The sequence below is a fragment of the Fusobacterium sp. genome (assembly GCF_032477075.1).
GTDB lineage: Bacteria > Fusobacteriota > Fusobacteriia > Fusobacteriales > Fusobacteriaceae > Fusobacterium_A.
In genome coordinates this window covers 1-45,665 of sequence record NZ_JAWDXO010000024.1, presented here as the reverse complement: position 1 = coordinate 45,665, position 45,665 = coordinate 1, and the positions used below count along the sequence as shown (strand labels likewise).

46 protein-coding genes, 2 rRNA genes and 1 riboswitch are annotated in these 45,665 nt (G+C 29.3%); of the genes, 7 read left to right on the top strand and 41 right to left on the bottom strand.

Annotation, left to right across the window (positions count from 1 at the left end; all coding sequences use genetic code 11):
• The first annotated feature begins 116 nt into the window (after positions 1-116).
• Positions 117-677 carry a 3'-5' exonuclease gene (locus tag E6771_RS10715; RefSeq protein WP_316091323.1) on the top strand — a complete coding sequence of 187 codons (561 nt, stop codon included), beginning with the start codon at positions 117-119 and terminating at the stop codon, positions 675-677.
• Between the two features lie 56 nt (positions 678-733).
• Here the strand turns inward: E6771_RS10715 and E6771_RS10710 are convergent, their stop codons facing one another.
• The 29 genes from E6771_RS10710 to ptsP all read right to left on the bottom strand — a co-directional run bounded on the left by E6771_RS10710 (position 734) and on the right by ptsP (position 27,238).
• Complete coding sequence (locus E6771_RS10710; protein ID WP_316091321.1) at positions 734-1,120, bottom strand: DUF2752 domain-containing protein; 387 nt, start codon at positions 1,118-1,120, stop codon at positions 734-736.
• Complete coding sequence (locus E6771_RS10705; protein ID WP_316091320.1) at positions 1,093-1,428, bottom strand: DUF4234 domain-containing protein; 336 nt, start codon at positions 1,426-1,428, stop codon at positions 1,093-1,095. The genes E6771_RS10710 and E6771_RS10705 overlap by 28 nt, the downstream gene beginning before the upstream one ends.
• A 337-nt stretch (positions 1,429-1,765) precedes the next feature.
• Positions 1,766-2,575 (bottom strand): pyrroline-5-carboxylate reductase, encoded by an 810-nt coding sequence (gene proC / locus E6771_RS10700; protein ID WP_316091318.1) that lies wholly within the window; start codon positions 2,573-2,575, stop codon positions 1,766-1,768.
• Positions 2,576-2,603: 28 nt separating this feature from the next.
• Positions 2,604-2,939, bottom strand: a complete 336-nt coding sequence (locus E6771_RS10695; RefSeq protein ID WP_316091317.1) for a tRNA-binding protein — start codon at positions 2,937-2,939, stop codon at positions 2,604-2,606.
• Positions 2,940-2,960: 21 nt separating this feature from the next.
• Positions 2,961-3,812, bottom strand: a complete 852-nt coding sequence (locus tag E6771_RS10690) for a MurR/RpiR family transcriptional regulator (protein WP_316091316.1) — start codon at positions 3,810-3,812, stop codon at positions 2,961-2,963.
• A 335-nt stretch (positions 3,813-4,147) separates the two neighbouring features.
• Positions 4,148-4,573, bottom strand: a complete 426-nt coding sequence (locus tag E6771_RS10685; protein WP_316091315.1) for an NfeD family protein — start codon at positions 4,571-4,573, stop codon at positions 4,148-4,150.
• A gap of 11 nt (positions 4,574-4,584) precedes the next feature.
• On the bottom strand, positions 4,585-5,025 hold the full coding sequence (locus E6771_RS10680) for a hypothetical protein (RefSeq protein ID WP_410054672.1): 441 nt from the start codon (positions 5,023-5,025) through the stop codon (positions 4,585-4,587).
• 24 nt (positions 5,026-5,049) lie between these two features.
• Positions 5,050-5,871, bottom strand: coding sequence for an NAD+ synthase (locus E6771_RS10675; RefSeq protein WP_316091313.1), 822 nt, complete (start codon positions 5,869-5,871; stop codon positions 5,050-5,052).
• Between the two features lie 10 nt (positions 5,872-5,881).
• The gene (ylqF, locus tag E6771_RS10670) at positions 5,882-6,745 is read right to left on the bottom strand and encodes a ribosome biogenesis GTPase YlqF (protein WP_316091312.1); all 864 of its coding nucleotides are present in this window, start codon (positions 6,743-6,745) and stop codon (positions 5,882-5,884) included.
• A gap of 21 nt (positions 6,746-6,766) precedes the next feature.
• Entirely contained in the window at positions 6,767-7,432 is a 666-nt protein-coding gene (gene rsmI, locus E6771_RS10665) for a 16S rRNA (cytidine(1402)-2'-O)-methyltransferase (RefSeq protein ID WP_316091311.1), read from the bottom strand.
• A 14-nt stretch (positions 7,433-7,446) separates the two neighbouring features.
• Entirely contained in the window at positions 7,447-8,733 is a 1,287-nt protein-coding gene (locus E6771_RS10660; RefSeq protein ID WP_316091310.1) for a S41 family peptidase, read from the bottom strand.
• Positions 8,730-9,539: a TlyA family RNA methyltransferase gene (locus tag E6771_RS10655; protein WP_316091309.1), complete on the bottom strand. Its 810-nt coding sequence runs from the start codon at positions 9,537-9,539 to the stop codon at positions 8,730-8,732. Before E6771_RS10655 ends, E6771_RS10660 begins: the two co-directional genes overlap by 4 nt.
• Before the next feature lie 22 nt (positions 9,540-9,561).
• The gene (locus E6771_RS10650) at positions 9,562-10,398 is read right to left on the bottom strand and encodes an HD domain-containing protein (protein ID WP_316091308.1); all 837 of its coding nucleotides are present in this window, start codon (positions 10,396-10,398) and stop codon (positions 9,562-9,564) included.
• Entirely contained in the window at positions 10,382-12,205 is a 1,824-nt protein-coding gene (dxs, locus tag E6771_RS10645) for a 1-deoxy-D-xylulose-5-phosphate synthase (RefSeq protein ID WP_316091307.1), read from the bottom strand. The genes E6771_RS10650 and dxs overlap by 17 nt, the downstream gene beginning before the upstream one ends.
• A 9-nt stretch (positions 12,206-12,214) precedes the next feature.
• Positions 12,215-12,700, bottom strand: a complete 486-nt coding sequence (locus tag E6771_RS10640; RefSeq protein ID WP_316091306.1) for a divergent PAP2 family protein — start codon at positions 12,698-12,700, stop codon at positions 12,215-12,217.
• 23 nt (positions 12,701-12,723) lie between these two features.
• Positions 12,724-13,032, bottom strand: coding sequence for a ribosome assembly RNA-binding protein YhbY (gene yhbY / locus E6771_RS10635; protein ID WP_316091305.1), 309 nt, complete (start codon positions 13,030-13,032; stop codon positions 12,724-12,726).
• A 13-nt stretch (positions 13,033-13,045) separates the two neighbouring features.
• Positions 13,046-14,920, bottom strand: a complete 1,875-nt coding sequence (locus E6771_RS10630) for a ribonuclease J (RefSeq protein ID WP_316091304.1) — start codon at positions 14,918-14,920, stop codon at positions 13,046-13,048.
• Between the two features lie 114 nt (positions 14,921-15,034).
• Complete coding sequence (gene mrdA, locus E6771_RS10625) at positions 15,035-16,834, bottom strand: penicillin-binding protein 2 (protein WP_316091303.1); 1,800 nt, start codon at positions 16,832-16,834, stop codon at positions 15,035-15,037.
• Between the two features lie 5 nt (positions 16,835-16,839).
• Entirely contained in the window at positions 16,840-17,253 is a 414-nt protein-coding gene (locus E6771_RS10620; protein ID WP_316091302.1) for a hypothetical protein, read from the bottom strand.
• Positions 17,254-17,264: 11 nt separating this feature from the next.
• A complete protein-coding gene (locus E6771_RS10615) occupies positions 17,265-18,239 on the bottom strand; it encodes a LytR C-terminal domain-containing protein (protein WP_316091301.1) in 975 nt (324 codons plus the stop codon).
• Positions 18,232-19,530, bottom strand: a complete 1,299-nt coding sequence (mtaB, locus tag E6771_RS10610) for a tRNA (N(6)-L-threonylcarbamoyladenosine(37)-C(2))-methylthiotransferase MtaB (protein WP_316091300.1) — start codon at positions 19,528-19,530, stop codon at positions 18,232-18,234. Before mtaB ends, E6771_RS10615 begins: the two co-directional genes overlap by 8 nt.
• Entirely contained in the window at positions 19,517-20,230 is a 714-nt protein-coding gene (locus E6771_RS10605) for a 16S rRNA (uracil(1498)-N(3))-methyltransferase (RefSeq protein WP_316091299.1), read from the bottom strand. The genes mtaB and E6771_RS10605 overlap by 14 nt, the downstream gene beginning before the upstream one ends.
• Before the next feature lie 9 nt (positions 20,231-20,239).
• Entirely contained in the window at positions 20,240-20,662 is a 423-nt protein-coding gene (locus E6771_RS10600) for an Rrf2 family transcriptional regulator (protein ID WP_316091298.1), read from the bottom strand.
• Positions 20,640-21,662 carry a Holliday junction branch migration DNA helicase RuvB gene (ruvB, locus tag E6771_RS10595; protein ID WP_316091296.1) on the bottom strand — a complete coding sequence of 341 codons (1,023 nt, stop codon included), beginning with the start codon at positions 21,660-21,662 and terminating at the stop codon, positions 20,640-20,642. Before ruvB ends, E6771_RS10600 begins: the two co-directional genes overlap by 23 nt.
• A gap of 10 nt (positions 21,663-21,672) precedes the next feature.
• Positions 21,673-22,293, bottom strand: a complete 621-nt coding sequence (locus tag E6771_RS10590; protein WP_316091295.1) for a DUF445 domain-containing protein — start codon at positions 22,291-22,293, stop codon at positions 21,673-21,675.
• A gap of 432 nt (positions 22,294-22,725) precedes the next feature.
• Positions 22,726-24,348 (bottom strand): 30S ribosomal protein S1, encoded by a 1,623-nt coding sequence (locus E6771_RS10585; RefSeq protein ID WP_316091294.1) that lies wholly within the window; start codon positions 24,346-24,348, stop codon positions 22,726-22,728.
• On the bottom strand, positions 24,341-25,216 hold the full coding sequence (ispH, locus tag E6771_RS10580; protein ID WP_316091293.1) for a 4-hydroxy-3-methylbut-2-enyl diphosphate reductase: 876 nt from the start codon (positions 25,214-25,216) through the stop codon (positions 24,341-24,343). The genes E6771_RS10585 and ispH overlap by 8 nt, the downstream gene beginning before the upstream one ends.
• A 1-nt stretch (position 25,217) precedes the next feature.
• A complete protein-coding gene (locus tag E6771_RS10575; protein WP_316091292.1) occupies positions 25,218-25,487 on the bottom strand; it encodes an HPr family phosphocarrier protein in 270 nt (89 codons plus the stop codon).
• 26 nt (positions 25,488-25,513) lie between these two features.
• Positions 25,514-27,238: a phosphoenolpyruvate--protein phosphotransferase gene (gene ptsP / locus E6771_RS10570; RefSeq protein ID WP_316091290.1), complete on the bottom strand. Its 1,725-nt coding sequence runs from the start codon at positions 27,236-27,238 to the stop codon at positions 25,514-25,516.
• Between the two features lie 275 nt (positions 27,239-27,513).
• On the opposite strand from ptsP, the gene E6771_RS10565 reads away from it, so the two are divergent.
• From E6771_RS10565 to E6771_RS10550, 4 genes are all read left to right on the top strand, one after another.
• Positions 27,514-29,625 carry a glutamine synthetase III gene (locus E6771_RS10565; protein ID WP_316091289.1) on the top strand — a complete coding sequence of 704 codons (2,112 nt, stop codon included), beginning with the start codon at positions 27,514-27,516 and terminating at the stop codon, positions 29,623-29,625.
• Positions 29,626-29,741: 116 nt separating this feature from the next.
• The gene (locus E6771_RS10560; RefSeq protein ID WP_316091288.1) at positions 29,742-30,476 is read left to right on the top strand and encodes an ElyC/SanA/YdcF family protein; all 735 of its coding nucleotides are present in this window, start codon (positions 29,742-29,744) and stop codon (positions 30,474-30,476) included.
• Position 30,477: 1 nt separating this feature from the next.
• Positions 30,478-31,389: a YafY family protein gene (locus tag E6771_RS10555; RefSeq protein ID WP_316091287.1), complete on the top strand. Its 912-nt coding sequence runs from the start codon at positions 30,478-30,480 to the stop codon at positions 31,387-31,389.
• A 67-nt stretch (positions 31,390-31,456) separates the two neighbouring features.
• Complete coding sequence (locus E6771_RS10550) at positions 31,457-31,723, top strand: zinc ribbon domain-containing protein (RefSeq protein WP_316091286.1); 267 nt, start codon at positions 31,457-31,459, stop codon at positions 31,721-31,723.
• 40 nt (positions 31,724-31,763) lie between these two features.
• Here E6771_RS10550 and E6771_RS10545 read toward each other — a convergent pair whose 3' ends face one another.
• The 5 genes from E6771_RS10545 to E6771_RS10525 all read right to left on the bottom strand — a co-directional run bounded on the left by E6771_RS10545 (position 31,764) and on the right by E6771_RS10525 (position 35,676).
• Positions 31,764-32,285: a cysteine hydrolase family protein gene (locus E6771_RS10545; protein WP_316091285.1), complete on the bottom strand. Its 522-nt coding sequence runs from the start codon at positions 32,283-32,285 to the stop codon at positions 31,764-31,766.
• A gap of 130 nt (positions 32,286-32,415) precedes the next feature.
• Entirely contained in the window at positions 32,416-33,183 is a 768-nt protein-coding gene (locus E6771_RS10540) for a MetQ/NlpA family ABC transporter substrate-binding protein (RefSeq protein WP_316091284.1), read from the bottom strand.
• A 33-nt stretch (positions 33,184-33,216) separates the two neighbouring features.
• On the bottom strand, positions 33,217-33,999 hold the full coding sequence (locus tag E6771_RS10535) for a MetQ/NlpA family ABC transporter substrate-binding protein (RefSeq protein ID WP_316091283.1): 783 nt from the start codon (positions 33,997-33,999) through the stop codon (positions 33,217-33,219).
• 32 nt (positions 34,000-34,031) lie between these two features.
• Entirely contained in the window at positions 34,032-34,679 is a 648-nt protein-coding gene (locus E6771_RS10530) for a methionine ABC transporter permease (RefSeq protein WP_316091282.1), read from the bottom strand.
• Positions 34,669-35,676 (bottom strand): methionine ABC transporter ATP-binding protein, encoded by a 1,008-nt coding sequence (locus tag E6771_RS10525; protein ID WP_316091281.1) that lies wholly within the window; start codon positions 35,674-35,676, stop codon positions 34,669-34,671. Before E6771_RS10525 ends, E6771_RS10530 begins: the two co-directional genes overlap by 11 nt.
• Positions 35,677-35,765: 89 nt before the next feature.
• Positions 35,766-35,853, bottom strand: a riboswitch (SAM riboswitch).
• Positions 35,854-35,980: 127 nt separating this feature from the next.
• Between E6771_RS10525 and yqeC the strand changes: the two genes are divergently transcribed.
• Positions 35,981-37,270, top strand: coding sequence for a selenium cofactor biosynthesis protein YqeC (yqeC, locus tag E6771_RS10520; RefSeq protein ID WP_316091280.1), 1,290 nt, complete (start codon positions 35,981-35,983; stop codon positions 37,268-37,270).
• A gap of 161 nt (positions 37,271-37,431) precedes the next feature.
• Here the strand turns inward: yqeC and E6771_RS10515 are convergent, their stop codons facing one another.
• Both E6771_RS10515 and E6771_RS10510 read right to left on the bottom strand, forming a co-directional pair.
• Complete coding sequence (locus tag E6771_RS10515) at positions 37,432-38,547, bottom strand: Coenzyme F420 hydrogenase/dehydrogenase, beta subunit C-terminal domain (protein WP_316091279.1); 1,116 nt, start codon at positions 38,545-38,547, stop codon at positions 37,432-37,434.
• Entirely contained in the window at positions 38,531-39,874 is a 1,344-nt protein-coding gene (locus tag E6771_RS10510; protein WP_316091278.1) for an MATE family efflux transporter, read from the bottom strand. The genes E6771_RS10515 and E6771_RS10510 overlap by 17 nt, the downstream gene beginning before the upstream one ends.
• 162 nt (positions 39,875-40,036) lie before the next feature.
• On the opposite strand from E6771_RS10510, the gene E6771_RS10505 reads away from it, so the two are divergent.
• A complete protein-coding gene (locus E6771_RS10505) occupies positions 40,037-40,891 on the top strand; it encodes a MurR/RpiR family transcriptional regulator (RefSeq protein WP_316091277.1) in 855 nt (284 codons plus the stop codon).
• 42 nt (positions 40,892-40,933) lie between these two features.
• On the opposite strand, the gene E6771_RS10500 is transcribed toward E6771_RS10505, so the two are convergent.
• From E6771_RS10500 to rrf (E6771_RS10480), 5 genes are all read right to left on the bottom strand, one after another.
• Positions 40,934-42,691 carry an NADH-dependent [FeFe] hydrogenase, group A6 gene (locus E6771_RS10500; RefSeq protein WP_316091276.1) on the bottom strand — a complete coding sequence of 586 codons (1,758 nt, stop codon included), beginning with the start codon at positions 42,689-42,691 and terminating at the stop codon, positions 40,934-40,936.
• Between the two features lie 26 nt (positions 42,692-42,717).
• Complete coding sequence (locus tag E6771_RS10495) at positions 42,718-44,502, bottom strand: NADH-quinone oxidoreductase subunit NuoF (protein WP_316091275.1); 1,785 nt, start codon at positions 44,500-44,502, stop codon at positions 42,718-42,720.
• 37 nt (positions 44,503-44,539) lie between these two features.
• The gene (locus tag E6771_RS10490; RefSeq protein WP_316091274.1) at positions 44,540-45,034 is read right to left on the bottom strand and encodes an NAD(P)H-dependent oxidoreductase subunit E; all 495 of its coding nucleotides are present in this window, start codon (positions 45,032-45,034) and stop codon (positions 44,540-44,542) included.
• Positions 45,035-45,359: 325 nt separating this feature from the next.
• Positions 45,360-45,476, bottom strand: a 5S ribosomal RNA gene (gene rrf / locus E6771_RS10485).
• Between the two features lie 31 nt (positions 45,477-45,507).
• A 5S ribosomal RNA gene (gene rrf, locus E6771_RS10480) occupies positions 45,508-45,624 on the bottom strand.
• Positions 45,625-45,665 lie beyond the last annotated feature (41 nt).

The following is a 45,665-nucleotide window of genomic DNA, read 5'->3' as shown; positions in this document are numbered from 1 at the left end:
TCCTTTCATTTTAGGGAGGATATATAATCTTGAGCAAATTATTATACCTTAAAAGGTTAGGAGTAGTTCACATAAATTTAAGTTAACAGAAACTAAATATTTTAAGGGAGAATTTTATGAAAATACTTTTTATAGATACTGAGACTGGAGGAGTAACTGAAAAATCTGCTCTTATTCAGCTTTCAGGAATTGTCCAAATTGGAAAAGAAGTTGCTGAGGAATTTGATTTTTATATAAAACCATTTTCAGGATCAGAAGTTACGGATGAGGCTCTCAGAATTCAAGGAAGAACCAGAAAAGAAATTGAACAATATAATCCTGAAGAAGAAATCTTTAAAAAATTTATGCAAATTTTAAATAAATATATTGATAAGTATAATAAAGAGGATAAATTTCTTGTAGCCGGCTATAATGTTAGATTTGATATAGATGTTTTAAATAGATTTTTACGAAGACATGGAGAGAAATATCTTTTCAGCTATATTCAGTCAACAACATTAGATCCCTTGCAGTGGATTGCAGCATTACAGCTTTTAAAAAAAGTTCCTGTACTCAAAGATAATAAGCTTGAAACATGGTGCAACCACTTTGAAATAGAATTAAAAGCTCATAATTCCTTAGAAGATATCAAAGCAACTAAAGCACTTACTAAAAAAATGATGTTATTGATGAGATAATTAAAAATAAAATGAAGCTGATGTATTAAGTAATTTTTTCATCAGCTTCATTATTTTTATTTTATTATATTTTTTAATCCATTAAATATTCTTACATATATAGCTTTATTATTAAATTTCATAGGTTCTATATCTGGAAAATAAAGATACATCCTTACTAACCAGACACTTATAAAAAGAATCCCTAATATATATATAATTTTTTTATTTTTATATCCCAGCAGAATAAGTGGTACACTCCAAAAAAGTGGATGGTAATAAAATGCTTTCTTTATATCTAAATGTCCAAGAGAAATATAAGCTCTTGTCATTCCACAGGATGGACATGGCAGCCCAAATATATTTATAAAAAGACATATGCTTTTATTAAAAACTATTCCTGCTATAAAACTTATAAAAGCTCCAATAAATATAACTAATATAAATTCTCTACTTTTGGACATAACTCATTTTCCTGATGCTGAATAAGAGCCATAGCTATTATTCCAAAACCAAAAAGGCTCAATAATAAATAAACTATTCCTTCATTTTTTCCTCCAGCTTTTTCTATTTCTTCTCCCATTCTATATATCCATACAAAATAGTATATTCCACATGTAATTATACTTAAAAGTATTATCATCCATCCATTTTTTTCTTTTCCATTATGTTCTGCAAAATCATTGTTTAAATTAACATTCCAAAATAAACTATAAATTCCACAAGTTACAAATGTTAAAATTATGCACAAAGCTATGTTTCTATTTTTCACTTTTCTCTCTCCTTTTTTTGTTTTATATTCTAGTATATCGTGTACTCTTAAGAATTGTCAAATTATTATTTATTTCACTGAGTTACTTTTTATAATTGTAATTACCCCTATTATGTCTATATAGGCTCCTACACACTTTGTTTTAATTTATTTTTCTCCAAAAATAAGATATATCCTACCATGTTAACAAAAAGCGCAAATCACGATGTTTTATTTTGTAGTATATAAAAATTCAATAATAAATCTATATTCTTTTATACTCTTATTTTTTCTAAAAAAAACAAAAAGATGGAAAAAGAAATATTTAGATTTTCTTTTTTCATCTTTCTATATAAATCTATTTATCTTTTTTAGTCATTTCTTTAGATTTATTTATAGTTTCAATAGCTGCTTTGATTATAGCACCTCTGAATCCATTTTCCTCTAGAGATTTTACTCCAACTATTGTTGTCCCCCCTGGAGAACAAACATTATCTTTTAATTCTCCTGGAGGCTTTCCACTTTCAAGAAAAAGTTTTCCACAACCTATGAGAGTTTGCCCTATTAACTTATAAGCTGCTGTTCTTGGAAGCCCTTCTAATACTACTGCATCAGCTAGTGCCTCTATAAACATAAACATAAAGGCTGGTGATGATCCTGAAGCCCCTATTACTGCATCAAAAAGTTCTTCTTTAATCTCTATTGCCATTCCAATTTTTTCAAAAAGTTCTTTAAAAAAAACTTTTTCTTCATCTTCAATATTTTCATTAAATGAATAAGCTATACATCCTTCCTGTACCATCAATGGAAGATTAGGCATAGTTCTAACTATTTTACTATTTCTGTTTTCTGTTTCTTCAAGAATATCATCCATAGTTATACCTGGTGCCATTGCTACTAATATTTTGCTGCTATTAATACTATCTTTAATTTCATCAATTACATCAAAATAAACATTAGGTTTTACAGCAAGAAAAATTATATCACTATTATGAATTAAGTCAAGTTCATTTTCAAGAGCTTTAACTCCATATTTATTTTCTATTTCTTCTCCTCTTACAGAATCATAAACATTTATATCGCTTATTTCTACTATAAGAGAATTGATTATTCCTTTTAGAAAAGCTTCTCCCATATTTCCACAACCAATAAATCCTACTCTTTTCATTTTTCATCTCTCCTATATCTGTATAAAATTAAACTATTTTAGTCCCAAGTTCAATTTCTTTCTCTGGTGTCAAAAGGATACTCTTTGATGCATCTTCTGTTTCTGCACATAAAAGCATACATTGAGAAAGCTCTCCCCTCATTTTTACAGGTTCAAGATTTACCAAAACAATAACTATCTTTTCTAAAAGTTCTTCCTGAGTATAGTAATCTACAAGACTTGTTACAGTTTGTACAGTATTTTCTCTTCCAATATCTATTTGTACTTTATATAGCTTATCAGCAGTAGATACTTTTTCTACTTGGATTATTTTTCCAACTCTCATTTCAAGTTTAGCAAAATCTGAATATTTAATTGTCTCCATATCTCATCTCCTGCACATATATTATTTATCTATATATATATTAAATCTATCAGTTATTTCTTTCAACTTATCAAATCTATCCATAACATTTTCTTTATCTTCCATTCCAAGTTTTACCAAAAGTGCATTAATTAAAACTATCCCAGGAACAAAAGTATATGCTTTTTCTCCATTCTTAGTTGTCAATACAAGATCAGATATATTTCCTAATGTAGAATCTTTCTTATCTGTCACTGTAATTACTTTATTACCATGTTCCTTAAAAAACTCTGTTACCTGATATGTAAAGTTTGTATATGGGTGAAAGGAAATTGTAAATAATAAATCTTCTTTTTGTGAATAAAGGAGTTTATCAGTAAAATCTGATGCTCCAGATATCATCAATTCCACTCCTTCTCTGAATTCTTTAAGCATAAAATAAAGATAATATGCAAGGGCATAAGATCCTCTAGCCCCTAATACATACAATTTTCTGCTGCTTTTTATCCATTCAACAGCTTGATCTAACGACTTTTCTAATTCTACTATATCCATTTCTTGAAGAAGTTCTATATTGGTATCTATAATATCTTTAATAATATTACTGCCAGTAGCAGCTTCTCCAATACTATTTTTAAGTCCTTTCATATATGATGTTTCTTTCTCTACTTCTTTTTGGAATATTTTTTGAAAATCTGGGTATCCTTTAAAACCAAGATTTTTTGAAAATCTTGTAATTGTAGCTGGACTTGTTTCTGTTTCTATAGCTAATTGGTTTATTGAAATAAAAGATATTATACTTTGATTATATTTAATATAATCAGCTATTTTCTTAAAACTTTTACTAAAACTTTCATAATTTCCATCCAAATAATTTAGTATTTTTTTCTTCATAGTTTTCCCCTCTTATTTAAATGATTTTATTTTAATTATAAACTATAATTTATATAAAAGCAAAATAAAATATTATAATTTTTTCGCAAATTTAGATAATTTACCTTTCATTTTTTCTAATTTTTTTACATATATCAGCCTAATGTCAAAAAAGTGTTACAAAAAATAATTATTTTATTCCAATTATCTTTCAAAAATTCCTATTTTCTTGAATTATCTATTCAATATAACTTAAATTATTATAATTTTCCTATTAAAATTTAATAAATTGTTTCCAAATAAAAACGAGAGTGCTTTCATAGGTATAAATTCCCTACTATTGCCTCTCTCATTTTTTACTCAATATCACTTTTACATTCAATTTTTTCAAGAACAAGTTTTATACCTTCAATTCTTAAAATTTTTACTTTATCTCCAATTTCTAATTTTTCATCAGATTTTCCCACCCAATGTTTTCCATCAAAATAGATTTCATAATTTCCATTTGGATCTATCCCCTTTATTTCAACAACACTACCAGTTATACGATCCACATTACCATCCTTTCTTTCAAGCATCTTTTTAGAAAATTTTCTAGTTGATGCAAGAAGTACAGCTGAAAGTATTACAAAGAAATATCCTTGATACAATCCATTATCTACTACTATAGAAAAAAATATGGTAATGGCTGCTGCTAAAGCAAACCAAATAGAAATAAGTCCAGGAACTATAAGTTCTACCACTGTGAAAAATACTGCACCTGCCAGCCAGTATACTGCCATATGTATCCCCCCTATTCAGCTGTTTGCTGTTCTTCACTTATGCTTTCATCAGTATCTTCTTCAACATCTTTTTTAACTTCTTGATCTTTAGTCAAAAGTTTTTCTATTTTTTTTACTCTTCTATCTACTTCATTGATTCTATATTCCAATGAATTCAATATCCAAAATTGAAAATGACTTGCTCTCTGTGCTTCATAAAACATCCATATAAGTTTGAATATTCCTAATAGTACAGCTACCTCTAAAGTTAAAAATAATGTTATCTTTTGAAGTACTACTCCTAAAATAAGAAGAACTATGATTAATACAACAAACAAAAAATTTATTATTTTATGCTGTGAATTATTTGCTCCTCCAATTTGACCAACTATACTTCTGATTCTTTCTTTTTCTTTCTTAAACTCATCTAATTCCTCTTTTAATTGTGCTTCTTTTTTTGGCAATAAAATCACTCCCTCTGTATACAAGATAATTTGCTATACTCCCCAATCTCTAGGATATCTGAATTCCATTCCCATAGTTCTTCTTGACACCTTAGCTATTGTTGGTAGTTTTCTTTTATATTGTGAAAGTTTTATTTTTTTGATTATTGTTTCTACAGTATCTTTAGAAAATCCTTCTCTGATTATTTCTTCTGGAGTCATTCTTTCATCTATAAGTCTATATAATATTTCATCCGCCATTTTATATGAAAATCCAAGTTCTTGTTCATCAGTTTGCCCTTCCCATAAATCAGCACTCGGTTTTTTTTCAATAAGCTCTTTTGGTATTCCCATATGTTTTGATAAATTCCACACATGTGTTTTATATAAATCACCTATTGGGTTAACTGCTGAAGCTGAATCTCCAAATTGAGTACTATACCCTAACATTATTTCAGTTTTATTAGAAGTTCCAAGCACTAAAGCTTTTTCTTTAGCTGAATGATCAAAAAGTATAGACATTCTCTCTCTAGCCATTTTATTACCCTTTCTAAGGCTGCTCATATCTGATTCTAAATTAAAATAAGCCTCTACCATTGGTGTTATCTCTATTTTTTTATTTCTTATTCCTAAAGCTTTTATTACAAGTTCTGCATGTTCAATGCTTTCTTTGCTCGAAGCTTTATATGGCATCATTATCCCTAAAACATTTTCAGGGCTAAATGCCTTAGCTGCAAGAAATGCTACAAGAGCCGAATCTATTCCTCCAGACAATCCTAATACTACTTTATTAAATCCTACTTTTCCTACTTCTTCTTTCAAAAAATTGACTAAAGTTTCTTCCAAAACATTTAAGTCTATATTTAGTTTTTCCATTATTCCTCCATTACTTGTCCAAACCAAATTTACTTAATCTACAATTTCTATAATCTCTAAGAACTGTATATGCTGCTTGTTGAATATTAAGATTTTCTCCTTTATTGAACATCTTATTTCTAAGAGCTATCTTTTCAAGAATCTCACCCATAATTTCACTTTTATCCTCATCTAATAGTTTATATCTTTCTTTAAGAATATTCCATAATCCATATTTAATCATTTTTGAAATTAAAATACAAGAAATATCTTCTATTGGAAGTATTTCATCTCTTATTGCTCCAGTTATTGCTAAATTTTGCCCAACTTCATCACTTTCAAATTTAGGCCATAAAATTCCTGGAGTGTCTAATAACTCCAATCCTTCTTTTATTCTTACCCATTGTTTTCCTCTAGTAAATCCAGGTTTATTTCCTACTCCAGCACTGCTTTTTCCTACAATTCTATTAATAAGTCTCGATTTCCCTACATTTGGTATACCTACTACCATTAATCTTGTATTTACTTTTCTTAAACCTTTAGCTTTCATTTTTTCTTTTTTTTCAGCTGATACCTTATCTATAATAGAGTAAAGTGCTTTTATATTGAAACCAGTTTCTGCACTGATTTCAAGAACTTCATCAGCCATATTATTTTCTTTAAAATATTTTTTCCAATATAATATTTCTGACTTTTCCACAAGATCAGATTTATTTAAAACTATAACTCTTTTTTTATTCTTAGCAAGACCTGAAATATCAGGATTTTTGCTGGATAAAGGTATTCTTGCATCCACTACTTCTAGAACTATATCTATCAGCTGCATATTTTCTTTTATCAGGTCTTTTGTTTTCTTCATATGACCTGGATACCAATTTATTTTTGTCATTGACATGGTTTACACTACTCCCTTAAATTAATCTTCTTGCCCCTTGATAAGAAAAACTATCTCACCTTTTATTGGATTTTTGGCAAGTTTTTCTATAAGCTCTGTAGTTGTTCCTCTCAGTATTTCTTCATATATTTTTGTAATCTCCCTTATGATTACTACTTCTTTCACTCCCATAAACTGTTCTATATCTCTTAAAGTTTTTTCTATTCTAAAAGGTGATTCATATATTATTATTGTTCTTTCTTCCTGTGACAGAGTTTTTAAAAGTGTCTGCCTCCCTTTTTTCTTAGGGAGAAAACCTTCAAAACAGAATCTTCTCATAGTTATTCCAGCTGCTGAAGCTGCTGCTGTTAAAGCACTTGCTCCAGGAATTGGAACAACTTTTATTCCTTCATTATGAGCTGCATCTACTAACTCATATCCAGGATCTGATATACATGGTGTTCCTGCATCTGTTACCAAAGCGATCTCTTTTCCTTCTTTTAAAAGATTTATTATATTTGCAATCTGATGCATCTTTGTATGCTCATCATATCTATATACTATATTTTCTATTTCATAATGATTTAAAAGCTTTCTTGTAACTCTTGTATCTTCAGCAAAAATATAATTTACTTCTTTCAAAGTACGAATTGCTCTGAAAGTCATATCCTCAAGATTTCCTATTGGAGTTGCTACTATATAAAGCATATTTCTTCACCCTTCTACTTGCTATTTTCTTTATTTAGAAGAAGTCCTTTAAGTATTCCTACAGCTGTATCTAATTGTATATCTTTATGTTGAGAATATTTTTCTGCTGCTTCTTCTCCTTTAATTTCTTTTATTATTTCTTTTTTATTTTCTTTTGTTTCAGTTTCATCTATATTAGTTACCATACTATCAAAAAGCATATATCCTTCTTTTTCCTCTACTACTACATCTGGTTCTATTCCTTTTCCATGAATAGATATTCCACTTGGAGTATAATATTTAGCAATAGTAAGTTTCATTCCATCTCCATCTGGTAATGGAATAAGAGTTTGTACACTTCCTTTTCCGAAAGATTTTTCTCCTACAAGAATACCCCTTTTATTATCTTTTATTGCTCCAGATACAATCTCAGATGCAGAAGCACTTCCTCCATTAATGAGAATAACAAGAGGAAAATCTCCATAATATTTACCTTCTCTATTAGATACCTGCTCTGTTCCCTCTTTAGATTTTACACTTACTACTCTTCCTTCTTTCAGAAACATAGAAGAAATTTTTATAGCTTGATCCAGAGCTCCGCCTGGATTACTTCTCAAATCAAATACAAGAGCTTTCATATTATTTTTTTGCAGCTCTTCCATAGCTTTTTTTACATCTGGATATACATTTTCTCCAAATTGAGTAAGTCTCAAATAACCAATTTTATCATCAAGCATTCTATGTTTTACATATTTAAGCTCTACAACAGCTCTTTCTATTTCTATATCTTTTGTTTCTTTTGTAGATTCTCTGTATACTGTCACTTTTACTTTTGTATTAGGTTCACCTTTAAGTTTTTTCACACTTTCTTCACTTGTAAGTTTATATGTAGCTTCACCATCAATAGCTATTATTTTATCTTTTGGTTTTACTCCAACTTTAAAAGCTGGTCCATCTTCTATTGGAGATACTACTGTAAGAGGTTCATTGACCCTTTTTTGCACTACCATCCCAACACCTACATAAGTTCCTTTCAAATCTTCTTTAAAACTTTCTAACTCAGCTTTAGTAAAATAATTTGAATGAGGATCATCTAAAGATTCTAACATTCCTTTAACTGCACCTTGAAGGAGGATTTTTTTATCTATTTTCTTTTCACCTACATAATTTTCATTAAGTATATCCATAATATCAGAAAGTTCTTTCAACTCTCTTATATTTGAAAGAAATCCACTTTTATCTTCATTTGCTGAAAAACAATTAGAAAAAACAATCATTGAAAATAACAGCACTATTATTTTGTTCTTAAACAACTTTTTCATACAGCTCCTCCTAAATTCCTACCATTTTTGACAATCCCATCTATATCTATATTTTTTTTATTTTCAACTTTAAGTCCAAATATTGATATATACTCTATGTTCCCTTTTGTTCCTGTTATTGGGGAAAAATCTAATCCTTCAATATAAAATTTATTCTTTTCTCCCTCTTTAATAACTTTTTTCACAGCTTCTATATGCTGCATACTATCCTTTACTATCCCACCTTTTTCTATATGTTCTCTGCCTACCTCAAATTGAGGCTTGATTAAAGCCATAAGTTTAGTCTCTGGCTGACAAAATTTTATCAAATGTTCTAATACCTTTGTTATAGATATAAAAGAAACATCCATTACTATATAATCCATTTTTCTATTATCTAATTCATTTTCTGTTAAATCTTTTATATGAGTATTTTCTATAGCTTTTACTTTATTATGATTTCGAAGTTTCCAATCAAGTTGGTTAGTTCCTACATCCATTGCATATACAAATTCAGCTCCATTTTGAAGTGAACAATCTGTAAAGCCTCCTGTTGAAGCTCCTACATCAAGGATTAACTTTCCAGTAAGTTTCATTCCAAATACTTGTAAGGCTTTTTCAAGTTTTAATCCACCTCTGCTTACATATTTAGACATTTCTCCTTTTATTCTTATAACAGGCTCTTTATCTAATTTTATAAAAGTTCCGCTCTTGTCTATTTTTTTATTATCTACTATTACCAATCCAGCCATTATAGCTCTCTGAGCCTGCTCTTTACTTTCAAAAAACCCATTTTTTACTAAGAGAATGTCTAATCTCTCTTTCATTTTTCACCTCTAAAAATATCATCTATTTATCTTTATCTTTTTTAAAAATTATATCATCATTAAAGTATGGAAGAAGTGGGCTTTCAAGCATTATGTTTTTAAATCCCTTTCTATCTACCATTCTTTTTAATTTTTCCGTTTCTCTTACTCTCTGAATAAAAAAATTATCTCCAATTGGAATTTTTTTGTTTTTCTTATAATAATTTATAAGCTGTTTTGTATTTTTTAGATTAAGTTCTTGTTTAGCTCTTTTTAATCTATCTTTTACTACTCCCTGAGTACAGTTCAATTTTTCTGCTATCTCTTCAAGCAACGCTCCCTGAGACATAAGTTCCAGTATTTTATCAGCACCTATTGGATTTATTCTATGATACTTTGCTGAATACATATCAGCCCTATGAACTATGTGAGCTTCTTTTGTATTAGGTTGTATCTTCCCCCATTTACCATGATGGGATAATACTATATGAATTATATTTTTTCTTATAGTATCATTAAGTTCTGCTCCAATAGCTTCCTCTACATCTTTTAATACTTTATCTGCTTCCCTTGTTATATATTCAGGTTTTTTTAGCATCATTTGTGAATGTGAAAATTTTTCTTCTGTTTTTCTAATGCTTCCTTTACTGAGATCATGGATTATTATTCCTACTGTCATAGCAAAAAAATCCACTCTCTGCCTGGCTTCAGAAAAATTTTTATAATCTCTTTTGAGTTCATCGATAGATATCTTCAAGACATCATAGGTATGAGTTGAAACTTTCACACCTTGGTCATCAAAAAGTTCCAAATCTTTTACCATTTCTAATTCTAAAAGATTTTCTATGAATTCCAATGCTTTCTTATTTTTTTCCTGCATCTATTTTTTCCTCAATTCTTTTAATTAAATTTTCTCCTTTTAAACCAAATTCTTCCAAAAGTTCTCCCCGCTTTCCATGTGGCACGATTCCATTTTCTATTGCTATTTTATTTATAATTTTTTCCTTCCCTATTCCATTAATAAAATCTAAGATACTGCTTCCAAAAGAATTTTTTTCATAAGCCTCTTCCATAACAAAAATATTATCATATTTATCTAAATTGTCCAATATGTATTTTTCATCAAGAGGTTTTATTGAAGCTGCACTTACTATTGTTCCATCAATTTTTTTCGATTTTAACTGTTCATCTATGCTTAAAATCTCTTTTAGCATACTCCCTGTTGCTATAAAGAGAATTTTTTTCCCTTTTTTTATTTCCTTCCATTTACCTATTTCCAATTTTTTATCATTTTCTAATGAAAAAGATATTTCTCGTGGTATTCTTATTACCATAGGTCCTTCATCAAAATCTTTTGATATCTCCAAAGCTTCTATAAGTTCATCACAAGTAGTAGGGGCAACAACTGTATAGTTTGGTATAGTTGTAAACATAGAAATGTCATAAAGTCCATTATGAGTTTTTCCATCTTCTCCTACAATACCTGCTCTATCTATTATAAAACGAACTGGTAATTTCTGGATAGAAATATCATGAATAAGCTGACTAAACCCTCTTTGCATAAAAGTTGAATAAATTGCTACATATGGTTTTTTCCCCATAGAAGCAAGCCCTCCTGCAAAAGTTACAGCATGCCCTTCAGCTATCCCTACATCTACACCTCTCTTAGGAAATTTTTCAAAAAATTCTCCTAATCCTGTTCCCTTTACCATTCCTGCAGTAATAGCATAAATATTTTCATCTCTTTCTCCAAGTTTTACCATCTCTTCTCCTAAAATACTAGAATAAGTTTTGATTTTACAAGGAGTAGAACCTGTTTTCATATCAAATGGTGATATTCCATGAAATTTTTCTTGATCTTTTTCAGCAAATAAATAACCTTTACCTTTTTGAGTTTTTATATGTATAAAGATTGGTCCTTCCATATCCTTTACTTTATTAAATGTATTGATTAATTCTTCTATATTGTGTCCATCTATAACTCCTAAAAATTTTAAACCAAGGCTTTCAAGAATACTCAATGGGAGAAAGAAGTTTTTTACAGAAAATTCCATTCTTTCAAGTGTATTAGATACTCTGTTTACTATTCTTATTTTATTTATAATAGCTTTTACATCATCTCTGAAATTCATATACTTTGCACTTACCATCAGCTTTCCAAAAAACCGAGAAAGAGACCCTACATTTTTTCCAATGGACATCTCATTATCGTTTAATATAATGATAAGGTTTTTTAGTTTTGCCCCAATGTTGTTCAAAGCCTCTAGAGAGTGTCCATTAGAGATAGAAGCATCTCCAATAACTACTATTACTTTTTTAGTAGAATCAGCTAATGCAATTCCTGCTGCTGCTGAAAGAGCTGTTCCTGCATGACCAGATATAAATGGATCATAGGAACTTTCTTTAGGGTCCATAAATGGACCAATTCCATATCTTTGCCTCAGAGTAAAAAATCTTTCTTCTCTCCCTGTCAATAATTTGTGTATATATGACTGATGTCCCACATCAAAAAGTAACTTATCTTGAGAAAAGTCAAAAACTTTATGCAGACATAAAGTAAGTTCTACTACTCCAAGGTTTGGACCAAGATGCCCGCCATTTTTACTTACAGTTTCTATCAATATTTTTCTTATTTCTTCAGCTCTTTTTTTAATTTCATCTACACTTGCATCTTTCAAATTTTCCATATTCCTTCCTTACCCTTGTAGATACACTTTAAATATCAATCCAATTACTATTCCAAGGGCACATCCTACCACTACCTCAACAGGTGTATGTCCAAGAAGTTCTTTCAATTTTGCTTCTTTTTCCTTACTAAAATGTTTATTATATTGAGCCCTCCCAATAAATAGTGGTATTTTTTCTATAAGAGAATTGATTACCCCTGCTTGTTTCCCTGCTGCTCTCCTTATACCTGCAGAATCATACATAACTATTCCAGCAAAAATAATAGTTATTGCAAAAATATCACTGCTTATTCCATAACGTATTCCTATACATGTAGTCAGACATGATACTGTAGAGCTGTGAGAACTTGGCATTCCTCCAGTATCCCACAATCTTGTTATATCAAATTTTCTTTTTTTAAATACAGGTGTCAATACTTTATAGAACTGTGCTATAAACCATGCTATAAATACTACATCTAATACTCTATTATTAAAAATTATTCCGGGACTCATAGCTTCCCTCCTAAACACATTTTCTACTTAATGCTTTTCAATTCCAACGAAATAGTTGGTTTATCTTTATTTTCTCTAAATAATATAATAGTTCTTCCAATTATTCCTACAATTTCAAATTCATTACAATTAGAAAGTTCTTCTAAAACTTCATCTTTTCCTTTTTCACAATTTTGAAGTATTTTTACTTTTAGTAATTCTCTAGAGTCTATAGCCTCCAATATACTTTGAATAAGACTGTCAGTTATTCCATCTTTTCCAATTCTTACCAGAGGATTTAATTCATGAGCTTTTTTCTTTAAAAATGCTCTTTGTTTACTTGTTAATGCCATATTTTTTCTCCTTTTATATTTCCATAATTATCGGCAATACTACCGGATTTCTTTTTGTTTTATTGTAAAAATATTTTGATGCTATATCTCTAGTAGTGTTTTTAAATGTATTCCAGTCTTTTGCAGAACTTCTTTCTATATTGCTCAATTTAGCTTTTATTGCTTCAATTGCTTCTTTTATTATATCATCAGATTCTTTAGAATATACAAACCCTCTTGTGACAATATCAGGACCTGCTATTATTTTACCAGTTTCTTTGCTAATTGTAAAAACAATTACTACTACTCCATCTTGTGATAATTGTTGCCTATCTTTTAAAACTATATTCCCTATATCTCCTACACCCAATCCGTCTACAAGTGTAGATCCTGCATTTACTTTTCCTTTGATTTTTACTGCTGATTTGGTTACCTCAACCTTACTTCCATTTTGAGCAATTATAACATTATTTTTTGATACTCCAGTTTCAATTGCTGTATCTTTATGAGCTTTAAGCATTTTATGTTCTCCATGTACTGGCATAAAATATCTGGGCTTTATAAGATTAAGCATAAGTTTTTGTTCATCCTTACTTCCATGACCTGAAACATGGATCCCTGCTATTTTTTTAAAGACAACTTCAGCATCATATTTAAGAAGATTATTTATATTATTAGAAACAGCTTTTTCATTTCCTGGTATTGGAGTTGCAGAAATTATTACTGTATCTCCTTCTTTTATCTTTATATGTTTATGCATATTTTTAGCTATTCTAGACAGAGCAGCCATCGGTTCTCCTTGAGTTCCTGTACATAAAATAACTACTTTATTGTCTTTAAGCTTATCTACTTCTGATAAAGCTACCATCATTCCTTCTGGGATTCTAAGATATCCTAAATTAGATGCTATTTCAAATACTTTTACTAGGCTTCTACCATCAATAGCTATTCTTCTTCCATATTCTTCTGCTGTATTTATTATCTGTTGTAGTCTATGTACATGTGAAGCAAAAGCTGCTACAATTATTCTTCCTTTAGCTTTTGAGAATTCCTGTTTAAATGCTTCTCCTACACTTCTTTCTGATGGTGTAAATCCTTCTACTTCTGAATTTGTTGAATCAGAAAGCATTAAATCTACTCCCTGTTCCCCTACTTGAGAAAGTCTTGCAAAATCCACTCCTTCACTATCTACTGGAGTCAGATCTATTTTAAAATCTCCTGTGTGAAATACCACTCCTGCTGGCGATGTTATTACTAATGAATATGCATCTGTTATAGAGTGAGTTACTTTTATAAACTCAACTGTAAAATATTTTCCAACTTTTACTTTACTTCTCCCTTTTATTTCTTTCATTTTAGGAAGTTCTTTTGAAAATCCAGGATTATCAAATTTCGATTTGGCTAAAGCTAATGTAAGCTTTCCTCCAAACATTGGAATATTTTTATCTATTTTTTGATAAAGATATGGAATTGAACCTATATGATCTTCATGTCCATGAGTTATAAAAAGTCCTTTCACTTTATCTTTATTATTCTCTATAAATGAAAAATCAGGTATCACTAAATCTATTCCCAATAAATTCTCATCTGGGAAAGTCACCCCTGAGTCTATTATTATTATTTCATCTCTATATTGAATGACTGTCATATTTTTTCCTACTTCTTCAAGTCCACCTAAAGGAATGACATACATTTTTTCTTCTTTTATACTTTTTGTCTCTTTTGTTTCAGCCACTCTTTCTGCTTTAACCTCTACTTTCTTTTCTTCTTTATCTTCTTTTAATTCTTTTATACCAGCTTTTATTGCTTTTAATTTCTCTTTTATATCTTTTACCTCTTTTATTCCACTAGTTTCTGTTCTTTTCTTTTTTGAATATTCTTTTTCTGTATCTTTGTTTCTTTTTATCATCTGTTCTCCTTATTTTGATAGTATTTTTTCTGTACCTCCACTACTTCAAAATTACTATAACACTAAAATATACCTAATTAACTTTCTCCTCATTATTAGTTGGATCTTCGTTGATTACTTTTCCCTATTTTTTATCTCTAAATATTTATCTATAAATTTTCTCGCCATTGCTCCACCCATAGCTCCTCCTCCTCCAGCTCCTTCCAATATAACTGAAAAAGCTATCTCAGGATTATCAGCAGGAAAATATCCTGCTACCCATGCATGTGTAGTTTTAGAATGAGGGTTCTGAGCAGAACCACTTTTTGCTGCAACTTTCATTCCAGGAGTTCTTAGTATTTTAGTTGTTCCATTATCCTGTGCAACTGTTGCTATCAAAGCTTCATTTAATTCATTATAATATTTTTCAGGAAATTTTGTTATCTGATGTTTTTCTCCTGTTATTGGAGTCACATTCTTTCCGCTAAAATCTACTAATTCTTTTACTAAATGAGGAGAATACACATATCCTTTATTTGCAATTGAAGCATAAAGAACAGCTATCTGTAGAGGAGTTACTGTAAGATACCCCTGCCCAATTGATAAAAGTATTGTGTCTCCTTTGTACCATCCACTTCCCATTGCCTTTTTTTTCCATTCAGCATCTGGAAGTAATCCTCTTTTTTCTCCAGGAATATCTATTCCTGTTCTTTCATTAAGTCCAAATAAATGAGCTGTATCTACTATTGCTTTATGGCCTATTTGGTCAGATAGTCTATAGTAATATGGATTAGCTGATTCAACAATAGATTTTTTCATATCTACATTTCCATGTCCTCCTGCTTTCCAAGCTCTCCATCTCCATTTTCCTATTTCATAATATCCATTTTTATCTAGATATTTTTCTTTAGGATCAATTCCATTATCAAGAAATGCCATTGCTGACACTACTTTAAATACTGATCCTGGAGGATATTCTCCTGCTATTGTTTTATTAGTCAGTGGTCTCCCTGGATCAGTTATTATCTTTTGCCAATCCTCATTCAAAATTTGAGAACTAAACATATTCAAAGAGTATGTAGGATAACTTACCATAGTTATTATTTCACCAGTTTTAGGATCCATGGCAATAAATGCTCCTACTCTTTCATCCTCTTTAAATTGTTCTTCCATATATTCTTGAAGTTCCATATTTAATGTCATATAAAGATCTTTTCCAGGTATTGGGTCTTTTTCTTCTGCTACTCTTCTTTGAACTTTATTAAAAGCATTTACCTCTATATATTCATACCCATCTTCACCTTGAAGGTTTTGATCATATGCTCTTTCTATCCCATCTTTACCAACTATGTCCCTCGGAGAATATCCTTCATCCTTTAGTTTTTCATACTCTTTTTCAGATATTTTTTTTACATAACCTATACTATGTGAAGCTACTGAATCATAAAGATATCGTCTTTTGGAATAAGTTTGAACTTGCAGATAAGGATAATCTACTATCTTTTCCATCAATTTATGAGCAGTTTCTTCATCCAAACTCTCTACAAGTACATTTTCTCTGGTATATGGAAATATTTCTCCATTTCTTATTCTTCTTTTTATAAACTCTTCATCATAACCAGTTACTTCACTAATTTCTCTCACAATCTCAGGGTCACTGTTTCTCTCCTTTAAATACACAAGTCTATAGCCTGCACCATTTGTTACTACCAATCTTCCTTCTCTATCATAGATTTTTCCTCTTGGTGATTCTATCTTCTTTAATTTAAATCTATTTTTTTCAGAAAGATATGCATATCTCTCTCCTCTTACAAGCTGAAGATACATCATTCTTGTTCCAAGTCCTAAAAATACAAGCAAAATAAAAACTTTAAATACTATATCTCTTTTACTGTTATCTGACCCTAATTTTATTTGAATTTTTCCATTTTTCATAGTTATTATCCTCTAGCAATTTTCTTCTTCCGCATAACTGTCACATATAAATAGTTAAATATTATAAACCCAATAAAATTAAATATCAAATAATGAAGATTATAATTTTTATACACCATTATAAAACACATTCCAAGTTGTATTATAGAAATAATTAAAATATTTTCTCTACTATATACAAAGTTTAAAAATATAAAATTAAACAAATAATAAAATACTGCCATTATTAAAAATAATCTTACAAAATCATGCGTCTGTAATGAAAGAATTATAGTCATCAAAAATATACAGCTCACTGAACGAATCCTTTTTAAAGTTACAAGATATGTAAAAAATGGAATCGCTATTATTAAGACAGGGCTATTAAATGGTAAACTTGCTTCTATTATTATTCCTAAAAAAGACAATATATAAATCATCAATCCATCCTCTATTTAGCAAATATCATTATTTTATTCTTTAGACTATCTTTTTCTATCATATCTTTTATATCAAGCTTTTGAGCTATTTTATATGCAATAAAATAATCTTCAGAGTTATATTCTATTACTGAACTTTCAACTTTTGAATCACTTTTAATATTTTTAATATTCTTATACCCCAGTTTTTTAAGTTCTTTTCCCATTTCATCTGCTGTATCAGTAGTTCCAATCACTTCTAAATTAAAATCTACATTTTGTTCTTTTCCCAAAACAACAACTATATTAGCTAGTGTTGGGATAGAAGGAACATCTTTAATTTTAAAATATTTTTCATCTAATTGCATTAAAATTTCCTGTGTTTTTTCTTTGGAAATATCATTCATTATTACATAACTTTCTTCAAGAAATGTCTCATAGTTAGCAGCATTATATTTCATAGAAAGATTTTTCTTTAAAGTCTCTCCCGTTTTTCTTGCATATCCTGCTCTTCCATTTGCGTTTAATATATCCACTATTATATTTTCATTCACTTCATTAGCTCTGTTAGAATCTGTATATAAAGAATCAAACATAGAATATAAGCTTGAAGTAAGTATATATCTTTTGTCTGCAATATTTATCTCAGGTATATTTTTAGCATTCTTTACATTTAATTTTATATCCCCAAATTTTATAACTTTATAGTTATCAACTTTTTCAGGAAGAATTTTATTTATTGTTGCCATTATTTCTTCTTTATTTTTATTTTTTACAAGTTCCTCAACTGTTTCATCTTTACTTATGCTTATTTCGTAAGGTATTTTCACTGCAAGCTTATCTTCATAAACAGCTATAAGATTGCTTTTTCCTATTATAAGGTACCTGCTGTTTTTATCCAGATCTCTATTTCCATCATTCATATTTATAAACAAAAAAACTGTTAATGCTACTATTATTCCTATTACAAATATTATCAGTTTTAATTTCCCTAATCCTTTATTCATCAGCTATCAACATCTCCTTTTCTAAAGAATTTATTTTTATATCAATAACACTGTTGAGCTCTATTTCTTTATCCTTAATTTTAACTCTAAGATAATTTTCACTATAACCATATAGATAATCATCTACTCTTTCTTCCAAAAGAACATTTAAATATTTTCCTATATATTTTTTTCTTTCTTTTTCTGCCATCTCTGTTTTAAGAGCTTCTAATCTATCTGCTCTTTCTTTTTTTATCTTTGCATCTATTTTATCTGTAAAGCTGCTTGCAAGAGTGTTTTCTCTATCAGAATACTGAAATATATGAATTCCTGAAAATTTTATTTTTTTTATAAGATCATACGAATTTTGGAACATTTTTTCAGTTTCACCTGGAAATCCCACTATTACATCAGCTGTATATTCCATATTTTTTACTTTTTCTTTTAATTTTAAAAGTTTTTCTTCAATAAGAGAACTTCCATATTTTCTTCTCATTCTTTTTAATATTTCATCATCACAGGATTGTAAAGAAATATGGAGATGAGGCATAAGTTTTTTATTTTCAAACATATCAATAAATTCATCAGAGATTTTATCTGGATAAACTGATCCTATCCTTACTCTTTGTAATTTATTTATTTTTAATATAGTTTTTAAAAGTGACTCAAAGTTTTCTCCTTCATTAAGATCTTCACCATAAGCTCCTAAATTTATTCCTATAAGAATAACTTCTTTAAATCCTTCTTCTACTAATTTTTCTATTTCTTTAATTATATTATTTTTCTTTCTTGATCTGCTTTTTCCTCTTGCAAAAGGAATTTTACAATAAGAACAAAAATTATTGCATCCATCTTGAATCTTAACATAAGCTCTAGACATTTCTCTTAGTGTTGCAAATTCATATTCTGTATATTCATTATCTAAAAATATATTATGATTTTTTATTTTTTCCATAGTTCTGTTTTCTATATCTTCTATAAAGTTAACTATAGCATTTTTATCAGTATTTCCAATCACATAGTCTATCTCTTCCATTTCTAGAAGTTCTTTGCTGTTAGTTTGAGCATAACATCCAGTAACTATTACTACACCTTTTGGATTTATTTTTTTTGCTCTTCTCAACATATTTCTTGTTTTTCTGTCTGCCACACTAGTAACAGTACACGAATTTACTATATAAACTTCAGCCTCTTCTTCAAAAGCTGTTTCAGTATATCCTTTTTTCAGTAATTGATTTTTTATACTCTCAGTTTCATATTGATTTACTTTACATCCTAAAGTATAAAAGGCTACTCTTTTATTGAAACTCATTTATTAATATTCCTCCTACTACAATAGAGGCTGTCTCTGCTCTCAATATCCTTCTTCCTAAAGTAACTATCTCTGCTTTTTTCCTTTTCAAAAATTGTATCTCTTCTGGATCAAATCCACCTTCTGAACCTATTATATACAGAATTTTTTTTGGAAGTTTTTCTTTATTTCTCAATAAATTTTTCAATGTGTATTCCTCTTCACACTCATAAGGAACAATTACAAGATCATATTTTTCAAACTCTATCTCTTCAAGCTTTTTTATTTCATCTATTTCAGTAGCTTTAACTGCTTGACATTGTTTTAAAGTTTCCCTTACTATAAGATCCCATTTATCTTTTTTTTCTGTTATCTTAACAATACCTCTTTTTACAACTAAAGGAATTATTTTATTGACTCCAATCTCTGTGAGTTTTTGAATAGTAAGATCCATTTTATCATTTTTTAATATCCCTAGTGCAGCGTCTATCTTTACTTTATGAGAATATCTGTCTTCAAATATTTTTTCTATTTCTAGAATTATCTCTTTTTTATCTATAGAAACAACTTTACAGAAGTATTCTTTTTCACCATCTACAGCTCTTATTTCTTCATTTAACTTTATCCTAAAAACATTTTTCAAATGATTTATGTCACCTTTTTCATTAACTGTAATCCTATTCCCACTAACATTCTCACTTGCTATTATAACACTTATCACTCTAAACTCCTATATCATATCTTTATTTTTTATAAATTCATTTAAAGTAGTTTCTTTTAGAATTTTGGTCATAGCACTGTCTAGTTTACTCCATATACATGTAGTTCCACAAGTTTGTTCACTACATGTTGCTTTATGCTCTTCACTTTCATTACAGTCTATAACTTTATCCTCTTCATCAAGTATTTTATACAACTGATGTAATGTTATTTTATCTGGTTCTTGTGCCAGTCTATAACCACCATTAGGTCCTCTTTTTCCTTCTATTATATTTTCATTTTTTAGTTTAAATAGAATCTGTTCCAGATATTGTACAGAAATATTCTGATCATCTGCAATTTCCTTTATTCTTACTAATTTTCCTTCACCACTTTTTTCAGCTATATATGCTAATGCTCTCAGCCCATATCTAACTTTTGTGCTTATCTTCATTTTCTCCCAGCTCCTTAACACCTTTAAAATGTTCATATGCTCTTTCAGTTACCATTCTCCCTCTGTTAGTTCTTTTTAAATAACCAATTTTTACCAGATAAGGTTCATAAACTTCTTCCAAAGTTCTTTTATCTTCTCCTAACATAAGTGAAAGAGTATCTATCCCAACAGGACCTCCACCATAGTTATCTATGATAGCATTTACTATATCTCTATCTAAATCATCTAATCCTGCTGAATCTATTCCTAATATCTCCAATGCTTTTAAAGAAATTTCTCTGTCTATTGTTCCATTACCTCTTATTTCACAGAAATCTCTTACTCTTTTTAAAAGACGATTAGCTATTCTAGGAGTTCCTCTGCTTCTGCTCGCAAGTTCTTTTGCTCCATCCATTTCTATTTTTACTCCCAGAATATTACCCCCTCTAAGAATAATATCTGTTATCTCTTCCTCACTGTAATATTCCATTCTATGAGTTACTCCAAATCTATCTCTCAATGGAGAACTTAGAAGTCCTGCTCTTGTTGTTGCTCCTATCAAAGTAAAACTTGGAAGTTCTATTCTTATAGACCGTGCAGAAGGTCCTTTTCCTATAATTATATCCAATTCTTTATCCTCCATAGCAGGATATAATATCTCTTCAACAGTATTATTCAGTCTATGAATTTCATCTATAAAAAGTATATCATTTTCTTCCAATGAAGTTAGTATAGCTGCGAGGTCTCCAGCCCTTTCTAATACAGGTCCTGAAGTTATTTTTAAATTAGCTCCCATTTCAGTAGCTATAACTCCTGCAAGAGTAGTCTTACCTAAACCTGGAGGCCCATATAAAAGAATATGATCAATAGAACCTCCTCTTTTTTTTGCAGCTTCTATAGATATTGACATTTTTTCCTTCAAAGAAACCTGCCCTATGTAATCTTTGAAACATCTCGGTCTGAGAGTTTTTTGAATTTCTATATCATTCTCCACTTCTGAAGTTGTAACTACTCTATCCACTTTCCTCTCCTTATATAAACAAACTTACTCCAAACTGAAAAAACCCTATTATTCCTCCTAATATGGCTCCTACCACTTCTATATGTTTTAATTCTTTCTTAGCAAGTGAATATGTTATATCTTCTAGCTTCTCAAGAGAAAATCCATCTACATTTGTTATAATTATTTCTCTAAAGTTTACTTTTTCTTCTAAATAATTAGAAAACATTTCTATAATAGTATCTTTATTTTCCAGAATGGAAGTTTTTATCATATTTTTAATTTTTTTAAGTATATCTTCGCTCATGAATATTGCGAGCATAGGAAATTTTTTAGTTAATTCCCCTTCTAATTTTTCATCAAGAATTTTATCAATCATATCTCCCATTCTTGTTTCTAGTTCTTTTCCATCTAAAGAGCTTGTCACATCTTTTAAAGAAATAAGTTCTTTTTGCACTGTGTCTGCTATACTTATAGCAATTTCATGTTTTCTTTTGGGAATAAGTCCTTGTATCTTAAATAAACCAAAATTTATTTCTTTATATGGTCTGAAAAGCATCTTGATAGCTACATAGTTAGTTATCCATCCAATCATTGCCCCTATACCTACTATAAGAGCTAATTTTATTAACATAGTATTTAATTCTGTCATTACATTTCACCTTCAAATTTCATTAAAATTTCATTACTTCTCTAGTAAACTATTTTATCATAAATATTATATTTTTTCAATTATTATAACCACAAACATTACAATCATCATTATTTTTTTATGTTTTATATTTAAAAATAAAAAGAAGATGCCTCAAAAAATTTAAAAACAAAATTCTTACTTTTGTGTCATCTCCTAAGCATATTTTTATTTTTTTTCGTTTTTTTATAATACTCTAATAATATTTTATGATGAATATAAAAAATTGTCAATACAAGCATTTTATTATTTTTACTTAAAATTTCAATTAATAAAAAAACTCAACATACTTAAATCTTTTTTATAAAAATTAAAATTTCATTTTATTTTTTAACATAGATTGTAATTATTAATATAAAAAACAGTTTGATTCCTCAAACTGTTTTTTATATTTTAGTTTTCTTCTCCTGAAGTTCCATATTTAGAAAGAAGTTCTTGATTCTCTCTTCTTTCTTCTTCAATTTCTATCTTTTTAATAGATAATTTAATTCTTTGTTTTTCTTTATCTATCTCAACTATTTGAGCTTTCACTGTTTGCCCTACTGTAAATTTATCTTTAAGATTTTTTACAAAATCTTTAGAAGCCATTTGAGCAGGAATAAATCCATCTATTCCTTTGCTTAGATTAATAAATAATCCAAAGTCCATAATATTTTTTATTTCTTTTTCTACAGTTTCTCCTATTTTATAAGTTTCAAGAGCTACTTCCCAAGGACTTTTTCTTAAAGCTTTAATGCTTCCTTTAATTTTATTATCTTCAGTATTAAGTTCAATAACCTTGAATTCTACTATATCTCCAATATTAAATTTTTTATTTTCTTCTCCTTGCCAATTAAAATCAGACTGATGAATAAATACATCTACTCCTGGTTCTACTTCAGCAAAAATTCCGAAAGGTTTTACTTCAAGAACTTTTCCTTTTAACTCAGTTCCAATTGCATATCTTTCAGCTGCACTGTCCCAAGGATTTGCACTTAATTGCTTTATTCCAAGTTTTAATTTTCTTTCAGATGGTTGGAATTCAATTATTTTAACTTTTACAATATCACCTAATTGAACAAATTCATTTAAACTTACTCTCTTTTTATTCCATGTAAAATCTGACATATGTACAAGTCCTTCTACTCCATCAGCTATTTCTACAAATACTCCATATGGAAGTATTTTTGTCACTTTGCCTTCTACTACATTATCCACTGCATATTGCTCTGCTGCTACTTCCCAAGGATTTCTTGTAAGGACTTTTATAGATAATTTAACATTTTTCTTTTCAGGTTCTAAAGAGATTATTTTAGCTTCTACTTTATCTCCTTTTTTATATTTCTCACTAAGTTTATCCAGTTTTTTCCAAGATACTTCAGAAATATGAACAAATCCTCTTAGATGTTTTAATCTTAAAGAAAGTCCAAAATCTAATACATCTGCTACCTCAGCTTCTACTACATCTCCTACTTTTAATTCAGCAAATTCTTTTTCTTCTTTTTGAAGAGTAATATCTTTTTTAGAGAAAGTTATTTTTTTACCTTTTTTATCTTTATCTGGTTTGATATCTTTTATCATCACTGTAATATCTTCTCCAACTACTTTATCTCCATCTTTCATAGAAATTTCAGATAAAGAATTAGGAAGGAATCCTTGGTGGAACATAGCTTCGACCATATATCCACCCTTTACTCTTTTTACTATTTTTCCAGTTACAGTTTCTTTATTTTCAAAAGCCTCTTCTAATTTTTTCCAGTTATCTTCCATATCTATTCTTTTTCTAGAACCGATTATGAATTCTCCCTCATCAGTTTCTCCAATAAGAAGTACTTCTACTTCATCTCCTATATTATAGTTTGCTAGTTCTTCACTTCTCACTCTTACACTTGTTGGTTGTCCAGGTACATCTAAGTAAGCAAAATTTCTATCTACTTGAGACAATACTCCCGTTACCCTTACTTTTGATTTTTCCTCTGTTGGTAAATACTCATTCAACAGAGCTTCAAATTCTTCGTAATATTCGTTATTAGACATTAAAGATCCCCCTTATTTTATTTTCTATATTAATTACTATTTCTTCTGGTGTTGATGCTCCAGCTGTGATACCTATCTTTTCACAGCTTCTGAACCACTCTTTTTCTATTTCGCTTTCATCTTGTACTAAATAAGTGGATTCATTTATTGATTTTGATATATCATAAAGTTTTTTAGTATTAGAGCTGTTTTTACCACCAATGACTAATAATATATCCACATCCTTCGCTAATTCTTCTACTGCTTGTTGTCTTACTTGTGTTGCTCCACACACCTTATCTGATATCTTAACATTTGAATAGTTATTTTCCAAGAAACTTTTTATTTTTTCTAAAATTTTTTTATTTAAAGTTGTTTGTGTCAAAAGGCAATATTTTTTATCTCTCTCTATTTCTGTATTTATAATTTCTTCAAGATTTTTAAAAACCTTAATATTTTTTCCAAAAGAAATTATTCCTTTTACTTCTGGATGTTCTTTATCCCCTACAAATAAAATCTCATATCCTTTAGTTTCCATTTCTATGAGAGTTTCTCTTATCTGAGTTACAAAAATACAAGTTGCATCATATATTTTTATATTTTTTTCTTTTAATATATTATACACTTTTTCAGATGTTCCATGAGCTCTGATTATAACTATATCACCACTTTTTAGTATGTCCTTTTTCTCTAAAATATCTTTTTCCTCTATTGTTTCAAAACCCTCTTTTTCAAGTTTTTTTACTACATATTCATTGTGAACAAGCATTCCAAGTATATATATTTTTTTCCCTAGGTTCTCAGGTTCTTTTAATACATTATAACATGTTTCAATAGCTCCTGATACTCCAAAGCAGAATCCCATATGTTTAGCTCTTATTATTTCCATTTTATTCCTCATTAAATTTTTTAACTTCTATTAGATTTACCAATGCATCCAGCATTTCATCTTCATCTGGACCATCAGCAATTAATTCCAATGTCCTTCCTTGTTCAGCAGCTAAAAGCATAAGTCCCATTATACTTTTTCCATTTATTTCTTCTTCATCACATTTAACTGTTATATCAGAATCATACCCTGTTACTAATTGTACAAACAGTGATGATGGTCTTGCATGGAGTCCTGCTTTATTTTTTATTTGAACTTTTCTGCTTTTCATAAAAATATCACTTTCCTTATCTTGTTCTATATATATTTTTTTAAAATCTCTTTTACTTCATTTGAATCATGACATTGTAAAATTTTAGTTCTTAAAGGTTTCAGTAACCTATAATCAAGATTTCTTATTAGAGCCCTAGCTGGAAGTATTGAACCACCTACCATACTTAAATTTGTAATCCCCATACTTAAAAATGCTACTATAGCCTTCTGTTGTCCTGCCATTTCTCCACAAATTGATACTGGTTTCCCATATTTATCAGCAGCTTCTTTTATTTGAGATATAGCTCGTAATACAGCTGGATTATAACTATCATACATCTCTGAAACAGTTTCAGATAAACGATCAGCAGCTAATATATATTGTGTTAAATCATTTGTTCCTATACTGAAAAAATCTACTTCTTGAGCAAAAATATCTGCCATCATTACTGCAGAAGGTACTTCTATCATTATTCCTACTTCTATATCTTCTTTAAAATTTTTACCTTCCCCTCTTAATTCTATTTTTACCTCTTCCAAAAGCATATTTGCTTCCCTTATTTCATTTACATTAGTTATCATTGGATACATAAGTTTTACATTCTTATTATATGCTGCTCTAAGTATTGCTCTCAACTGTATTTTAAATATATTTTTTTCACTTAGGGAAAATCTTATCCCTCTCAAACCTAAAAATGAATTCATCTCAGTTTTCATTTGAAAATATGGAAGTTGTTTATCTGCTCCTATATCCAATGTTCTTATAATAATAGAACTTTTTTCATCAAAATTTTTAATTATATCATTATATGAAGTAAGTTGTTCTTCTTCGTCAGGAAAGGCAGTATTTTTCATATAAAGAAGCTCTGTTCTCAACAAGCCTATTCCATCTGGTGTAACAGCTTCTATTTCTTCTTTTGTGGTTTTACCACTAATATTAAGATTCAATGAAACTTCTATGCCATCTAAAGTTACAGCTGGAAGAAAAGCAGCTTTTTCCATTTCTTCTTTTTTATGATTAAATTTTTCTATTTTACTCTTATATTCTTCTAAAATTTTTTCATCTGGTTCTATTATAACATAAGAATTCTGTTCAGTAGTATCTAAAATTACATCTTTTTTCCAATCATAACTGAAAATATTTTTTATTCCCATCAAAGTAGGTATCTCCAAAGCTTTTGCTAAAATCGCAAGATGAGAAGTTTCTCCTCCATATTCCATGATTATCCCTTTTAATTTTATATTTTCATGATACATGTTTAATAATTCAGTTGGAAATATCTCTTCTGTTATAAGTATTTTTCCATTTAAATCAACCCATTCATTTTTTCTTGAGTTTAAATTTCTGATTATTCTCTTTTCTACATCTTTTATATCCAATACTTTTTGTCTATATATAGGATTTTCTAATTTATTGAATAAAGAAATATATTTATCTGTAACCATTTTAATAGAATCTTCTGCCTTTGTTCTATTTTTCTGTATATCATTCTCAATGTCAGAAGTATATACAGGATCATCAAGAATCATAAGATGTGCTGTTATTATTTCTAGATCTTTTTCTCCTATTTTTCCGGCAAGACTTGTTTTTAAACGTTCTAAAGATTCCTTTGCCATTTCTAAGCCATCTCTGAATTTCTCAATTTCTGTATTTATTTCTCTTTCATCTAAAAGTGCAGTTATTCCATTATTAGACAATTCTTTCTTATCTAAAAATACTCTTCCTATTACAATTCCTTCAAAAGCAAAAGTTCCCTTTAAAATTTCCACTTTATACCACCCCTTATTATATCTTTAGTGGACTATATTAAATTATATCTCATTTTAATTCATTTTTCAATTTATTTACTTTTTTAAAAAAAAATTTTTAAAAATTTTATTGATTATCATATTCACTTGTGCTACAATCATAAAATAAAAATTAATACAATAAATTTTATACTCCATATAAATTTGATTCTATATATACAACATATATAATTATGTAACAAAAACATGTTTATAGAAAATATTTTTATCTTTTTTAAAGGGGAGGCGTTATAAAAATGAACACTATGCTAGAAGTATTTGGTATCCATTATTTTTCCGAGCTTGAATTAAAGAGCAGAGTTCCTAGTTCTATATTCAAGAAGTTTAAATCTGTTCAACTTGGTGAGGCAGAAATGTCTTTAGAAGTAGCAGATATCATCGCCAGTGCTGTAAAAAGCTGGGCTACTGAAAAAGGTGCCACTCACTTCACTCACTGGTTCCAACCACTTACTGAACTGACTGCTGAAAAGCACGAATCATTCATCTCTATCACTTCTGATGGATCTATCATGTCACAATTTTCTGGAAAAGACCTTATAAAGGGAGAAGCTGATACTTCTTCATTCCCAAATGGTGGACTTAGATCTACTTTTGAAGCACGTGGATATACTGCTTGGGATACAAGTTCTCCTATGTTCTTAAAAGGGGAAGGTTTATCTAAATCATTATATATTCCTACTGCTTTTGTTGGATACAATGGTGAGGCTCTTGATAAAAAAGTACCTCTTTTAAAATCCATCAAATCTATTGAAGCTCAGGCTTTAAGAATTCAGAGACTCCTGGGAGATGATAAAACTGAACATATTGATGTGACATTAGGTGCTGAGCAAGAATACTTTCTAGTTGAAAAAGAATTCTGGGATAAACGTCTGGACCTTGCTCTTGCTGGAAGAACTCTTTTTGGTAATCTTCCTCCAAAAGGTCAAGAAATGAATGATCACTACTATGGAACTATTAAAGAAAGAGTAGGATGTTTCATGGCTGAACTTGATGCTGAACTTTGGAAAGTTGGAGTTATGGCAAAAACTAAACATAACGAAGTTGCTCCTAATCAATTTGAACTTGCTCTTATGTTTACTTCTGCTAATGTAGCTGTAGACCAAAATCATCTCACTATGGATATTATTAAAAAAGTAGCAAACAGACATCATCTAGCTGCTCTTCTTCATGAAAAACCTTTTCAAGGGGTGAATGGCTCTGGAAAACATTGTAACTGGTCACTTGCAACTGATACAGGAATAAATCTTTTCAATCCTGATAATTTATCAAAAGATAATTTACAATTCCTTCTTTATACAATGGCTGTAGTTGAAGGTATAGACAGATATGCTGATATTCTTAGGGCATGTACTGCCACTCCTGGAAATGACCACAGACTTGGAGGTCATGAAGCTCCACCTGCTGTAATTTCAATATTTCTTGGAGAACAATTACAAGAGCTTTTAGAAAATATAGGTAATACTGAATTTAATGAATCTGCTGATGGAGGTACTCTTGATATAGGAGTTCACATCCCTAAAATTGCAAAAGATCTTTCAGACAGAAACAGGACTTCTCCATTTGCATTTACAGGAAATAAATTTGAATTTAGAATGCCTGGATCGAGTGCTTCTGCTTCTACACCAGTATTTATGATAAATACTATTGTTGCAGATATCTTGAAAGAATATGCTGACTATCTTGAAAAGACTGACCCTACAAAACATATAAATAAATATATAATAAAACTTATTAAAGACAGATATCCTAAGCATAAAAAAATTATATTCAATGGAAATGGATATGAAAGTTCTTGGATTGAAAGAGCAGAGGAGCTTGGACTTTCAAATTTAAAAAATACTATAGAAGGGATCCCTGTATTTATAAGAGAAGAAACTATTGCTCTTTTCGAAAGAAATGAAGTTTTATCTAGAAATGAACTTTATTCAAGATTCAAAGTTTATAGTGAAAGATATAATAAACAGACAAATATAGAAATCTCTACTGCTATAAGAATGGCAAGAAATGAAATATATCCATGTATTTCAAGATATATAACTAATATTTCTCAAATGATAAACAGTGTAAGAGAAGCTCTTGGTGAAGAACAATTCATTCAATATGACAAAGAACACTTAATTAAAGTAATAGGATATAAAAACCAACTTAAAGATACTATCACTGAATTAAATGAGGGATTAAAAACTGCTGTTGCTATCCCTGATGAATATGAGAGAGCATGTTATTATAACAATGAACTTATCCCTGTACTTACTCGTATGAGAACTATTGTTGATGCACTTGAGCTATTGATAGAAAAATCTGTCTGGCCTATACCTACTTATTATGATTTATTATTCAGACTATAAAAATATACTTCTATAATTCTGAGGAATCTCTGAAAGTTTAGAACTTTCAAGGGATTCCTCTTGTTTTATTTTGTATTTCCATGATAGAATATATCAAAAATATAAAGGGGTACAAAATGAAAAAAATAGATTTCCTCATACTTACTTTTCTTTTTATATGCAGCATTATAGTCAAATCATCTTTTGGATTCAGATTTCTTTTTTTACTCTATACTTCTTTAATAATATATAGAAATATAAGCATTAGATCTGAAAAAAGCAGTTTTTTTAAATTTTTAAAAAAAATCTGTAAACTTGGATACTGTTTTTTTATTCTTACTTTTATCCTTATTGAAGGAATAATTCTAAAAGACATATTAGTCAATAAAAATAAAGACCCTAAAGTAAAATACCTCATTGTTCTTGGTGCTGGACTAAAAGGAGATATTCCATCAGAAGTATTAAAGTATAGATTAGATAAAGCTGTAGAATATCATAAAAAAAATCCAGATACAATCTTTATTGTTTCTGGAGGTCAAGGAAAAGATGAGTGGATATCTGAAGCAGAAGCTATGAACATATATCTCTCTAAAAAAGGAGTTCCTTTAAAAAATATCATCAAAGAAGATAAATCTACTTCAACATATGAAAATCTAAAATTTTCTGATAAAATAATCAAAGAAAAAGGTATAACTGGAGATATTGGAGTTATGTCTAACAGTTTTCATATGTATAGAGTCAAATTAATATCTCAAAAATTAAATTTTCCTTTAAAAACTGTTTATGCAAAAACTCCAGCAATAGTCTTTCCTAATTACATGTTAAGGGAATATTTTGCTTTTTTCAATGAATATAGAAAAAAAGAGGTATGATATGCAGATTAACAGATTATTTGAAATACTCTATATATTAATTAATAAAAAACATGTAACTGCTAAAGAACTATCCTCGCATTTTGAAGTATCTGTACGAACTATCTATCGAGATATAGATGTTCTCTGTTCTGCAGGTATTCCTATATATACTTCTCAAGGAAGTGGTGGTGGAATATTCATAGAAAAAAGCTACATTTTAAACAATTCTGCTCTCACTGATGAGGAACAGGAAAAAATAATAACAGCTCTGCAGAGTATCCCATTGTTAAATAATGATGATAATTCAAAGCTTATATCTAAACTGTCTGGACTCTTTAAAAAAAATTATCTCAACTGGATAGAAATAGATTTTTCCAGATGGGGAAACAATGAACAAGATAACCAAAAATATATTCTCATCAAAAATTCTATTATTGGCCATACTATAATTTCTTTTAACTATATCAACTCTTATGGGGAAGCTGCAATAAGAAAAATTTGTCCTGTAAAACTTTTTTTCAAATCTTCATCATGGTATATACAAGGATTTTGCTTAGATAAAAAAGACTATAGAATATTTAAAATCAGCCGACTGTCATCTTTAAAAGTAAGTTCAGAGATATTTGATATTAGTGAACTCCCTTTACCTCCTCCACTAGAAATAAAAACAGAAAATTGTCCATTTTTAATAGAAGTAAAATTAAAATTTCCATCTCATTTAGGTTATAGGATTTATGATAATTTTCTTCCAGAAGAAATAAAAAAAACAAAAGAAGGAAATTATATAGTAACTACCTCTTTTCCATATGATAAATGGATATATAGTTTTATTCTTTCTTTTGGTTCAGAAGTAGAGATTTTAGAACCTGAAGAAATTAAAACAACTCTTTTAAGTGAAATAGAAAAAATAAAAGCAATTTATAAAAAATAACCTGACATGCTGTTGTCAAGTTTCAAGTGTTACAATGAGATATCTAAAATATACAGGAGGGATTAAAATGAATGAAAAATATTGCCAAAGTTGTGGAATGCCTATGGGAAATACTGATGAACTTTATGGAACTAATACAGATGGTAAAAAAAATAATGATTACTGCAGTTATTGTTTCGAAAATGGAAAGTTCAAAGATGAAATAACTATGAATGAAATGGTTGAATTCTGTGTTCCTCATATGACTGAAGCACATCCTGAAATCACTGAAGAAAAAGCAAGACAAATGATGAAAGAGTTTTTCCCTCACTTAAAACGTTGGAAAAAAGACTAAAAATAAAGATACTGGCTGTAATAGCTAGTATCTTTTTCAATTAAAACTCTATATCTTTAATATCAATTATCTGTGCAAAACGATTCTTCCAAATATTATTCATGTAAAAATCATTCAAATCCATAGCACTAAACTTTCCATTATCACAAGTAGTCACTGTATCTTTGGGAATAATCAGCTCATATCCATATTCAAAAGCTGCCTTACAAGTAGTATCTATACAATATTCTGTCTGCATTCCAGTCAATATAATTCTTTCAATATTCTCACTTTCAAGATATTCTTTTAAACCTGTTTTTCTTAAAGCACTGTTATAAATTTTTTCAAATATTTTTTCATTTTCAGCAGGCTGAAGTTTACTATAAATTTCCCACCCAGGAGTTCCATATTCAAGATCACTTCCTTTTCCACTGTCATGTCTTACAAAGATGACTTCTATCCCTTTTGATCTACATACTTTAATAAGATAATTAATATTATCTGTTACTCTCTCAGCATCATGCATGCCATATAAAATCAAAGCTGTCTGAACATCCACTACAAGTAATACTGTTTTTTTCATTTTCCCCCCTAAAAAATTAAAAATATAAAAAAGACCAGATTATTTCCATATAGTATATCATAATTTTTTATAAAAAATACCTTTCTGAATGAGAAAATATTTCATAACAGAAAGGTATTTATCTTTTTTACTAAAATACAGGTACAAATCCACCTTTAAAAGTATCATTAATATAATTTCTTACTTTTTCACTTTGAAAATATTTTATAAAAGTTTTTATATCTTCTCTATTTTCATCTCCTGCTCTCACAGCTATAATATTTATATATGGAGAATCTTTATCCTCAAGAAGAATACTATCCTTAGTAGGATAAAACCCTGCATTAAGTGCATATCCACCATTAATAATAGCTGCATCCACATCATCTATTACTCTGGGAAGTTGTGCTGCCTCTAATTGCTTAAATTTTATTTTCTTTGGATTTTCTACAATATCAAATGCAGTAGCCTGAAGGTCTGTAGGGTCTTTAAGTTTTATCAGTCCTATTCTATGAAAAAGAAGAAGAGCTCTTCCACTATTTGTTGGATCATTTGGTATAGCTATCGTTGCTTTATCTGGAAGTTCTTCTAGTGATTTATATTTTTTAGAATACAATCCTAAAGGTGCTATATATGTTGCTCCTGCTGAAACAAGATTAAGATTTCTATCTTTTTTAAATTGCTCTAAATATGGAAGATGCTGAAAAGAATTTAAGTCAATATCTCCTTCTGCTAGTGCTATATTTGGTGTTACATAATCATTCATCTCCACTATTTGCAGCTCTATTCCTTCTGCTTTCAAGTCATCTTTTATGAGCTCCATAATCTCTGCTCCTGGATAAGAAGTAGTTCCTATTTTTAATGTTTTTCCAAAACATAGTGTTGTCAATAATATAAAAAGTATAAATATTTTTTTCATCTTTCAGCTCCCCTTATCAATTATGTATTTTTATTAGAATGTGGGTACTACTCCACCTTTATAATTATTTAAAATATAAGTACTAACTTTTTCACTTTGAAGTGCTTTTATAAGTTTCACTATATCCTCTTTATTTTCATCTTCTGCTTTTACAGCTATAATATTTGCATAGGGAGATTCTTTTCCTTCTAATAAAAGAGAATCCTCAACTGGAGAAAATCCAGCTTCTAAAGCATAATTTCCATTAATTACTGCTGCATCTACATCAGGAAGAACTCTAGGAAGCTGTGCTGCTTCAATTGGTTTAAATTTTAATTTTTTAGGGTTTTTAACTATATCAAATTCAGTAACATATAGATTCGATGAATCATTTAAAGTAATTATTCCATTATTGTGTAAAAGAATAAGTGCTCTTCCTCCATTTGAAGGATCACTTGGTATAGCTATTGTTGCTTTATCTGGTAATGCTTCTATTGAATCATATTTTTTAGAAAAAACTCCAAGAGGTTCAACATGAATTTTTGCTGCTGAAGCAAGTTTTAATCCTCTTTCAGTTATAAACTTTTCAAGATAAGGGTAATGCTGAAAGAAATTAGCATCTATTTCCCCTTCTGCCAACGCTAAGTTGGGAGTTACATAATCTGTAAATTCAATGACTTTAAGTTCTACTCCTTCAGCTTTTAGATCATCTTTTACAAGATTTAAAAGCTCTGCATGAGGTACAGGTGTAGCTCCAACTTTTAATTCTCCTGCTAATATTGTTGTTCCTACCAATACAAATGCTGCTGCTAATAATGTTTTCAATGATTTTTTCATAAATATTCACTCCTTTTATAATTTAATTTTATTTATCGGTTTCTCTTAGCTCTATATACAAGATAGTTACCAAATGATTGTAATATCTGTACTAGAAGGATTATAACAATTACTGAGTATATCATTATATCTGTTTTAAATCTCTGATATCCAAATCTTATTGCAAGGTCTCCAAGTCCACCTGCACCAATAGTTCCTGCCATTGCTGAAAAACCTATCAGGCTTATTACAGTTACTGTTATTCCATGTATTATATGTGGCATAGTTTCAGGAATCATCACCTTTAATATTATTGTGGAATTACTTGCTCCCAAACTTGAACTAGCTTCTATAAGTCCTCTGTCAACTTCATTCAATGCTCCCTCTATCATTCTGGCAACAAATGGTGCTGCTGATATTGATAAAGGAACTATTGCTGCTGTACTTCCTATTGTTGTCCCTACTATTATTCTTGAAAGTGGAAACAGACAAATCATTAAAATAATGAAAGGAAATGATCTTAAAGTATTAATTATCATTTCAAGAACTTTGTTTAACTTCGGTTTTTCTAAAATATTTCCTTCTTTAGTTATCACTAATAATATTCCTATTGGGAATCCCATTATCAATGAAAATAAAGTTGAAAAAAATACCATATATAATGTCTCCAATGTTGAATCTAAAATCATACTAAATACCATTATAAACTACCTCCACTATAACTCCTGATTCATTGAACCATTCTATTGCTTCCTGTTGCTGCTTTATATCTCCTGATAATTCAATAAATAGATGTCCTACTTTCATTGTAGAAAGATGGTCTATTGAGCCTCCAATTATACTGAAATCTATATCAAATTTTCTTAATGCTTGTGAAATTATTGGTTCTTCTGCTATAGTTCCTAAGAATTTAAGTTTTACTATATATTTTCCCTTAGTTTTCATTATCTCTATTCCTCTTTCCTCTGTACTAGGAAGATAAGAAATAAGTTCTTTTGTTATTTCTTCCTTTGGATTAGAGAAAATATGATGTACACCTCCTGTTTCAACTATTTCTCCATCTGACATAACTGCTACTCTATTACAGATATCCCTGATAACTTCCATCTGATGAGTTATCATAACTACTGTAAGACCAAATTTCTGCTGAATATTTTTTATAAGCTCCAGTATCGAATTTGTAGTTTTAGGGTCAAGAGCTGAAGTTGCTTCATCTGATAAAAGTATATCTGGATTATTTGCTAATGCTCTGGCTATTGCCACTCTCTGCTTTTGCCCTCCACTTAATTGACTTGGATATGAATTCATTTTATCTGAAAGCTCTACTACCTCTAACAGCTCTTTTACTCTATCTTTTATTTTATCCTTATTCCATCCAGCTATTTCTAATGCAAATGATACATTCTCTCCAACTGTCCTTGAAGCTAAAAGATTAAAATGCTGAAATATCATTCCTATTTTTTTTCTTCTTTCTAAAAGATCATTCTTAGAAAGTTTTGTTATATCTATTCCATCTATTACTATACTACCACTTGTAGGTTCTTCTAATCTGTTTAAAAGCCTTATAAGAGAAGATTTTCCTGCCCCACTAAGACCTATTATTCCAAATATATCTCCTTTTTTTACTTCAAGGCTTACATCTTTTACTGCATGAAAGCCATTAGAATATATTTTGTTTATTTTTTCTATTTTGATCATTCCTGTGCTCCTCCATATCTATATTTAAGTAAAAAAAAATCTCTACTGCCATCAAGGAATAGAGATAAATTACACTAATTTTATTAGTCTATCCATCTGTCTGGAATTAGCACCACACCATAATGGCAGGTTGCTGAAACATCATAGGGCCAGTCCCTCAGTCTCTCTTGATGGTTGATTCATTTGTTAGAAGTATATTATAACTTTTTTCAATTTATGTCAATACATTTTTTAAAATTTTTATAGACTGGAAAAAAAATTTCATATACAATACTGTATAAAGTTAAATAAAATGGAGGAAGTTATGACTTTTAATTATTTTAATATTATAAAAAATGATGTAATAACTATAACAGGTGCTGGGGGTAAAACTTCTCTTTTATATTTTCTTGCAGAGAAACTTTCAAAATTTGGAAAAGTTCTTATAACTACTACTACAAAAATTTATTTCCCTTCTGAAGAAAAATATGAAACTCTTATTATAGGAAATAAGATTTTTTCCGGAAAAAATAAAAATATAACTATAGCTGGAAGTAAAGTTGAAAATAAAAAACTTCATTCTTTATCTTATGAAGAAATAAAAAGTATTAAAAAAAATTATGATTTTATTTTAATTGAAGGTGATGGAGCAAAAAATAAATTATTAAAGGAATGGAATAATTATGAACCTTGTATTCCTGATTTTTCTACAAAAATAATTGGAGTAATCAATATGGATATACTTGATTTAAATATCTCTGAAAAAAATATTCACAGATTTGAACTTCTAAAAGAAAAATTTCCTGATGATATAAATAAAAAAATTACTTCTGATTTTTTACAGAAATATATCTTATCAGCTGATTATTTTAAAAATTCCAGTATAAATTCAAAAAAATATCTTTTTTTTAATGGAATTGATGAAGAAAAGTATCTTAATAAATTTCATACAACTCTAAAAACAGTCTATAAATTATATGAAAATGCTTTTTCTCCAAGAGTATTTATGGGAAGCCTTAAAGAAAAAGATATATATCCTTTAAAAAAATTAGATGCTGTAATTATGGCCTCTGGATTTTCTAAAAGAATGGGAAAAAATAAACTCTCTCTATCATACAATGGAATCCCCCTTTTAGAATCAACATTACAAAAAATTCTTCATATTCCTTTCAATAAAGTTATCATTTGTGGAAGAGAAAAATGGATTGAAGAACTTGCTTATAAATATAATTTTAATTATTATTATAATTCTTTTGCTGATTTTGGGCAAAGTGAAAGTATAAAACTTGGAATAGAGAATTCCACAGGTGAAGGAATAGCTTTTTTTCCTGGAGATCAGCCTTTATTATCTGAAAATACAATTTTAAATCTATATTATGAATTTCAGAAAACTAATCTTATAACTGTTCCTGTAGTTGAAGAAAAAAGATTTTCTCCTGTATTTTTTCCAGAAGATAAAAAAGAAGAATTACTAAAACTAGAAGGAGATATCGGTGGAAAAAGTGTTATTAAAAAAACTCCAATCATTAATCTTGTTAAATTTTCTTCTGAAAAAGAATTTAAAGACATAGATACCATTGAAGATTATATGTATATAATTAATAATAAAAAATAATAAACAGAGCTCTGGAAATTTAAAATAACTCAATTACCAAAAAGGTATAAAATACTAAAAAATTTTCAAATTTCTAATATTATACAACTATGAAAAAAATAAAAGAGGCTGCATAAATTAGTTCGTAAATCACTAATTTGCAACAGCCCATTTTTTTCTACTTACTTAAATATCTTATATTTTTTCATTGTTTCTTCCAATCCAACTTCAATAACATTGTCCCAAAATTCTTCTCTATTTTCAGGATAAGATATTGGACAACTTAATCTCTGCTGATGTTTTACAGACTCTGAACTTTTTCTTTTTTCCATTTCCATATCAGTTTTCATTTTATTAAGAATATCTTCTCCCTTTTCATTATTGACAATAACCAATGAAAGTCCTCTCTTATCATATTTTTCAGGAGAAAATTCTTCTATTCCAAAATAATCAGCAATTGTTATATCTGAAACTCTATGAGTATCAGTAAATCTGCATGCTGAACAAGATGGACGACTTATTGAAAGCAGACCAAAAAACATTTTATAGAATCTTTCATCTCCTTGAACATCATTCATTTCAGTTGTAGAAAAAAGAAAAGATTTATTGCTGTTACTTCTGCTCCAATCTAGTTTTTTAGTTCTAAAATGTACTTCATCAAGTATTCCGCCATTTTCTTTTTCTAATATTTTTTTAAATTCTTCCCAAATAAATGGACTTGGCACACTATGACATATTAGGTCACAAATATATAAGTTTTTCTTTAAGGATGTATTGCCTACATAGGCTTTAAGTCCTGCACATTGACATGGAGTTCCAGAAAATAAAATTTTTCTTCCAGCTATTAATTCTTTCTTTATTTGGATAAAAATATCTCCCAATTCACTTTGTACATATTTAGAGAATCTAAATCTATCTCTTTCTTCACTTGTTTCTGCCATTTTATGTACAACACAAAAATTATCATCAAAATCAACTCCGCATATTATCCCATTCTCTTTTAAAAAAATATCTGAAACAGCTGTAAAAGCTCCTCCAGAAGTTGAATTTTTAAGAACATCATTACTTTTGTGTATTGCCAAATAGAAATCTCCTTCAACTTTATTTTTAAGTTCCTTTTCATTTATAACAGGACAGATTTTTTTACACAATTGGCAATCTATACAAAGAGATTGATTGATTTTAGGATACAAAAATTCCTCTCTATCAGCTGTCATTTTTATTGCTTCTTTGGGGCAAACATTATAGCAGGCACTGCATCCGCAGCAATCCTCTTTCTTTTCAAATATGTATTCCATTTATTTCTCTCCTTTTGTTACTGTATCCCATATATAAATATGCTTCATATATTGCCATAAATATCCACCCTATTCCCATTCCTACAGCGACTCCTGATATTCCTATATATTTTGTAAGTATATACGATAGGATTATTCTAATAGGAATTTGAATAAGTGTTGCCACTAAAGTTACATCCATTCTTCCCAATCCTCTGAAAAATCCCTGCAATGTATTACAAATTGCTGTAAGTATATAAAAAAAGACTATTGTCCTTAAATACATTTTTCCTAAAAATATTGTTTCTATCTCACTTGAATCAATAAAAATTTTCATAATTGATTCTGAAAAAATAAATATAAATATTGCTGTTATTACACAATATAATAATGACATAGTTAAAGCCCTTTTAAAACCTTGAAATATCCTTTCATTTTTTCCAGCTCCTCTATTCTGAGAAATAAATGTAGTAAGAGCTGCTCCCATACTATCTCCTGGAGTAAGTATAAATCCATCTATTCTGCATCCAGAATTAAAAGCTGCTATTGAGTCTATTCCTAAAGGATTTACTGCTCCTTGTACAAATACAGCTCCTGTGAAAATTATAGTTTGCTGAACTGCATAAGATAAGCTATATGACATTGTTTTTTTCAACAAAATTAAGTCTATTGTAAATTCTTTTACCTTTAATCTAAGAACAGGCATTTTATAGTAAATATTTAAAATTGAAATAATTACTGCTGCTATTTGAGATATAACAGTTGCATAAGCAGCACCCTTTACTCCTAGCTTTAATTCTTTTATAAAATATATATCTAATCCAATATTTAAAATTACTGATATTATCAATATAACTAAAGGTGTTTTTGAATCTCCAACAGCTCTCATTTCAGCAGATAATATATTATATAAAAAAGAAAATTCCAGTCCTATTATTATTATCTGTAAATAATCTTCTGCCATTCTCATTATTTCTGGTGGAGTCTTCATTAAAATCAGTATATATTTTGTACCAAATAATGCAATAATAGAAAGAAGAAAAATAAATATTATGCCTGCTTTTATTGTTGTTGCTATTTCTCTCTTTAATTTTTCCATATCTCCAGAACCATAAAATTCAGCCATAAGTATAGCTGATCCCAATGAAAAACCAATTACAAAAAATATCAATATATTCATTATAGGTCCAGCTGTTCCCACTGCTGCTAATGCCTCTTTTCCACTGAATTTCCCTACTATTACAGCATCTGCAGCATTATACATCTGTTGAAAAATATTCCCTAAAAATATAGGTATTGCAAAGAAAAAAATATTTTTTGTTACATTCCCCTCTGTCATCTTTTTCATATTTATTGCCTTTCTAAGATTTTATGAAATCATTATTAATTTTATTTTGATTTTTTAAAATCATTTTAACACTATACATTTTTTTTGTCAATAAATTATTATTGACATTATTCTCAGAGCAAACTAAAATATTATCATAATAATTCTTACAGGAGCAATCTTATGAAAACTACTATTGAAAATTCTTCATATAAATCTGATCTTACTAATAAAGATAAAATAATATTAGATTATATACTTCGCAATAAAAAAACAACCTGTTTTCTTACTTCCAATGAAATAGCTGAAATTCTTAATGTAAGCCCTTCATCTGTAGTCAGATTATCAAAAAAAATCGGATTTGAAAACTTTTCAGCATTTAAAAAAGCCTTGCAAATGGAGATTGCTGATCAAGAACCATCTTTTGATGTAAGGGAAATTCCTTATGAAAAAATAGAACAATATGATAAGCTTTCTGAAGTTGAATTAATTAAAGCATTTAGACAGAATGTACTAAAAAATATTACTGCTGATATCTCCACTAAAGAGGATAAAAAATTTATAGAAACTGCTGATATCATTTCAAAAGCTAAAAGAGTATTTATTGTAGGATACCGTGCCTGTGCAGGTCTTGCTTCTACATTTGGAATAATGCTTTCCTGTATAAGACCTAATGTTTTTGTTTTAAATGATAATGGGCCTATTGTTGACAGACTTATTGATCTCAATAAAAGTGATGTGGTTATTGCTATCTCTTTCAATCGCTATTCACAGAATACAAAGTTTGCTGTTCAAATGGCAAGAGATACTGGAGCTAAAATAATTTCTTTTACTGACTTTTATACCTCCCCAATAGCACAGAAAGTAGATAAGGTTATAATTAATAGTGTAGAAAATTTTAGTTTTTATAATTCATATACCAGTTCTCTAATGAACATAGAAACAATTGTTGCTCTAGTGAGCAGAAAGAACATAGTAGAAAATAAAAAACGTCTTATGAAAATGGAAAAGTATCTGGAACAAAATGGTGAATATTAAATATACAAAAAGCAGGATCAGTATCAATCCTGCTTTTATTTGTTATTTATTTTTTCTATCTATATAGTGAGTATGGAAAAGTTTATGTGTCATAACTCCATAAGGTTTTCCTAATGATTCTCTATAAAGATCTATAACATATCTATTATTATGAGATGTTCTTATTTCTTTGTGATAATCTATATTTTGAATAGCTGCTGCTCTTGTTTTTACAATATCAAAGTTTCCATGGTGGTACGGTTGTCCTCCTCCACCTACACATCCACCTTTACATGCCATCACTTCTACAGCATGAAAATTTTCTTCTCCAGATTTTATTTTTTCTACAACTTTTCTGGCAGCTCCTAATCCATGAACTACAGCAAGTCTAAGAGTTTCACCTCCAACTTTTACTTCTGCTACTCTTAATTCTTCAAACCCTCTCATAGGAACAAAATCTACATCTTCCAGTTTAGTTCCAGTAGCCCATTCATACAATGTTCTTGAAGCAGCTTCCATAACTCCTCCAGTTCTACCAAAAATATCTGCTGCTCCTGTAGATTTCCCCATAGGTGAATCAAATTCGCTTTCTTGAAGTGAATTAAAGTCTATATTATATTGTTTTAAAATTCTTCCAAGCTCTCTTGTAGTTAATGAATAATCTACATCTGGGTTTTGCTCAACTGTAAATTCTTCTCTAGATGCTTCATATTTCTTAGAAATACAAGGCATTATAGATACACATACAAGATCTTTTTTATCTATTCCCATTTTTTCAGCCCATACATGCTTTGCTAAAGACCCAAATATCTGTTGTGGTGATCTTGTAGTTGAAAGATTATCTAACATTTCTGGGAAATTAAGCTCTACAAATCTTACCCATGATGGACAGCAAGAAGTAAATAATGGAAGTTTTATATCTTTATTTCCAGCTAAATAATCATCTAATCTATGTTTTAATTCTGTAGCTTCTTCCATTATAGTTATATCTGCTGCAAAATTTGTATCAAATACTCCATCAAACCCTAATTTTTTAAGGGCTGTAACCATTTTTCCAGTTGAGTCTGTTCCAGCAGGTATTCCAAAAAGTTCCCCAATGGCTACTCTTACAGCTGGAGCAACTTGCACTATAACTTTTTTATTAGGATTTATAAGGTCACGAGATAATTTAAAACTATTATCAGTTTCATACAATGCTCCAACTGGGCATACAGCTACACACTGCCCACAGAAAGTACAGTCAGTTTCAATAAGATTTCTATTAAAAGCTGTATTAACTACAACATTGAATCCTCTATCTATTCCTGTAAGAATTCCACAAGTTTGAATATCTCCACACATAGTTTCACATCTTCTGCACATGATACATTTTGTGATATCTCTAGTTATAGAAATCGAATGCTGTTTATCATGAATTGCTTCCTTTCCTTCAAATCTCATTTCTCTCAGTCCAAAAGAGATAGCAAGTTTCTGAAGTTCACATTCTCCATTTTTTCCGCATATTAAGCAATCTTTTGGATGATCTGAAAGCATAAGTTCTACTACCATTCTTCTTTTCTGCATTACTTGAAGAGAGTTAGTTACTACTTCCATTCCTTCAACTATTGGAGTTGTACAAGAAGGAAGAAGCCTGTTCATTCCTTTTACTTCTACTACACAAACTCTGCATGATGCACAGTTATTTTTATATCCAATATCATCCATTTGCATATAGCACAAGTGCGGAATATGTATACCAGCTTTTAATGCTGCATTCAGTATAGTTGTCCCTTCTGGTGCCAGTACTATTTTTCCATCTATCTTAAGTCTTATCATTCTCATTTTATTCGTTCACCTCATCAGAAATATTATAGTTTTACAATTGCACCGAATTTACAAGTCTCATAGCAAGCTCCACATTTTATACAGATTTCATTATTTATTTCATGTCTGTGTTTTACAGTACCTGTAATAGCATCTATTGGACATACTCTTGCACAAGCTGTACATCCAATACATTTATCTGTAATAGAATATGTAATAAGTTTTTGACATGCTCCAGCAGCACATCTCTTATCCACTACATGCTCAACATATTCATCATAAAATTGAGCTAATGTAGAAAGAACAGGATTAGCAGATGTTTGCCCCAATCCACATAGAGAAGTTGCTTTTATTCCTTCAGATAACTCTTGTAAAAGATGAAGATCTTCCAATGTCCCTCTTCCTTGAGTTATTTTATCAAGCATTTCATAAAGTCTTGTATTTCCCACTCTGCAAGGTGTACATTTCCCACAAGATTCATCAAGAGTAAATTCCAGGAAGAATTTTGCAATGGCAACCATACAGTCATCTTCATCCATTACTACCATTCCTCCAGATCCCATGATAGAACCTTTTTTACTTAAAGTATCAAAATCTATTGGAGTATCAAGGTCTTTTTCAGTCAGACATCCTCCAGATGGCCCTCCTGTCTGTACTGCCTTAAATTTTTTATTATCTTTGATTCCTCCACCAATTTCAAATATTATTTCTCTTAAAGTTATTCCCATAGGAACCTCAACAAGTCCCACATTATTAATTTTTCCTGCTAAAGCAAATACTTTTGTTCCTGGAGATTTTTCAGTTCCCACTTCTCTGAACCACTCTTTTCCATGTAAAAGTATTCCTGGTACATTTACCAAAGTTTCAACATTATTTACTACTGTAGGTTTATCCCAAAATCCTTTTTCTGCTGGATATGGGGGCTTAGAAGTGGGCTCCCCTCTTCTTCCTTCCATTGAATGAATAAGAGCAGTTTCTTCTCCACATACAAAGGCTCCTGCTCCAAATTTTAATTCAATATCAAACTCAAAATCGCTTCCTAATATATTTTTTCCTAAAAATCCTTTTTTTCTTGCAGATTCTATAGCAACTGATAATCTATGAATAGCTAAAGGATACTCAGCTCTGATATATACTAGACCTTCTGTAGCTCCAATAGCATATCCAGCTATCATCATTCCTTCTATTACTGAATGAGGATCTCCTTCCAGTATAGATCTATCCATAAATGCTCCTGGGTCTCCCTCATCAGCATTACATACAATATATTTTTGTTCATCTTTTATATTAGAGGCAATCTCCCATTTGATACCAGTAAGGAATCCTCCTCCTCCTCTTCCTCTAAGTCCAGAAGCAAATATCTCCTTTATTACATCCCTATTACTCATAGTCTTTAAAACTTTTTCTATTCCCTTATATCCATCATTTTTCAAGAAATCATCTATATTTTCAGGGTCAATAACTCCACAATTTTTAAGAGCTCTTCTTTCTTGTTTTTGATAGAATTCCATATCTTTAGAGTCATGAATACGTTCTTCAGTTTTAGGATCTACATAAAGTAATCTTTCTATTTTTTCCCCATCTATTATATCTATCTTGATTATTTCTTCTGCATCTTCTGGTTTTACTTCTATATAGAATGTATTTTCAGGTATTATTTTTACTATTGGTCCTTTTTCACAAAAACCAAAACATCCTGTAAGAACCACTTCTACATCTTTCACATTATACTCAGCTATATATTTTTCTAAGTTTATCTTTATCTCATCGCTTTTAGATGATAAGCAACCTGTTCCGCCACATATCAAAATTTTCTTATTGCAGTTCATTAGTCCCTCCTGAATAATTACTTGTATTTCCCCAAATTTAAGCGTTCTCTTGTCTTTCCTTTTCCATATAAGTTTCAATTAATTTTTTTATATCAGTTGGTTTTACCTTTCCATGAACTTCCTTACCAACAATAACTACTGGAGCTAATCCACATGCTCCCACACATCTTAAACAATCAAGAGAGAAAAGTCCATCTTTAGTAACTCCTCCTACTCCTATATCAAGTTCTTTTTCAAGATTCTCTAGAACTTTCCCTGCTCCTCTAACATAGCATGCTGTACCTGTACATACAGATATTTGATATTTTCCCTTTGGCTCCATAGAAAAGAAGTTATAAAAACTTACTACCCCATATACTTTTGCTACTGGAATTTCCAATTTCTCAGCTATGAATTCCTGGACTTCAGTTGGAATATATCCAAAAATTTCTTGAGCTTTGTGTAGAACTATAATAAGAGCACTTTTTTTATCCTCAAATGTTGATATATAACTTTTTAGTTCTTTAAACCCAATATTATCTTTACATATCATTTTTTGACCCCTCCTCATTTAATTGTGTAAGATTTTAATTCTATTTATATTATAATAACATAGAAACTATCAAAACTAAATAGTTTTTTTACTAATAAATGATACATATTTTTAATGTTTAAAGAATTCAAATGACTTCATTAATATCATTCTTCATATCATATTTAAAGAATGAAAAACAGTTTTCAAAAAATAAAAGAATTCCAACAAAATGGAACTCTTTTTTTCATTTTTTGATTAAATTTATTAACTTTTTACTTATTTTATTAAAAATCATATTACTTAATAATAGTTACTATATTTTTTATATATAACAATTAAAAAAGCTTAGCAAATTCCTATCCTCCCAGAAAGCTTCCCTCCAAGTACTTTCAGCGTTTATGGGCTTAACTTCTGGGTTCGGTATGGGACCAGGTGTACCTCCATAGCTATTTTCACTAAGCATATATAAACTATTTACTTTTAATTAAAAAGCTTGGCAAGTACCTATCCTCCCGGGAGGCTTCCCTCCAAGTACTTTCAGCGTTTACGAGCTTAACTTCTGGGTTCGGTATGGGACCAGGTGTACCCCCGCAGCTATTCTTACCAAGCTGTGTATCTATCTTTTTCAACAGACACTTGAAACTATATA

Coding starts and splice junctions, on each gene's coding strand:
- E6771_RS10715 (WP_316091323.1), top strand. CDS start 117: ATGAAAATACTTTTTATAGATACTGAGACTGGAGGAGTAACTGAAAAA.
- E6771_RS10710 (WP_316091321.1), bottom strand. CDS start 1,120: ATGTCCAAAAGTAGAGAATTTATATTAGTTATATTTATTGGAGCTTTT.
- proC (WP_316091318.1), bottom strand. CDS start 2,575: ATGAAAAGAGTAGGATTTATTGGTTGTGGAAATATGGGAGAAGCTTTT.
- E6771_RS10695 (WP_316091317.1), bottom strand. CDS start 2,939: ATGGAGACAATTAAATATTCAGATTTTGCTAAACTTGAAATGAGAGTT.
- E6771_RS10690 (WP_316091316.1), bottom strand. CDS start 3,812: ATGAAGAAAAAAATACTAAATTATTTGGATGGAAATTATGAAAGTTTT.
- E6771_RS10685 (WP_316091315.1), bottom strand. CDS start 4,573: ATGGCAGTATACTGGCTGGCAGGTGCAGTATTTTTCACAGTGGTAGAA.
- E6771_RS10675 (WP_316091313.1), bottom strand. CDS start 5,871: ATGGAAAAACTAAATATAGACTTAAATGTTTTGGAAGAAACTTTAGTC.
- ylqF (WP_316091312.1), bottom strand. CDS start 6,745: ATGTCAATGACAAAAATAAATTGGTATCCAGGTCATATGAAGAAAACA.
- rsmI (WP_316091311.1), bottom strand. CDS start 7,432: ATGCTTTATATAGTAGCAACTCCAATAGGAAATCTTGAGGATATGACT.
- E6771_RS10660 (WP_316091310.1), bottom strand. CDS start 8,733: ATGAAAAAGTTGTTTAAGAACAAAATAATAGTGCTGTTATTTTCAATG.
- E6771_RS10655 (WP_316091309.1), bottom strand. CDS start 9,539: ATGAAAGAGAGATTAGACATTCTCTTAGTAAAAAATGGGTTTTTTGAA.
- E6771_RS10650 (WP_316091308.1), bottom strand. CDS start 10,398: ATGCAGGAAAAAAATAAGAAAGCATTGGAATTCATAGAAAATCTTTTA.
- dxs (WP_316091307.1), bottom strand. CDS start 12,205: ATGGAAAATTTGAAAGATGCAAGTGTAGATGAAATTAAAAAAAGAGCT.
- E6771_RS10640 (WP_316091306.1), bottom strand. CDS start 12,700: ATGAGTCCCGGAATAATTTTTAATAATAGAGTATTAGATGTAGTATTT.
- yhbY (WP_316091305.1), bottom strand. CDS start 13,032: ATGGCATTAACAAGTAAACAAAGAGCATTTTTAAAGAAAAAAGCTCAT.
- E6771_RS10630 (WP_316091304.1), bottom strand. CDS start 14,920: ATGATAAAAAGAAACAAAGATACAGAAAAAGAATATTCAAAAAAGAAA.
- mrdA (WP_316091303.1), bottom strand. CDS start 16,834: ATGAAAAATGGAAAAATTCAAATAAAATTAGGGTCAGATAACAGTAAA.
- E6771_RS10620 (WP_316091302.1), bottom strand. CDS start 17,253: ATGATTTATATATTGTCTTTTTTAGGAATAATAATAGAAGCAAGTTTA.
- E6771_RS10615 (WP_316091301.1), bottom strand. CDS start 18,239: ATGAATAAAGGATTAGGGAAATTAAAACTGATAATATTTGTAATAGGA.
- mtaB (WP_316091300.1), bottom strand. CDS start 19,530: ATGAGTTTCAATAAAAGAGTAGCCTTTTATACTTTAGGATGTAAAGTA.
- E6771_RS10600 (WP_316091298.1), bottom strand. CDS start 20,662: ATGAAGATAAGCACAAAAGTTAGATATGGGCTGAGAGCATTAGCATAT.
- E6771_RS10590 (WP_316091295.1), bottom strand. CDS start 22,293: ATGACAGAATTAAATACTATGTTAATAAAATTAGCTCTTATAGTAGGT.
- E6771_RS10585 (WP_316091294.1), bottom strand. CDS start 24,348: ATGTCTAATAACGAATATTACGAAGAATTTGAAGCTCTGTTGAATGAG.
- ispH (WP_316091293.1), bottom strand. CDS start 25,216: ATGGAAATAATAAGAGCTAAACATATGGGATTCTGCTTTGGAGTATCA.
- E6771_RS10575 (WP_316091292.1), bottom strand. CDS start 25,487: ATGAAAAGCAGAAAAGTTCAAATAAAAAATAAAGCAGGACTCCATGCA.
- E6771_RS10565 (WP_316091289.1), top strand. CDS start 27,514: ATGAACACTATGCTAGAAGTATTTGGTATCCATTATTTTTCCGAGCTT.
- E6771_RS10560 (WP_316091288.1), top strand. CDS start 29,742: ATGAAAAAAATAGATTTCCTCATACTTACTTTTCTTTTTATATGCAGC.
- E6771_RS10555 (WP_316091287.1), top strand. CDS start 30,478: ATGCAGATTAACAGATTATTTGAAATACTCTATATATTAATTAATAAA.
- E6771_RS10550 (WP_316091286.1), top strand. CDS start 31,457: ATGAATGAAAAATATTGCCAAAGTTGTGGAATGCCTATGGGAAATACT.
- E6771_RS10545 (WP_316091285.1), bottom strand. CDS start 32,285: ATGAAAAAAACAGTATTACTTGTAGTGGATGTTCAGACAGCTTTGATT.
- E6771_RS10540 (WP_316091284.1), bottom strand. CDS start 33,183: ATGAAAAAAATATTTATACTTTTTATATTATTGACAACACTATGTTTT.
- E6771_RS10535 (WP_316091283.1), bottom strand. CDS start 33,999: ATGAAAAAATCATTGAAAACATTATTAGCAGCAGCATTTGTATTGGTA.
- E6771_RS10530 (WP_316091282.1), bottom strand. CDS start 34,679: ATGGTATTTAGTATGATTTTAGATTCAACATTGGAGACATTATATATG.
- E6771_RS10525 (WP_316091281.1), bottom strand. CDS start 35,676: ATGATCAAAATAGAAAAAATAAACAAAATATATTCTAATGGCTTTCAT.
- yqeC (WP_316091280.1), top strand. CDS start 35,981: ATGACTTTTAATTATTTTAATATTATAAAAAATGATGTAATAACTATA.
- E6771_RS10515 (WP_316091279.1), bottom strand. CDS start 38,547: ATGGAATACATATTTGAAAAGAAAGAGGATTGCTGCGGATGCAGTGCC.
- E6771_RS10510 (WP_316091278.1), bottom strand. CDS start 39,874: ATGAAAAAGATGACAGAGGGGAATGTAACAAAAAATATTTTTTTCTTT.
- E6771_RS10505 (WP_316091277.1), top strand. CDS start 40,037: ATGAAAACTACTATTGAAAATTCTTCATATAAATCTGATCTTACTAAT.
- E6771_RS10500 (WP_316091276.1), bottom strand. CDS start 42,691: ATGAGAATGATAAGACTTAAGATAGATGGAAAAATAGTACTGGCACCA.
- E6771_RS10495 (WP_316091275.1), bottom strand. CDS start 44,502: ATGAACTGCAATAAGAAAATTTTGATATGTGGCGGAACAGGTTGCTTA.
- E6771_RS10490 (WP_316091274.1), bottom strand. CDS start 45,034: ATGATATGTAAAGATAATATTGGGTTTAAAGAACTAAAAAGTTATATA.